Raw genomic sequence first — 54,802 nt, forward strand, 5'->3', positions numbered from 1 at the left:
AAAGAGCAGGACGTGATTTTCAGGCGAAAGAACGATCAATCGAGATGATGGACGAGTGCGCACAAAGTCCCCCTTAAGTAAGGTTAAACCCTAATTATTGAATTTATGTAAACATAAGCGGCATTGTTACTTCCCTGATTTAAAAATGATTTTTCTCAGCTTTAATTGCGTTCAACGTCACCTTCTCGCTCGAAGCTGACATTAGCCTGGCGTCAGTCCGTTTTGTGCCAACAGCGGACAGTGCTAATTTCTTACCATGTTGATGCGCGAAGGAGTTGGTCATCATGACCTTGTTCTTATGTTAAATTTGGGTGGCATGCTTACAGTAAAAGGATAAGTATGAGAATCGAGATCTGCGAGGTTTCGGATATTCCCGATCTAGCGAAGGTTTTTGTCGAAATGGAATCTTATTATTTCGGTAATGAGGCTGCCAGCTATGAAGATATGCTTTCTTATCTGACCCACAGGGTTTTTTCCATCTATTCCGGGGTAAGCGTCCTGGGGGAATGGAAAAACGGAGTCCTCGTCGGATTTGCCACGTTCACACTGATGTACCCTGCGCCAAAGTGCTCCGGTCAGGCATATATGAAAGATCTCTTTACCTCATCGGCGGTGAGAGGTCAGGGAGTTGGTAAATCACTTATGCGATTTATTGCGGCTTTCGCCGTTGAACATGGATGCACGCGATTTGACTGGACTGCTGAAACTACCAACCCGAAAGCTGCCGAATTTTACTTGTCCCTTGGGGCTTCCCTCATCAAAGAAAAGCAGTATTTCCGATTGGATCATCAGCGTTTAGCTGCGTTTGCTATGCAGGATGCACATTCCTGAAGCCTATCCCTGCTGCCATGAGTGAGAGTCTGCTGTTCGCTAAGAGCGGACATTGATCTATGCATCAGTCCGCTTTGTGCCAGAAGCGGACGTTGTATCTTTGCACGCTGCGATAACTTTTTGATAATTTTGCAAACGCATTAAAAAGACAATTATCAGAGTGGCCTCTTAAGTGTTCTTATGCAGATTGCGGTAGCCTCCTGGCGTTCTTCCGGTATGACGTTTGAATGCCAGCGAAAAAGAGGGAACAGATTTATATCCGGTTAATCTTGCTATCTCACTAATACTTAAGTGATGTTTCCTGAGTTCAGCGCATGCCAGCTCCATTCGCCATGACGTCAGATAATTCCCGGGCGTTGAACCGGTAAGCTGGTGAAACCGACTAGCGAACGCACTGCGGGACATGGCTGATTTAGCAGACAGACTTGCCAGCGTCCAGTCTGCAGATGGAGAAGAATGTATCAGTGACAGTGCGGTTCCTATTTTCCTGTCACCGAGCGCTTTCAGCCAGGATGTCCCTTTCTGATTACCCTCTAAGTATTCCCTCAGCATCTGCACCAGAACAAGTATTGCCATGCTACTGGCCACAATGTCGTGTCCGGGACGAAGCGCTGATGTTTCATGCGAAAGCAAAGTGATAAGGGCGGTGAGTGCAGGAGAAGAACTTTCCTCTCGTCGTGAAACCAGAACCGGAGGCAGATGTTTTAAAAGCAGCGGGCTGGAAGCCTCCTCAAATACGAATCTTCCCCCAATCCCCTCACTGATAAGTTCTCCCTGGCCGTAGCGGACCACGCCATCCGCTTCACGGTGAGAAGAGAATATCTGCCGTCCGTCACTCACCATCAATGCCGGACTTGAGCCACAGCAGTAAGCGTCACCCGAGGTCAGAAGATAGAAGTCCCCTTTTTCAAGCAGCAGAGGCTGCATTCCGACCATCCAGAGCCAGAAGTTCCCCTCAAGCACAGTGCCGAACTTAATGTGTTTATAAGAGGGAAACCGCATTGCCCAGGGGCCACGTGCTTCCATACGGGCCGTAAGAATGGCCTCTACCTTCAGGAGTGAAAGAATATCAGACAGCGGATCCATAACATCCTGGACGAATGAATAATAAAAAAGGGATTTCTATAATAAAAGAAAGCTTTTATCTGCGTCATTATCATTTGGAGCTTAACGGAGAAAACCAAATGAAATACGCAGAACTGGGTAAAACAGGGGTTTATGTTTCACGCATTTGTCTCGGGACGATGACATTTGGCGGGGCGGATAATGCCGCCGGTAATGCCATCGGCCGTCTGACGGGCAAAGAGGCGGATAGTATCGTTGGTGAGGCGCTGGACGCCGGCATCAATTTTATTGATACCGCCGATGTCTATGGTTCGGGGGGCTCTGAAAGCGTGCTGGGCGAAGTGCTGGCGCAGCGCCGCGGTCAGGTTTTCCTTGCAACAAAAGCGCACAGCAGAATGAATGCGGGCCCAAATGATGCAGGCCAGTCGCGCTATCACTTGATGCAGGCGCTTGAAGCCAGCCTGCGGCGGCTTAAAACCGATCACATTGACTTATATCAGGTTCACAACTTTGATGCTGCAACGCCGCCTGAAGAGGTTTTACGGACACTGGATGATATGGTGCGACAGGGTAAGGTCAGGTATATCGGCTGTTCGAATTATGCGGGCTGGCAGCTTGCCAAAGCCCTGGGTGTCTCGGCTGAACATAAGCTTGAGAAATTTGTCAGCGTACAGTCTTTTTATTCGCTGGCCTGCCGCGACATTGAGCATGAACTCCTGCCGGCAATCAAGGACAGCCACAGCGGACTTCTGTGCTGGAGTCCACTGGCAGGCGGGCTGCTTTCAGGCAAGTTTGATCGCAGCGGCAATCATGACGCTTCGGGCAGGCGCGCGAAGATCGAATTTCCACCCGTCGACAAGAACCAGGCATGGGATATCGTGGATGTGCTCAGAGCAGTTTCTGAAAAACACAACACCACACCAGCCTGCATTGCGCTCGCCTGGCTGCTTTCGTCACCGCAGGTGACCAGCGTTATAGCGGGCGTGCGTAATGTGGAGCAACTCAGGGGCAACCTCTGCGCACTGTCTGTTGAGCTCAGTGAAGAAGAAAAAGGAATGCTCGATGAGGTCAGTCATCCAGGGATTCGTTATCCGGGCTGGATACAGTCATATAATGCCGCGAGTCGTTTCCCTGCGGGCTTTACCGATACCGGACCCAGTTGGGTGCTGGGCGAGTCACCCGTCTGAAATAAAATATATATGGGATGTCCGGTTCGTATTTAGGCCGAAAAGGGCTGGTACAAAATAAATGCCAGTAGAAGCTGAATATCTCAGTGTCAAAGATCCGCTGCTCGCTCGAAGCAGCCTGATGGGCTTCACCTACAGCAGTTTGGTGCCAAAAGCGGACGTTGCTTGCATCATGGAATGTTAGTTTACCGAGAGCAGGCCAGCGCCTCTATGCAGCTAACCCCGCCTCTAATGATTTGCTGCATATCGCCATTTTTAAATTTGAAGTCTGATTGATGAAACTGCGTAGTAAGAGATTTGACTGAATGGCCGGATGGCGCGAGTGCAGAACAGCGCCCCAGGGGGAAGGTGTAACGCGCCGTCCGGCACGAGAGGAATTATGAAGGCCATCCGCAATAGAAACAACTATAAAGAGGAACGCGTTGCAGGTTGCATTACGGATGTTATGAGCGTAGCTCATATGGGCAATTGGAGAGTAATGCCAAATATTTCAACAGGCGTTCAATTAGTCCACCGAGCCTTTAATTGCAACAGTATAACTTTATCATGGTTTTAAATGAGATAAGCCATCCCTCAAGATGGCTTATCAAATGCAAATACAGAAGAAGTTTTGTAAAAATGTTGCCGCATTAAATGGCACACAACTAAAGTATTTGAACCACTTATACAGCGTTTGTGCGGAACACGCTGACAGCATCCCTCAGGCTTGCGGCCCGGCTTGCAAGTTCATCAGCAGATGATGCAGACTCTTCAACCAGTACGGCATTCTGCTGCGTAACCTGATCCATCTGTGTCACCGCAATATTTATCTGAGATATGCCCGCACTCTGTTCTTCAGAAGAAGATGAAATCTCTCTGACTAATTGAGATGTCTGCTCAATAGCTTCCACGCTTTGCTTAACTTTTTCACCGGCATCCAGGGCCATCGAAATTCCCTGTTCGGCATGCTCAACTGACTGCTCAATCAGTCCTTTGATCTCCTTCGCCGCTCCAGCCGATCGCTGTGCGAGTGCCCTGACTTCAGATGCAACAACAGCAAAGCCCTTGCCGTGCTCACCTGCCCGGGCAGCTTCAACGGCTGCGTTTAAAGCAAGAATATTAGTCTGAAACGCTATCCCGTCAATAACGGAGATGATTTCTTTAATCTGCCCCGCACTGTTGCTTATTTTTTCCATTGAAGCCAGCACTGACTCCATCGCCTCACCACCTCTTAAGGCCGCACTGGTAGCGGAGTTGGCCATTTCAGCAGCATGGCGCGTGTTATCTGCATTATTGCCGATAATTGACGATAACTGCTCCATACTGGCCGCAGTCTCAGCCAGAGAGGCTGCCTGTTGTTCAGTTCGCGCAGAAAGATCACCATTTCCGCGAGCAATTTCTTCAGATGAGGTAGCGATAGTGACAGCGTTGCTTTTGATGTTTTCAACCGTAAGTGTAAGTCGCTGACTCATTTGCAGTAATGCCTTGAGCAGTCCGGCAGTTTCATTACGTCCTGTCACCGTAAATGTTGACGTAAGGTCACCACCTGCGACTTCAAGCGCCAGCTTTGATGCTGCACTGACAGGTCTGGTAACGGAGCGAATGATAACCAGAGCGAAAATTACTGCCAACAGGACGATAAAAACAAGAACTGTCAGTAGTGCATATTGTGCATACCGGTGTTCCTTAATCTGCGCATTCAGCATTTCATTCAGCTCATTACCTCCACCAATGGCGTAGTCGCTGAATTTGTTAATAGCGTGCGTAAAGAGCGCTGCATAGTTTTTCGGGTTTTGATTCGTCATGCTCCGGTTAAGAAAAATCGCCTCAGCGGTTTTGAGAGCACTGTTTGCCTCCTGAACGGCTGCATCTGCATCTGCACTGAACTTTTGCTTAAGTGTGTTATCAGATAAAAATAGTTTTTCAGAATCCTGAACAAATAAATTCAGGTTATACGAACCATTACTGATTAAAGACTCCATACGGACAGAGTCTGCTTCACTTATGCTTTCATTTCGGGCAAGAAGGGAAGTGCCGAATGCACGTATTTTCCCAAGGCTTTCGGTCAATTCAGGCAATGATGAAAAATTACTCGTAATTAAACGGTACGTGTTGATATCTGAATCGAGAGAAAGGCCGTAAAAATCCAGCACATCACGGTTCGCGTTCAAAAGGTTGCGAATGAGGAGGGCATGCGCATCAAGACTGGCTGTTAGAGTCAGTTGTGAAGAATCGATTCTCTGCTGTAGCTGGCTCCACTGTGTGCGCACATCATTAATTTTGCTGATTATGGCAGCGCTGCCTTCTGTCTTGGCCATATCTTTAGTAATAACGTCAGTAATGTTTTCAATTTCATCTCTGACCTGAGCGCGGGACGGTGTTGCTGGATTTTTAGTTGCAATGGCAATGGCGGTTTCTGCACGATGGCGCTGTATCAAATTGAGTAGGGCTAAAATCTTATTTTCTACGGGTACACCTGTTACCTCCCTTTGCTTATCCTGAATGTATTTATTACCTTCGGAAACAAAAAGCATGGTAGGAACTGAGAACAGGACAAGGGAAAACAGGCCCAGAATGGCAAATTTGGCGGTAAGACTTATATTGTTAAGAATCTTATTCATTTATAATTCCTGGTGAATTAATTCGTTATAGTGACAATTACAAAAGATACCTTTGCAAAGCACCTTAACCTTTTTATCGGTTATTTCTTCATTAACTTTATACCGCATTGTTGATTTACTGCTTTACGGAATAAACCTTTAGTAACGCTAAACAAAGCACTTAAGCTAAATAATCATTATTTCTCGGGATGAAGTTATGTTCGCAGCGGCATTAGTCATTGCTGGATTTTAATCTGAGAATTTTTACTGAGATTTGAATGAGTCGGCTGAACTAAATGCGGATCGCGCACATGTATTATGAACATGTCGCCGAAGGACGTTGTCTCGGGGAGGTAAGGTGAAGCAAAACTATCTGACCTGGCAGGCGCTTTGATCGCTGCGAGTGACCTGCTCCCCGTTGATTCACTCATAACGCTGTTAGCAATGTCCGCTTCTCGCTCAAAGCAGCCCCTCTCTAATTGATTGTGCTAAATCAACAAAACCTATCAGCTAAAGTCTGAGCTGATGCACCTTCATGCAAGTGTCAACACGGTCAATATGCGACGCTTACCCATTGTCCAGTCAGACGGCTCGCATATTTCCGGTTTTTCACGGGCAAGCCACAGGCCACAGCGGAGAATGAAACTGTACTGCGTTTCTCTGGAGCGGGGCGGAGTACCGACGTTTCCCGCCACTTCCGGCACCACCGGGCCCAGTCAGGCGCGATACCTTCTGTTGGCTTTTCATGCCATTCCTGATAGTTACGCATTCTCAGAGGACTTTTTATAATTCCCATAGCAGCCAGTGCATAGGATATTTTTCCTGTCACTCTTGCGATCCCCCGGTCGTGGCAGTTCTGCCCCCGCCACAGCAGGTCTGCCGTGAACGTTTCAAGACGCGGATCGTTGTTCATCAGCATCAGAACACCCAGCATATCTGACAGGTTGTGTTTCTGATTCTGCCCGGCATATCCCAGTGAGATCAGAACGTCTGTCAGCCGGTCAAGTTCATGACTGACAATACTCCGGCCGTAGATGGCACTGGCATACAGCGACGGTGCGCCATGCACTGGCAGGCTCAGCGCAGAGGGAAACGGGCCGAGATGAAAGGCAAAGGCGACAAGCAAAGGCCTGCCGGAACTGTGCTGCTGACAGAGCGCTAACCACCTTTCCTGCGTCCACAGCCAGCAGGGTTGCCCCGCCCGGTGCGTTTCTGCCAGAACGGCAAGGATGATAATTCTGACCAGCCTGGCACTGATACTGCTGCGCGAGGCTATGTCCTGCAGAGGCAACAGTAAAAAAGGCAGAGAACCGGGCCGATCGAGCGCAGCTGACCGCCGGCAGCATGTACGTATCGCGTCTCTTTCCTCAGGGCTTAACGCCTCACCCAGCTGATAGTCTGTGCTTTTAAAAGGCACATAAGTGACTCTGGACGTTTTTTTTCATTCATCAGTAAGGTTCTCCTGAAAAATAAGTCTGGGGTTCTACGCCGGAACCCCAGATTTTTCCGGCTGCCAAAACTATACCGAGGTTTTATACTCCGCTTGGGTAACAAATTTACAAATTTTACTGATGATGGCAGGTTCAGGCTTAAGTATTGCGCCTACATGATCTCCAGTTGCCGAAATGAACGCGTATTTTTTTGCTTCGGCCCAGAAATTCAGTTGTCGGTAGTAAACATCTTCCAATCCGGCCCAAAATAATTTAGGAATGTTGATCTGAGTAAGTCGCTCCGAATCATAAAAACCATCGTACGAACTGATTGCATTGAAATATGCACGTACTGCTGGTTCTGTATCAGATGTAATCCAGTCAGTTAATTCAGGAGCAGTAATTTTTGCGTACGCAAAAAAGGTATCAAAATCCAGTTTTCCGTTTGGACCTTCAGGAAGGCCATTTTCAACATCCCATCCACCAATAACCAGTGAAGACAGGATGTTCGGATGGTATTTTACTAATCCTGCAGCCAGCCAGGCCCCCGAAGAATAACCTACTATATGCGCTTGGTTGCATCCTAATGCATTGATTAATAATCTTATGTTTGATGCCTGCTTTTCCTGCTCATAAAGACCAGCTTCAGCTGGCTTATCACTCATTCCATGCCCCAACATATCAGGATATGCTACACAAAATTTGTGGCTAAGAGCCTCAACTAACCCATTAGTGAGCCATGAGTTTCCATCCATCAGCAAGCCATGTAAGAGTACTACAAGAGGACCATTCCCTTTTGTTCGATAATATAAATGACCATTTTTTCCATTCGTATTCATATAATACCTTTAATAATAAAATTTAATTAACTGGTCTAGCTCCGGTTGAGAAGTTTTATTCCGTCAGAACGCAGTTGACCATCAGGGGATATATGTCTGTACAGCGTTTGCCGGGTTATCCCCAACTCCTGACATAAAGTACTGACTTTTGTCTCGGGCCTCCCCATTGATGCCATTGCCAGTCGCAATTTTATGGGGGTCATTTTGTAAGGCCGCCCGCCTTGCCTCCCACGGGCTCTTGCCGACGCCAGTCCTGCAGTAGTTCGTTCGGCAATCAGTTCGCGCTCAAACTCGGCCAGTGCGGCAAATATACCAAAGACGAGCTTGCCAGCAGCAGTCGTGGTGTCAATGGGCTCCGTTTGGGAAACGGAAAATATTGTACTATAAGGGCTTCCCCGGCATGTCAAAGCCGGTATTTATGGTTTCTGTCTGCTCTTCAGTAAAAATAAAGGGGAGAGACTGCGGTACTATAAACGGCCATGATGAATCGTCACCGATTCGGGCCCTGATGAAAGACGCGCGTGAGGTTCTTGTTCGTTAAGCGGATACGTATATCCTGTACAATAGCCAGATAGGCCTCACGGGGTCTAACCCTTTATCATCAACGAATTGCAGGTCAGATGGTTATACTGCTTCGGGCTTTAGTTGGCTGAGTACAGCCGGAAATCATCACCGTAATGTAGTGATGCCCAACATAGCCGCGCGTTTTTGGCGGCGATGGCCACAACAGCCCGCCAGTACCCTCTGCGCTCAACCAACATACAAACCCAACGGCTGAATGAGTCAGTCCTTTTCCCGGCGCCAATAAGCACTGAACGAGCCTCCTGAACCAGAAGCGTTCGCAGATACGAATCACCGGCTTTTGTGATCCTGCCGAGTTTCGACTTTCCGCCGCTGCTGTATTGTGATGGCGTCAGCCCCAGCCAGGCTGCCAGTTGACGTCCATTTTTAAAATCATGTGCATTACCGATACTGGCCACCAGTGCACAGGCCGTTGTGGGACCAACGCCCTTTAGCTCCATCAGCCGCTGACTGCGATGATCTGTTTTGGCTATGCGGGATAAAATTCGGTCGTATTCAGTGATGTTAGCTTCAATGCGATCAACGTGTACCATCAAATCATCAATACATTGCTGAACCTGAAGCGGTAAAGAGCTCTTCTGCACAGAAACCATGTGGCGCAGGGCATCAGCACTTTGTGGCGCGATGAAACCGAATTCAGATATCAATCCTCGCAGACGATTATACGTTGCTGTTTTCTCTTCGATAAAACCCTGACGGGTACGATGTAAACACTGCATGGCCTGCTGGCTTTCGTCTTTCACTGGTAAGAACCGCATATGCGGACGACGAACAGCTTCACAGATAGCCTGAGCATCAGCTGCATACTCCTCTACGTTTCGACCGGTTGATCACGTTAATACTACCCGGCCTTACTGGCAATCAGAACAATTAGCGAGCTATGCTCATGATGACGCGTCGGTATATTTCCGGGGCGAGAAGATAAAAGGAGTTAATCCGGGAAATTTCCAGGTTATTTTTCCATTTGGAGAGGATGATAAATGGCATATTTACAACGTCTTCAAAAGTAACGGCTCAACCTTTGTCGGTGGCTATAATGTTGGTGATTTAGAACTAAGTAAATTTCATCTTCTTTCTGTTGTCTCCTGTCCGGAGCATGGACTCACAAGATGCACGGGATTTAGCGCTCCAGATGCCTTTTTCCGTGCGGGAAACTGGGGCAGCGGAGTGACAGGTTACATCGGGAATGATGTCATCCTTTTACAGCCCGAAGTGATAAGTCGCTTCTCCAATATGGCTTCACCAGACATGTTTATGTTTGCGTCATCCCAGCGTATTTATCTTTATACTCACAGTAAATTTTACGAAGTGGTTGAAGGTGAGGCAGGTTTACAAAAGAAACTTGTTGATATGGATAAACAGTATTTCGAGCACAATCCATGATTATCTGGCAGGTGGAGTGTGAGTCCATGCTGTCATGTGAACCTTATGCATTCAACATTCAGATGAGTCTGTAATTAAAACTGCGCACACGGGGGGCGGAAGACATCGGAATTCCGACACCCTGGACTCACCTGTTTCCATATGTCTGGCCGAAAATGAGACCATTAGTTCCTTTCTTTAACGGTCCATCTGTCTCGATACTGATTGATACCATATGCATCAATCCCAGTAAACCAGATAAGCAAGTGCGGCAGCTGAACAGAAAACGTAGGGGCTTAAAAGCAAAACATCTGAATAAGGCGTTTCACATATCCTGATAACAGGCCATGCCAGTACAACCAGCCACATGAAGAGCGCAGAGCACACGATAAAAAAGCTCCCCTTCAGGGCAGCGTCAGGATAAAATCGCTTTGAAATCATCGCTAATGGCATGCCGATTATTAAAGAACCCATCGTGGTGCCAATAATACTCATCATAACGATGAAAAAATAAGTAAAAATGAGACCCACTACGGGTGTACTGCTTTTTCCCCAGGAAAGATAGGTTAAAACCAGTAATGAACCCACGACACTACTAAATATTGCTGATATCACAGATACTCTAATCCGGTTGTCGTCAATAATGTTCGTCATAATTTTCTCAGTGTCTGAGCAGTTATATTGATGCAGCGTATCCGCTTAAATTTTCGGCACGAGGCTTGATAGCAAAACAGGCTTCCGGCACAGCGTCCTCGTGTCGACCTGTGACGGGCGTCCGGGCAATAAGGACATTAAGGCCACCTTTCAGGATATTTTAGCGCCAGGGCATTGAGCGTCTCGCATCCTTAAGGCTGAATCGCCTTACCCTTCTGATCAAGCAGATGATGAAATAACAATCCCCATCCTTTTGAGAATTTTTAAACCAGCCTCTTGCGGGATTTTAATAGAAGAAATCTTATTAATATCGTGATTGATATCCAGGCCATCTGTCATTGAAAAATTGCAGTGAGATAAGTCAGAGAACCTGAACTCTGTGTTAGTGAACTCCGATCCGGTAAAATCAGACTTACGGAGGTCTGCTTCTTCAAATAAACAATCCCTGAATTTAGTTGAGAGGAATTTCGATTTCTGTAATCGCAACCCGATAAAGTCAATGAACCTGAGATCACAGTTTTCCAGAGAAAATGTACACGGGAACATAATGCCAGATGCATTAACGCCCTGCAACAAACAACTTTCGAACTCACAATCAATGACTTTACAAAAATCAAAATTTAAAGATTTAAGTGAGCAATTCAGGAATCTACACTTTTCAAACTCGCAGTCACGGAAGTTAGCCATGTCCATCTGGATGCGTTCAAATACGCAATTGTAGTAGCTGACGCCTGAAATATTGGCTGCGCCAGGCCGACGGTTTGTTATTTTTTTATCATGAATGTCCATCAATTAACTCCACCCATAATGACTTTGATAAAAGCCTTTTCTGGCGTAGTTTCTTTATTTGAATGAATGAAATTATCCATATCATCATAGCGCTGAATACCTTTTTTAGACAACATATAGAAAGGAATAGTTCCTCTGGTAAGTTCATCAAACATGTGGGTTGAGAAAAAGACAGTCTTACCCGAAGCAGTGATTTTATTAATCAGATCCCAAAGCATCATTCTGTATTGAATGTCAATACCAACTGTGGGTTCATCCAGCAAAAAGAAACGGGCATTGGTACACAGAGTTAACATCAGGGATATTATAAGCCATCTCTTTTCGCCATAACTGATCGTATAGGTTCTTTTATGTCTTATTTTTTCGTATCGTATGAAAAAATCTTCATTCCAGTTCTTTTCGAGTTCTGCCCACGCCTGCTTTTTAGTTAATTTATTAAAACAGCAAACCAGCTCAAAAACCTCCTCGTTCCTGAGCGTTCCTGAAAGGTTTATCACCTGAGGCAGGCTTACCATCTCATCACCAGAGAAGTAACGTTCGACAGTTCCTTCATAATTGCCTATCCCGCCTTTAATGATATTAAAAAGGGTGGTTTTCCCGGCTCCGTTTTCACCAAGAAGGCCGATTAAACCGCCCTGCTCTATTTCAAGTGACATGTTATTGAATACAGGAAAATTGCCTTTGTACGAAAAGCTGAGAGAGTTTATTTTGAGAAGTGGCATGGTCATTGAGAACTCCACACTGGTTCTGTTTTGAAAGTCATAGCTGAAAATAAGCTCAGGATAAACATCAGACTATAGACCAGAATGGTAATGAAAGATACGGTATTTCCAGCATGGAGAAGCGTGGAGTATATGGCAATCGGATTTATGAGATTTACCCAGTAAACGAGACCGGAATTATATTTTAAAGATACGATACCCAGAACCATACACACCGTTATCAATACGGAATAGATTGTGCTGGCAGTCTGAAAAGTTACACGAAAGGATGCCATAAACGTCAGTGAAGCCATCATTACAATATTTATGCATATCGTTTTTAAAATCAGAATGCCCGTCTGGTAACCCGGAAATGTCTGAAAACCAATAAATACGACAGCAATAAAAAAAATCACGTACAGAACTGACATGATAAGGGAAGCCGTCAGCTGGGATCGAATAAACAATAACCTCCCCTCCATACTGTGTACAAATGTGGCAATAAAACCACTTTCTCGTCTTCCTGTCAGGTACAGACAGTAATTAAAGAGTACGACAGAAAATGAAATGTATCCCACGAACCACGATATCTGGTGCTCAAGCCATAATGCATCACCGAAATGCTCTTCAATTTCATTAAAGTGCAGAAAAAAGAACAATACACAGGGAGACATAATAGTCCACATAATGCTTAAGGGCGACCTGATTTGTTCCATTAAAAAAATAAATGTCATTTTTAATGTTGCCACAATATATCCTTATGGAAAGGGAACCATTTTAAACTCTCTGTGTTTTATACCGTTCCCTGCCCTGTAGAGTTTATTATTGATGTTTATTGCCCCTGAGCCGTTCATGTGAAGAAAAAAATCAGGGCTTACTACTTTTGTATACCAGAAGAGATTTTCGCTAGCCCTCTCTCTTGCATAGTAAACAAAGATATTATCAGATATTTTTTCCAGATAGCTCAGCAAGTCATTATCTGAAGGAGGGTTTTCAAGGGAAAGTACGACATCAGATTGACGAAATAGGGTGTTTTCGCACAAATCTGTAAACGACTCATATTTATTGCATGACAAAAAATGGCGCTGATAGTCATCGATGATATCCTCATCGGTATAACCACCAATCAGGAAATTGTGCATACATATATATGATTGCCAGAGTTCCGTTACAGATTTACATAGTGCTTTTTCCATACTATTTGCATAAGAAAGTCCCGTACTGTATTTTATCTGACTGTCTTCATTTGTTGTACCATAAAGGGTCAATACTGCATGCCCCGGCGCCCCCGGGAGGGTGATATCGAAAATTCTGATTTCACCCTCGGATCTGAGAGCTGACATAATCTCATCTATATAATTGATCCCTGTTATAATTTCTCCTGAAATTTCAGTGTTTGCCTGGCCCTGCAACCAGTAAAGCAACAACGACTGTCTTTCCATAAACTCGCACAGGGCACCGTCCATCGCATCGTTTAAATTGCCATGAAAGCTGCATCCACAGGTATCCCTGTCAGGGTAAATTGTCAAATCTGAAGCAGCCGTTATATTGTCAAGAGCGATAATTACCGCTGGAATTTCTTGCTTCTCCAGGCTAAACAGGTTGAAGGCGCGAGTTGTCTTGAATTGGTGGGTTCTGACCACATCTTCTGCCAGTGAGGAAGTCTGAACGAACGCTCGTGTAAAAGCATCTGCGGCGTGCGGAGACATCATGTCATATAAAGTCTTTTCACCGTTCGCGACTATTTCATTAAAAAAATGGCGGCGTTCAAAGTATTCACCTATTGCACCCTGAATTGACTTCATGGTTTCGCCGGCAGCACTGGTTGGCGTAATTCGTTCATAATCCCATACCTGAGAAAAGGTAGGCATATTTCGGTTCAGCTTAGGACTCATTACCATTGTGGCTGGCCATGCGGACATCAGGTTACTGTACACATTAATCATCAATGACATCTCCAAAAAACTGAACAATCACTGGCGTGGCTGTCCTCTGATCCAGGTTCATGGTTTTGGCTACGTATGAATCAGTAAATCCTGCCCATACCCGGTTTTTAAGTCCAATTTTATCGCCAATCAATCCTGCGTTCTGATACATCGAACCCGCTTCCATTAAGGCCATCCTGTAACCTCTGTACCGATATTTAAACAAGGCTTTTTCATAAATGATGCAATAGACAAGGGCAAAATGGGGTCTGCCGAGACGCTCTGCATCTCCACCGGACAGGCTCCGGTAGAGCTCCTGAGTATCACACTCAGCGACCGGCTCTAATGCTCTGCTTAATGGCAGGTAGTGATAAACGTTGGTATCAGTCCGCCAGTTTTCCATGTTTTCTGACAGACGGCATAAAAATACCTCGACCGGATACTGAGCTCCTCCTGAAGGATAAGGGCGCCTTACAGAGGTTATATCAGGTGAGCTGAACGCATTAACAAGCAGCTTTTCAATAATATGAAAAGAATGTTTATTTCTGTCCGAAAAGCCGATTCCGGATGGACATCTCTCATGGCCAAAATGAAGAGCGGGTGAAATATTCACCGCTGAACTGAAACCCGGTCTGAAAAGGACTTCTCTATTTTCAAATTTATCAAGGTGGGCCAGCGGTACTGCAGAAACAAAAGTTCGTTCAGAGAATTCGGGGAGAGAAGCAAAGTTCCCTCTGACATGAAAATCCTTAACAATATCCAGAACTTCTGGATCAGTGTAATGAGTTACTTCTACCAAAGAAAGTTCATGTTTTTTCATTTTACCTCTCCACGCAACCACAAGCCTGCCAGTGAATAACCGGCTCTTTACTCAGAACGCAGGTGATCAGATCTACGCTAACAGAGGCCATGAAGGTATCGACATGAGTTTTCACGAGAGAGGTGCCAACCAGCTCCTGAAGACGCCGCTTTATCAAATGCTGGCTGAACCCTCTTTCTGACTCACTTAACGCCAGAGCTGGCAATGACATTTGGTTATTTTTAAGCAACTGAAGCAGGTTTGCCCAAGACATTTCATTGCGCCTGAAACTTTTTTCTTCCCTGTTTAGCCATCTTTCTATATGGCAGAAATGACAGGGAGTACCGAGAGCTGGTGAATACACCCCATCCATCCTGAATGATTCTTTAAGGTAGTAGCTTTGGATGAAAGAAATACCATGATTATTTTCAAATTTCGTATAAACATCCCGGATAATTTCCGGGTTATAATTTTCAAAGTGCAACCAGATTAACGTCGGGGAAAATAAATCAAAATCAAGTTGTTTTACATCCGTGACGCGCGCAAGTGATATACCATCAGCTTTCCACTGCTCCTGTGCTTCCCGGAAGAGGTGCGGAACATCACTTATTAAAACTACATGTTCCCAGAGAGCCGATGATGTCGTTTTATTCATTACACCCGTTGTAACAAGAAACTCTTTCGCATTTTCTTTATCAATAGCCTCACTATCACATAGTTCGTCCAGGTAGGATTCTGAAATTATCCCCCTCTGTGTTTGCAGGTTTTCGAGGATCTTCTTCATTCCATCATGGGCAATGTCCACTGAAGAAATGTAGGTGATAAGCAGGGTTTTTGTCTTTCTGGAAATTATCTCAAATGGCAGAATATTCAGCATATTAATCCCTTTTGAATATCAGGGGGCACCATGCCCCCTGATCGGTCAGTTCAGCGTGTCAGATATGCGAACCACTCCCACCGCTGCCACCATTTCCTCCACTGCAACCGTTGCTGCAACCGCCACAGCCGCCGCCCTGGCCGCCACTGCTTCCGCCGCCGCCACCGCCTCCACCGCCGCCACCCCCACCAATACCAATTCCTAACGGGGACTGTCGGGAAAGCTTGAGGGCATCTACGGACAGAACTACACCAAATTCAGTCGTGTTTAATTCCATAAGAACTCCTTTATAAGGAAAATTAATACTTATGACATCTGAATCGTGTTGGCCAACAGTAGTTTCTTGCCGTAATTTACCTTGATTGACAATCATAATTTATACTGCAGTAATTCATTTTTTAATTAATTTCTTATAAATCAGAATGTTATATGAATTACTATTATTTTATCTAACACAAATTTACACTAAATTTACAATTGAGGGTGTTTATGGTTAGAATCTCAGACCATTTAATTCATCATAAAAAATTCTTAATTATTTTAAAATTTCTTCTTTTTTTGAATCGCTGACCTCTGTGATGAAGATAAGAACCGGGTATGGCGCAGGCGTAACCCTGAGCGGCAGGCTGACGTCAGAGCAAACGGAGCAGGGACGGAGGGCTATGAAAATATGGCCTTTATGATGGGTAATCTTTCCGGGAGTTCAGCACAGGTTACTGAAAGTATCCGCGTCATCGAGGGCACCGCGTTTCAGCCCCTTATTCTGGCGCTGAATGCCCCCAGAGGGGCCGCCCGGGCAGCAGTCGCGGGCGAGTTGCATAATCCTGCACAACGCAGTTCGGTCGATGCAGGGGCGATAAAGGAATTATCCATGAGGGGGCCGGCTTTGTTAGCGAGGGAACCACTTCAGCTACTATTGCCGTTAACGTGATTGAAAAAAATTTGTTCCGACATCCCGGGTTTCAGTCGTTATGAGCGACATTTCACTGGCCTCAGGTGAACATACCCAGGGGATCATGCAGGACCAGTCAGCATCAGGCTTCTTCAGGTGCAATTGTGGCAATTATCTGAGTATCAACGTGGGAAATTTGCTGAATATGCCAGTAGCAAGGTCTTGCCTGGATCGTTAGAATCAGCTCTTTAACCGGAGCGGAAGATATGAAAAACGTGGTGCTGAGTATGTTGGCCAAAATTTCACATATTGATGCTGATATGAAGCAGCTTACGGCGCGCGTAGAGGCTCAGTCGCTGCTGATAAGCGCGCTTGTTCTGGCGGTAAGCCGGCAGGGCGGCGTAACGGAGATGATCGAAAGCGCTAATAAGGCCATCAACACCGTGATTGACTCTGCTGATTCTGATGAAGTGCTTAAATCAGATGCCGTCATTCTGTTAAGTGAGCTGCAGAATCTGCTGAGTATTTCGAATGCGGTCGATGGTGCTGATGATGAAATCAACCATGAAGGCCTTGATAAACTGTCCGGCGTGACATCCCTGGGCGGACGATAAATTTCAAGGCAGCAACGGTGCGGTTTTAAACACCTTACGGAACGGTGTTGAGCAGACGGTTTCCTTCTTATCAGGACCAGACTCTTGAGGCTGAAATCCAGCCATAAACCTTATCAGCGCCGCCTTTTCTGAAGCATAGCGGGATTGTTTCCTGATAATGGGTATTACCGTTGTGGCCAGACCTGCCGCAAAGATGAGATGCCACGCCCATGCAGTAATGTAAGATCCTTCACTCTCAGAATGACGCTTTCTCCAGCCCGTCGCTAACTGAGACGACTTCTGATAATTCTGTGCAGAGTGCGGGCGACATTCGTTATGATCTCGACGCCATTCACTGAGGACTTTCCTGACATGGCTGATAGCGTTAATCTTGTGTTCATTCAGTGACTCCTCGGGAAAGCGTGCGTTAAAAATCACCATACTCTTTAAAAATGCATTCGGTGGTGCTACAGGTATTTACTGGCCCGACGGGCTGGGAATAAATATCTATAAACGTGGAGAGATGTCAGCCTCAAACTTAGAAGACCTTATTACAGAAGAAATAATAAGGGCAATTACCTCGATTACTCTTTTTAACAGAAATGGCCGGGTTGAAATACATAATGCAAAAAACCGAAAAGCAATACAGACTATTAAAAATGAAAGGGAGAGCTCTGTAGAGATTATTTAGTTATACGAAGTTAAAAACACTGCAGTGCAAGATTCACTTAATGAACTGGCATCAAAAATCAATTATCAAAAATCAGGGCCATGACTGAACAGGCAATTCTTCAGGGTGATTTGAAAATTAATACCGGAATTGAATATGACCTGTTTGGCGGAGAAATACTGGAAATCATTCTTGCTGCCCTGACTCGTTCTCTTTCAACCTGCCATGAAAAAAGCAGTTCCTTGGATATTCTTTCGTCAATTATCATCGCTAATAAATCCGATAGTATACCAGAGTCGAAAGCCATAGAATTAAAACAGGCCATGGCGGGGTTTCGTTCGGTGACTCATGAGCTGCGTGTTGCACATGAGCAGACAGGTTTTTCGCTTAACGATGAAGTCTGGCACCTGAAATTAACCTGTTTCGACGATCCCCGTTATACGTATGTGCTGGCAAAAACAGGAAGCGACCAACGGGGCGCATTAAATGCCTGCTCCGGTATCACCAAAATTTTTTCCAATCCCAGCAAGGCCCCTGCTGCTGTACCTGCAGGTAAGGGCTCCGTCTGCCAGACTCCTTTCCAGCGCCTTTGTGTTTACCCGTATTATACCAAACGGGACGATCGTCCCCTCAGGCCTTGTCCCGCAAGGGTTCCGGGCTTTTCTGGCCGGAAAAGGATCCTTTACCGCCTTTGGATCACCCGCCATACTGTGGGTAAAACCAAATTACGGATCCTTTCTGCGCGATTTATTGCGCTGGCACCTGACGCCCGGCTGCGGGAAAATGACCGTATAAACCCGCAGATCGCGCTACGTGAAAACTTTATGATAATGAGCCCCGTAACCCTGCAGAATTCACCAGAACGCACCAGCGCCCTGAGCATTGCGCCAGGCGTGGATTTTGCGACGGCCATTGCCCTCAGACGAATGGCGACGTCAAACGGCGTGACACCGTTCTACCTGCTGGCGCCGGAGGTGAGCGCCCTCCTCCACTACATGCCTGACAGGCGTCATCATTTTCTGTTCAGCACCCTGTGGAACACCGGGGCCCGCATCGGGGAAGCCTGCAGCCTGCAGCCGGAGTCGTTCGTGCTGGACGGCCCGCGACCGTTTGTGCGCATTCTGTCGGAGAAGGTCCGCAGCCGGCGCGGCCGGCCGCCGAAGGATGCGGTGCGCCTGGTCCCGCTCACCGACCGGGGCTACGTGCATCAGGTGCTGAGCTGGATGGCCACCGAACGCCCGAAGCGCAGGGAGCCCCTGTGGTCAGCCACCGATGAAACCATGCGCAACTGGCTGAAAGCCGCGGTCAGCCGGGCGGCCGCCGATGGCGTACACTTCTCCATCCCGGTGACGCCGCACACGTTCCGCCATTCGTACATCATGCACATGCTTTACCACCGGCAGCCGCTGAAGGTGATCCAGTCACTCGCGGGCCACAGGGACGCGCGCTCGATTGAGGTCTATACCCGGGTGTTTGCGCTGGAGCTCGCCGGCACGCTGGCCGTTCCGTTCAGCGGTGACGGTCAGGATGCGGCGGCCGTTCTGCGCTCTTTACCGCCCGGCTGACCCGTTTCGCAGCCGGAAACCTTACGGCCTGCGTTTTTCTTCATTTTCATGCCCCGCGATCCGGATGGCGTGTCGCGCCGTACTGAAATTAGAAAAGCACCTTTAACAGCTACGAATAAAGCGCTATTATTAGCACATTATTGAAGCTATTCCCTTTCATCCGGAGGATGCATGATCACCGAAAACATTCTGAGCAGAAAAACCGCGTCCATCACCGAGTTCAAAAAGAACCCGACGGCCGCCATGAACGAGTCGCACGGTGAGCCCGTTGCCGTGCTCAACCACAACAAACCCGCGTTTTACTGCGTGCCGCCGGCCATGTTTGAGCTGATGTTCGAGCACGTCAGCGATGCACTGCTTCTGCAGAAAGCGCTCGACAGAGCAGGAGACGAGGAGATCGACGTCGTCTGGGACGACCTCTGATGTCCGGAAAATTTACGGCCACCCTGAAGTTTAAGGCGCTGGCCAAAAAAGAATGGGACGCCCTGAACCCGTCCATCCGGGAAAAATTTGCGAAGGTGCTGAAGAAGCGCGCCGCGTCGTATGACGCGCTGACGATGCCGGCCAACCGGCTGTCCCTGCAGCACAGCTGCTACAAGATAAAACTCAGAAATGACGGATACCGTCTGGCCTACACCGTCACCTCAGACGACGGGGGAAACGTGAGGGTCACGGTCACCGTGGTTGCCGTCGACCGGCGTGACGAGATCTACGAAGACCTGCATAAGCGGCTTGCCGGAAAATAACCGGCGTGCAGCGTCAGCGTTCCCTTTGCCAGGCCACGGTATGACGGCCGGAAGGACTGAATCTTCAGCTGTCGTTTACCCGGTTCTGCTTTTCGGGCCAGCCTGCCGCAGTGCTCTCAGCGTCTGCCCCCTTTTCCCGCTGCGGAAGGATGATGAACGTCGTTTCTTCTGCATCGCCGCCGGCTTACCGCTGTGACAATCTGCCCTCATTGCCTTCAGGCTGCATATTCCCGGTGACCGATCCGCAAAGGTGACAGATTGCCCTCACTCATGAGTGACACCGTCACCGTGGCATCGCTTCCGTCGTCACTGTGACAAACCGCCCTCACGCCCGTCACCCTGTCTGACCAGTCACCCCCGTAGCCTGACTGAATGATGAAGCGTGACAATCCGCCCTCAGGTATTCAGTCAGTATAACGTGTGACAGTCTGCCCTTACCGGCATGATTGTCCGCAGCAGTATGCGGGCATGAACAGTGCCTTTCAGGTCAGCGTTCAAAACTGACCCCGGACTCACGCATCAGGCCGTCCATCTTACCGGAGAGATGTTGTGACAAACCGCCCTCATCCGTTCAGCGGCGATATGTGACAGACTGCCCTCAGACCACCGGGGTACCGGCGAGTGACAGATAAACCTCAGGGCGAAAATCCGGTAGCAGAGGACGGGACGCATTACCGGGTGAGATCAGCCGGAGCCGACAGTCAGAGGTGACAAACTGCCCTGGTCACAGGGTCGCGGGGACAGCAGTGAGAGAGGAGTGGAGGCTGGCGTGGCCGGCGCGAACGGGATACGGCGTCAGTCAGAGGGCAGGTTGTCACACTTCGGTAAATGAAAAGACAACGTGGGTTGTCAGTCGTCCTGCTTTTTTTTCAACGTAAGTGACGCTTAACGGCGTACGGCGGTTGATTTCGTCAACAACCGGGATCAGGAAACGACGGCGGAAATCAGGCATACGGGTGTAACTTTGCGGGAGCTGGTAGCGTTCAATCATCCACTCAATCCCAAGGATGACCGTGCCGTACGTCAGATTACCCCTGTACTGGCACAGCGATTCATACAGGCGCATCGCATAGGGGCTGGTTATCTCCCGGGTTTCCCCGAGGCGGAACTGGGTGAACCTGTTCTGTAATCCTACGAAATAGGGGATGAGATAAGGGTTAAGATGGACGCTGTACACGCCTCTTGCAGGACTGTGGGCGCGCTTGATGAACCAGGGAAAAGACTCATATCCCTTCTCATCACCCAGGTCTTCTTCCGGTTTGTAGAACACGACCTCTTTTCCGACAAAATTTTTCAGGGCGTTACGGATGTCCTTACTGGCTTCAGCCGACGTCAGGCCGAAGGTTTTTGCATAATGCGACACGGCAATTTCGCACTTACCGTCGTGGAAATCTTCACCGCCGGGGGTTTCCGTTCTGCGGATCTGGTCGACAAAAAGATACAGCATCCGCTTCTGATCGCGGGAAAGACTGTAGGCAGCCTCCGTCAGTTCATTTGACTGGACGATGCGCTGTCCCACCTTCCGGGGTTTATCAGCGGTGAATAATTCTGAGGTCATCGGGTGTCGCAGGCTCGGCTTGTGTGACAGAGTATCAGGTTGTCACGGTACAAAAGCCTTGTCAATAACGCTGTGTTTTTACTGATATTTAAGGGCAGTTTGTCACACAGTTGAGGGTGATCTGTCACGGTTACCCGCCGTTTTGAGGGCAGTCTGTCACAGCATAAGGGCAGATTGTCACGTCAGCGGGTCTGCAGGCCGCGCCGGCTCTGGCCTCAGAGGGAGCTAAAAAGGTTTTAAAAAGAATATAAAAAGATCTCTTTAAAAATAACCGCTGTATATGTGGATAACTTCCCACCCGTAATACTGCTAACGCGCCTGCGGCTTGTTCAACCGGCGCCGGCGTCATAAAAGATTTTATGCCGCCGGCGCCGGTTACCCTCTGGATCCTCACCCTCACGTCAGCACACGGTCCTGCCTGACAGTGACCGGTTACCGGGTCAGGCATTTTTTATGCATTTATGTTGATTTTAAGTTCTGTATGCAGGATTATTGTATTAACGTTAAATTTCAGCATAAAGGGACCATTTAATGAGTGCTTCGTCACATCAGTCTGAAAAGATAGCCGTCCGTGCAGGGAAAATGCTGACCGCGCTGACAGAGCAGATCCGGTCGCAGAAGCAGGAACTGCATGAGGACGTTTACTTCCAGGTGTATGCCAAGGCCGCCCTCTCCCGGCTCCCTAAGCTGACCCGGGCCAACGTGGATTATGCGGTCAGTGAAATGGAGGAGAACGGGTACGTGTTTGATAAACGTTCAGCGGGATCTTCAACAAAATACGCCATGAATATCCAGAATATCATTGATATATACCACCACAGGGGAGTCCCCAAATACCGCGACAGGCATTCTGAAGCGTTAACGGTATTTGTCGGGAATCTCAAAGGGGGGGTATCGAAGACAGTTTCAACCGTCTCACTGGCTCACGGTATGCGGGCGCATCCACACCTGCTTTTTGAGGATCTGCGCATTCTCGTTGTGGATCTTGACCCCCAGTCATCCGCCACGATGTTTCTCAATCACACCCGTGCAGTCGGCATGGTGGAAGCGACCTCCGCGCAGGCCATGCTGCAGAACGTCTCGCGTGAAGAGCTGCTCAGTGATTTTATTGTGCCCTCGGTGGTACCCGGCGTGGACGTCATCCCCGCCTCCATCGATGATGCCTTTATCGCCTCAGAATGGACGTCGCTCTGCAGGGAACATCTTCCCGGTCAGAATCCGCATGCCGTGCTGCGTGAGAACATTACGGACAGGCTGAAATCTGACTATGATCTCATCTTTGTCGACAGCGGGCCGCACCTTGATGCCTTCCTGAACAACGCTATCGCCGCTGCAGACGTTCTGATGACGCCGGTTCCTCCCGCACAGGTTGACTTCCATTCCACGCTCAAGTATCTGACCCGACTCCCGGAGCTCGTCAGTATCATTGAATCATCGGGCTGTGAATGCCGGCTGCGGGCAAACATCGGCTTCATGTCCAAGCTGTCGAACAAGGCCGATCACAAAATGTGCCACAGCCTGGCGAAAGAGATTTTCGGCGGCGACATGCTGGACGTTGCGCTCCCCCGGCTTGACGGCTTTGAACGGTGCGGAGAATCCTTTGACACGGTGATATCAGCGAATCCGGCAACCTACGTGGGCAGCAGCGAGGCGCTGAAAAATGCCCGGCTTGCCGCGGAAGACTTTGCCAAAGCGGCGTTTGACCGCCTTGAATTTATACGAATGAACTGAGGTGCTTGATGAGTAACAAACGCAGAACGATCGGACGGACATTCAGTGCGCCTGTCGTCAGCAGCGACCCGGAGACAGGGGGTTTTCAGCAGGTGTTCACCCTGTCATCCGGCAGGAAGGTGCTCTTCAGCCGCGTGACCGTTGATGCCGGTGACCTCGCCGCCGCGACGTATGTGGTGCAGGAAAATAACGGACGCGATCAGTCTGCCCTGACGCCCGAATCGCTGAAGGATATTACCCGGACCCTCAGGCTTCAGCAGTTTTTCCCGGCTATCGGCGCACGCAGTGAAAAGGGCATCGAAATCCTGGACGGTTCCCGCCGCCGTGCGGCTGCCCTGATTTGCCGGTGCGGGCTGGACGTTCTCGTTACCGACGAACCCCTGACCCCGGCAGAGGCGAGGGCGCTGGCGAAGGACATACAGACGGCCCGGGAACATAACATTCGTGAGGTGGGGCTGCGTCTGCAGACGCTTAAAGCCACCGGCCTGTCACAGAAAGAGATAGCCGAATCGGAAAACCTGTCCCAGGCAATGGTGACGCGTGCCCTGCAGGCCGCGAGCGTCTCCGCAGAGCTGCTGTCAGTGTTTCCCGTTCAGGCCGTTCTTTCATTTACTGACTACAGGACACTGCTGGCCAGTGAAGAGATCCTTTCGGGGAAAGGAACAGGGCCTGAAGAGCTCCTTGCGAATCTTACTGATGTGCTGAGTGACATACGCAATGACACAACCCTGGCGGAAGATGAAGTTAAAAATAAGCTGATTGCAGAAATCCGTAAAGAAGCGCTGATTATGGGTGTGCCTTCGTCACGCGACAAAACCGTGACCACGACATTGTGGCAGTTCGGCGATAAAAACCGGTATGCCCGCAAGAAGACCAAGGGGCGAGCGTTCAGTTATGAGTTTAACCGTCTGGCACCGGACGTTCAGAGTGCGCTGGATGACGCCATTAATAAGGTGCTGGCTTTACATCTGAATAAATAGATCTCCTCCAGCCATATTTCACATCTAACGCTATGAATTATTGATTCTTTATCTGGAGATTTCACGCTGAAATCTCCATGTTAAGTGGCAGTGAACAACTCACTTTCCTGTAAAAAGCTCTGCAATCCTGTTTCTTTCTCCACTGCGATTTATCCTGTAAGTTACTGTAATAAATGGATTTTAAGCGATAATTTCACATTGAAATCTCCCGCTGATTCATGAGAAAACCTGCCTTGAAGCTGATATCCAATAAGACTGTTCCATCTCTTTTTGAAAGAGAGCTCCATCCTTATGAGCGTGAGGCTGTCTTCAACGTATCTGGACAGAAAAGGAATTTCAGTGACTCAGAGAAAGGGATTGCCCTCTGCATTATTGACGAGATGCAAACAAATCATCTTCTGCTCCAGTGTGACTGCAGGGACAATGTCCCCGTACTGAGTACCTTTAACAAGGGCTGTTTTCTCAGAAAGGTCTCGCATGGTGGTTTTCACGCGGTCAGTTGCCCCCTCTACCTGCTCAGGAGCCGAACAATTTAGCTTCGGCTTCTGAGCAGGGTTGACCAGCTCATCAAGCTCAACTGAACGGGAAATTTCTCTGACGGCGCTTTCAATATGTTCAGCGTTCTGCCGGATGATGACAATCTCTTTACCGGCCTTGCGCATCAGGGATATGCCCTGTCTCGTATTTTCACGACTGATATCTGTGCCCAGGAGAACCCCCTGGCCATCTGATGATTACCGCAGTCAACCCGCCCGGTTTCTTCTGCCGTGCCGCTGAAACTGTCCTTTTTTGTGTTTGCCCTTCTCTCAGAAAATATCATTGAAAACTCAGGTTACTCACTGATGATACAGAGTGATGCTGTCAGCTTACTGTGCACAGGGGGGGCCTCAGTCTCGTGGGGGCTCTGATATGTTTTGATCGACCCTGCCTTTTTCAGTTAAGTTATCAGGCCAACTTTTGCAGGAGAAGAGCAATGATTGTAAGGACATGGCACGGATGTGTACCACTTGAATACGCTGAGGATTTTGCTTCACATCTTGAATTAACCGGAGTGAAACATTCTCAGGGGATTGAGGGTAACAAAGGTGCTTTTGTAAAAAGAATGACTCAGGGAAGCTGGGAACATTTTTTCCTTGCGACATATTGGGCAGATATTGAGGCAGTCAAAGCTTTCGCCGGTGATGACTACCATGTGGCTGTCACCTACCCCGACGATGATAAATTTTGCTTGTTATCGGATCCCTATGTTTTTCAGCATGAAGTGGAAATTATTCATTCACTTTGAGTAAACGAATAAGCAGCCTGGTTTCCTGGTTGCTTATTCCGCTCTTTGAAGACCTCTTATCCAGCGGTCCACAGCGAAAAAGAACTCCCGGTTTTAACCATTTTTTATTCCTTAAGCCCCCTTTGACTGCGCGCATCACAATGCCGTCCACGACATTTCAGCTGAGCTTGAGCTGTTTTCTGACATTACCCACCTTGCTGACTTTCAACCATGAGCGAACAAAGGTTTTGTATAACAGCATGTAGCGGCTGACTGGCTCCGCCCCGGGAATTTGCAGTGTCCGGGGAAACCGCGCCTGAGGCAGTCAACACCAGGGAAGGCCCGCGGGCTTCTTTCCCCCAAAAAAACAACATCCTCATCCCGGGTGTGTAACTGGCTTCTTTTTACGTCCTTTATCAGTGATCCACGCTCTGTTCTGGTTCCGGGAGGTGCTTTCTGTACCCCGGATTAATTATCCACAGAAACAGGGGATAAGTGTGGGGATGGAATGTATAACCTCACAAAGATGACGCAGGGCATCCCATAATAAACGGTGTCTGCCTGTGCATCTTCTTTACTCATCGGGCACTTTGCAGCCTGAAATTGCGTACAAGGTCGGATTTACGCGGGAAGCAGAGGTAAAAGGCACGTAAATGCATTACTGAAAGCACTGGTTGGGATTTGTCGAAATTGAAGTCAGCAGTGCAATGTAAGATCCCAAAAGCCATGGCTGTGAGCCCCGGTCGTGGAAATCAAAGACGTTAATTTTGGTCATTGGCAACCGAAATAAAGGGCATCATTTTTCTGCAAAGATGCTCCCTTGCTGCCGGCGAATTCCAAAATGTTGCTCCAGAGCTTTCCACCCCGACGCTGTCACTTTCAACGCTCTTGATTTACTTGAGTGGTTCAGCCACTAAAGCCTCCAGCATAGCGGTACCAAGAGGCCCTGCGAGGTGATACTGTCGCTCGGTCCAGTCGAGGCACATTCGGTTATTTCCTGCGCGATCTGCACTGATTTCCACGCCTTGCTGTTCAAACCAGTGATGCCCCTGAACAGTCAGTACGTACTGTTGATCTTCCTGCATGGCAATCAGTCCGCGGCTGAGCATCCCCTGCGAAATGACCACGCCGATTTGCCCGGCTAAATGATCGTAACAACAGCGCGCAAAACGCAGAGCCTTAGCTGAAGGATTCGGTGTCGTTTGCCACTGAGAAGTGACTGGCCCGACCGAGGCCAGATTTTCTAAAACCTGGAAAACATGTGGGCCGGCCAAGCAGTAATAACGATAGCCCCCCACAGACTCTACGGTGATCAGCCCGCCATCACGCAGTTTTGCGAGATGGCGGGCTGCGCTGTAATACTGGCGGCCTCGGCCAGAGCGCTGGCAGAAATTGCTTCGCCGCCAGACAGATTAATTAGCATTATCGAACGTACCGGCTCGGCGATGAGATGTGCCACGACTGAAATATGAAATTGGTTCATTCTGCACGCCATTGAAAGTGAAATCAGTGTTTACCATGGCGCGATAGTTCGATACGGCTCGAACCAATATTTAGCGTGCGCAAGGTATAGTCAATACCTCCCATATCCGGGCAATTGCTCCTACCAATGAATAACACTTCTTCGTGTCAAAAATGGTTGTTAACTGCAACCAGTATCAGTTATATCATCGTGATTCTTGATACATCGATTGTGAACTTTGCACTTGCACTGCTGGCAGCAGCTCTGCACCCGACCATTAGCGGACTACAGTGGGTCGTCAGTTCCTACACCATCACTTTCGCCAGTTTGCTGCTCAGCGGTGGTGCTCTGGGCAACAAACTGGGGGCAAAAAACGGTTATTCCTGATTATGGCTGGGTCACATACGGGGAGCGGGTCAAAAGCCGGTTATTCCTGATTATGACTGGATCATATTCGGGGTCAGGGTCATCAAACCGACATTACTAACTGATCGTTGTATCTGAGACTGGGGGCAGGTCAGAGAGAACTGATACATGGGGTATGTGCGCGCCATATTTCAAGGAAAATCCCCAAAGGCTTGCTGCCGAAAAAAGTCTTGAAATAAGCAAGTACGTGCAGTCAGTTCTCGGGAGACGCTCCGCATCTCAGATTTCACAACAGTGTATTGCTGTGGCATTTTTCATGAAGGAAGAGCTCGAGTCTATCCTTAATGCTCCCATTACTTTTACGCTAGGGTACGTCGAACTGAATCATCGCAATGTATTCTATACACCCGAGGCTGAACTCAAGGCACTGCTTAATAAGCCCCTGACGCACGGAACTCTCAATCTCCATGCTTGGTTGACCACGCCATCTTATGAAATCATCGATCCAACGTTCTGGACGACATACGGTGTTGTTAATAGTGACCCCGACTGCATCGGATTAGTTATGATGCAGCATTATTCTCTCTTCAATGAGTATGTTATTCATCACCCGCAACTCGTTGGAGAAGAATACCTTTACAATATAGGTGGAATTGTTGAACTGGACAGATGATGACTACGGTATAAATCATGGACGACGGTCTTCAGGTGGCCCGCAGCTGTCGAAGTAGCGTAACAGCCTGATTACCGATGGCTTCAAGCCGAGATAGCGGGCGATGATCCACTCGCCTTTCTGCCAGGTCCTGATCAGGGTGTTGCCCAGCTTTCCGGACGACAGCCCCTGGCGCTAGGAGAGTTACGCAAGGCTGATGCCAGTTTTACGGACAGCGGTGATGACGTCTTCCGGGTGCCAGTCCTTACGCGCATTACTTTTTTTGAATGAATCGTCATGTGCCGGCGCCGTGTCCGAGGTGGTATTACAGGGGGCAGTTTGGATATCGAAAATTATTGTACGTTACGTCTGTTTTTTGAAGAGGCTTCTCTATCGCAATAGGCTGTTTTCCCGCGCTATATGGAGTCTCGCTGGTATGTTGGGGTATTGAGATAACCTAAATGCCACACCGTAAGCACAATAACTTATAATGCATTAACTCCAAACAGCTCAGAATGCTTATGGCTAGTCAGGAAAATAATGTTTCATGAGTCTTTCTTTTTCGGAGTTAAACTCAGCATCAAAATCAACTTCGGACTCCATTTCCGATTGCAAATCATGCAGGGCTTTAACCAAGACCCACGCGCTGTAGTGAATGAAAGGGTTCAGGCCAACCACATTACCAGCGGTAGTATTGGTCACTGATTTTACGGCCATTATCGTTTCAATCTTTTTTGCAGCGGCAGCAACATCCCAATCAGATACAAACAGCAGAAGCGCGGCAATTGCCATCAGTGGATTGCTACCTCTCAGAGCTGTGGTTGAGTAGCCCAACAGTCCCCGCAGCCGTGGATGAGCATTTCTCACCTGTGACGCAACTTGCGTTGCCAGCTCGTATTTTTCAGAAAGGATTGACCTATCAAATGTGGCCGTACCAGAGTCTTTCGCAATAATGCTTTTAGCTTTAGTGACCACCCCTTTGAGCCTTACATCCCATAGGTCTCTATTATCCCGACGATCCAAAGCCAGCTCGGGAAACTTGAAATACAGCGACTGGTAAACTTCATTATCAATGTCAAACCAACTTTTTTTGGTTACACTGATATCGACAATGTACCGATCTCTATTTCTATCGTTTCTTATCAGAGAAGCCCTAGCAATTTGTACGATATGTGGGTTCAGATTGAAGATAAACGAACCTTGCTCACGCAAATCCAAGAACCACTGTCGCATGTTCCGAATGTTTTGTTGAGTGAATATATTGGCTTCAATCCCGGCACAGACCATCAACCCGATCAGCTGTGTGACTTTGGAACCAGAACGCATGAAATCAACACGCCCGTCGTTAGCAACTAAATTTAGCTTGTCTGAACCGGTGTAAAAATCACAGCAAGTAAGATGAGTATCCTTTCCTTGGCTGTCGCGAAAAGCAAAATGCGCCTGCTTTACAATATTGCCTTTCGACTGTGATTTAGCCTCAGCAACGTAATGCCCGCCAGAAGCATTGCAGGCTGGGCATTCAATATCTGCCTTCACAAAATCTCGAAAACTTAGCGCTGAATCGGCATTATTTTCATCAAAAAGACTTTCCAATTGCCGGGCATCAAATTCACCCTTAAACGTTCTGGAGTAGGCCGTAATCGTCATAAGTAGTCTCCTTTCATGGGGACTCATATTTTATCACATTGCCATTCATACCAGCGCATTTCACGCCTTGCAGCTTGTACGCGCTAATCTGCACCAGCCGTTACTCCGGCGATCATAAGCAGGGTTCAAAAATGGATATTAATGATTTACAAGATCGTCAGCTCACTTCTCAGCAACGCGCTGAAAGCGTGTTCACTCTTACTGGCCACCGCGCCCGATCAGGCGCAATGATAGAGCGCGTTCCTCAATACCCCAACATACCAGCGAGACACCATATAGCGCGGGAGAACAGCCTATTGCGATAGAGAAGCCTCTTCAAAAAACAGACGTAACGTACAATAATTTCAGACCTCCAAAATGAATCAACATGTCGTGGCCGGTAATGAGATTTGTGTATTACTAATGTAATACATTTGTAGTATTAAATGACTTGACTCAGGCGCAGCAAAGGAATTAAATAGACTACAAATGTAATACTCTTGAAATACATCATTGGAGCTAATTATGAGTGATAACAGGGTTAAGCAGAGCGCATTTGTCATCGCAGCAATGAGCAACAAAGGTGGACCGGGAAAGACATCGTCCACTACGAATACGGCTGTAGCACTTGCTCTGCAGGGCAAACGCGTTTTGGTAGTGGATGGAGATCAGCAGGCCAATGCAACAGAGGTGCTGGCAAACGGTAAGAAAGAATATGCCATGTATGGCAATACGGTCTGCGACCTTTACAACAACCAGAAGTTTGATGTGCGTGAAGCAATCATACCGGCAAAAAATGGCGATCAGGACATCCCTGGCCTGTTTCTGATCCCGTCAGATCCGTCTTTTGAGCGCGTCATGGAAAACTGTATGGCGCGGCCACATCGTGAGAAAATCCTGATGCGACACCTCAAACCGGTGATGGATGAATTCGACTTCATTTTCATCGACTGCTCGCCTGCACTTAATCTTTCAGCATCAAACGCGGCGTTCATGGCGGATCACGTGCTCATTCCGATTGATGGTGGCTCATTCTCCGTAACAGGCGCGCAGACGGTGTTGAATTACCTGGATGAGATTAAGGAAGAAGAATTTACTCACTACAGCCTGTTCAGGAACGAGTACAACAGTTCCAAAAAAGTCATGAATAACTTCCTACAAAACGAGCTCGAAAGAATTGAACGCTTCAGAGATCACGTTTTAAAAACGCGTATCCGCACCGATGAGAACGTCGCTCAGGCGCAGGTTATATTCAAGGCGGTATATTTCTATAACCGTAACGCGCTGGTTATCAACGACTATAAATCAATGGCTAAAGAGATGATTTCTCTCAAAGAAGGGGCACAATAATGGCCGGAAAAATTTTACAACGCCCGCAGGTTGAGAAACCGGCTGTCGTGAAGGCAGACCAGGATACCCGCCTCAGTAATGTGCGTACCAAACGTAACAGAACTACCAGTGAAGCACCTAAAACGGTACGCCTGACGGCAGAAGAAAAAATGCTGTGTTCAAAGCTGACTGAAGCCGTACAGGATCTGGCGCCCAGCAAAACCATCACTGACTCCACTATCCTCCGTGCCGCCTTACACCTGGCAAATCAGATGGGGCCGGAGAAGCTGGTCAAAATAGTTAAGGAATACCTTTAACGTTTCGTACAAGAATGCCGATATCTACATAGTTACTAATAAGGATATATGAGGATAATTATGCAGGCATCAGATTTCACAAATACGCTGATTCAAAGGCATTTTGTACAATTAAGAGAAAGTCATAATCTGATATATCAGTTTGCTATTGAGGCTGAAGGAAAAGATAAAAGTTTTATTGTTAACCCGCAGGTAAAACAAACGATGGGATGGCCTGCGCATGTAATCAGCATGTACGACTATCGGAAAATGTGGGGAGTGGATTACGACCGGCTAATGCACCTTTGCATCATCTCATTCTGTACTGAAATGGAGTTCATGTTTAAAGCAATATTTACACAATACGGTTACAGCACCATCGGAAATGCAAAAGGCTTTTATCAGCGTTTCAGTGACGTTGTCACCGCCTTAACGTTGGTCGGTATTAACTTCTCTTCCATTCAGCCTTCACTAGACAGGCTGAATACAGCATTTCAGATAAGGCATATGTGCATCCACAATCTGGGTATCGTTGATCAGGGGTTCCATAATAATACCGGTCTGGGTATGGTGGGGCAGGCTTATACCATCACTCAGAGCGACTACATTGGCATGGTTGACGCCTGTGTTGAACTACAGAAACTGCTCGATGCCCAACTGCCCTAGCGGCCTAACTGAAATAAGTTAAATGGCCGCTTTAGCGGCCTTTATTTTACCTCTTATCCACCAGGTAACAAAACAGGCATACGGTTACCCGCCCTCCCCTTCCCGGTCATTTTTGCCTGAACCCTGACGCTGCACGCCCCGCGCGGCCATTCTGCGAATTAATCCAGTCCGGCGGGCGCCGGAGCCGCGCTTTTACTGCGTAACAGATACCGGTATACGCCGGGTTTTGTTACCCTGCCCTTCAGCGGCCGGCGATTTATTCCGGTGGCGCCGGCTCCTGTCCGGGGGCAAAATAGGCGTCAGAAGGAAGATTAACGTATTTCGAAATCTGGCGGGGTTACCCCTGTGAAAGCGAAAGAATTCGCACAGCGCGACACTGTATTACTCCTGTAATACATTTATTGGGGCGGATCTTCACCCGGCTGGCGGGAGACCGGCGAATGCCTCCGAAGCCAGTTTCTTCCCCTGCCGTGACGCAAGGAGGCCTGAGCCTGTAACCTCAGAGCTTAGCACCGGAGTCATTAAGCCGCGGATACCTGCAAGATGCACGCTTCCGGACAGGCAGTACTGGGGGCGGATTCTGGAAGTTTCCCGCGCTCTTTTATAGGCTGAAGGAAGGATGTGAAAATCCAGTCCCGTCATGACGTGCTTTATCAGTCTATTGTGTAATACACATGTATTACTTTTGTCATTCTTAATCAGGCCGGTAAACGTGTTAACAGATTACGGTGAAACTACTTTTGACCTTCTTTTGTATTTCAAAGGTAGTGCGTATGTAATACATATGAGATTCAGGAGTATGTCATGCTGATGCCTTCAGCCGGGACTAATGGCCTGGCGTTGCAGAGCTGGGAAACGGCGCTTGCCCTCCGCGGTATGGCGCTGCTGCAGCAGGACCTGCCGAAATATCTGCTGGCGCCCGAAGTGGCCGTTCTGCTCAACTGTTTTGACGATGAGCGGCAGCGGATGCTTTTCGCCTTTCTGTGGAATACCGGTGCGCGCGTGACAGAGGCGCTGATGGTTACCCCGGAAGATCTGCAGCTGGACGGCCTGCGTCCGTTCGTGCGCCTGCGTACCCTGAAGCAGCGCAACCGCGGAAGGGGCCGCCCGGCTAAAGACGAGAAGGTCGCGCGCGTGGTGCCGCTTCTTGACGCCGCGTTTGTCCGGGAGATGCGTCGCTATCTCGCCACGTTCCGGACGGGGCGCCGGACACCCCTGTTCGCCGTAACGCGTAAAACGGCCTGGAGCTGGCTGCAGCAGGCGACAGACAGAGGTGAAGCATCAGGTATTATCTTTGCCGTTTCGCCGGTAAGCCCGAGGACACTCAGGCACAGCTATGCGATGCATCTGTTCCTCAATCACGTACCGCCTAAAGTGGTACATACCTATATGGGGCACGAGCGCTATGAGAGTACCGAGCAGTATCTTAAAATATTTGCTCTGGATGTGGCACCGCAGCTGGGGATCCGTTTCAGCCTGGATGCACAGGATTTTGAGCAGCTGCTGACCCGTAAGTAAGGGTTACAGAGGTTGCCAGTATTTCATATGTATTACATTTGACATACATACGTGCGTCATTATTCGTTTCTAAACCCGCATTGCAGCGGGCAGAGAGTTTATCTGTTTCGCCTGGAGTGCGCGCATGTCTGACTCATTATTCAAATCTTTCACAGCCAAAAAGTGCCCCACCTGGCGTTGTCCGGTATGCTTCAATGAAACTCTGTCCATTGTGCCGGAGAGTTTTTTTAAAACTTACAACGGTGCATCCTCACGCTCTGAGAATGAAGACTGGTTCGGTGCAGAATATGTCGTGATGGTATTCAGCTGCGTGCTGCGGTGCCAGCGCAGTGACTGTGGCGAAACAGTTGCTGTTACCGGCACCGGTGAGATTGATGTATATAATTATTATGACGAAAGCGGTAAAACTCAAACTGACTATACCAATACATTCCACGCGCTAACGTTCTACCCGCCTATCCCTCTGTTTAAGCCTCCGGTAATGTGCCCTGATACAGTATTGAATCTGCTCGGTTCGGTATCATCGCTGCTGACGGGACATTCCACCTCTGCTGCAAACGCAATACGCTCACTTCTGGAAGTTCTTCTCGATGACCTGCAGGTACCGCGTGAATCGATAGGGAAGGGAAATAGGGGGCGGGCTATGACACTTCATGAGCGTATTGAAAATTACAGGGACATCACAGGTATCCACCATGAGGGTATGATGGCATTGAAAGTGTTCGGAAACGCCGGCAGTCACGGTGAAGTTATTGAGCAAAAGCACCTTGAAGACGCCTGCCTGGTGCTTGAACAGCTCGTGATACAGCTCTACAGCTCCCGCGCTGATGTGACCGCGCAAATTTCGCGGCTGAATGAAGAATTCAACAAAAAAAACCGCCAACGATTGCCTGAGTGACTGGCGAACTACATGAATATTACCTGTGTAATACATTTGTAATCCTTTCACGGTGTGCGATGTCTGTTTAAAGGCGGGGTCGCGTAAAAGTTTAAAGCTTATCGTGTAGTTCATATGTGATTCATGTGTATTTTTTTTGTATTACATAGGTAATGCCGTTGGTGAGTCTAGAACCCTGTACTTCAGTGTTCTTTATAAAAATTAATTCCGATCTGCCTGGCGGCGACAGTGGAGATTTTTTCCGAATGCGCCGTTTCGTCCAAGTGAAAAGCACGTTTTGTGCGGGTTGTGGCAGCAGGGAAGGGCGCTTTTTGCACCGCAGGCACAACATGTAGTGTGCCGGTCAGCGACATAAGGCACTACATGTTGATTATCCACAGAAGCGGGGGATAAGGGTGTGGACAATGGACAGAATCACCTGAATGTCCAGGTACGCGGGGAATTTAACGAGAGGTGTAAATAGGCCGCGCAAGCGGCCTTTGATAAAACATTGTCCAACTAATTGTACGTGGTGTGAGAACTTATCGTTTCGTCAGTTTCATCTGATTCGATAGTATCAATGGTAACATCGTTGTCATGCTTACAGCGCCAGCAAGTGAACGTGGCCGAGTAGATGTACGAGGTTAAGTGACTACCAGCTTCACCATTGTTACTGCATTTTACATCTATAACGTTATTTATGACGCCACATTTGCCACAAGTAATTTCCATTTAATGCCTCTTAAATCATATGGTTATATATATGAAAAGGCTGCACACGCGGCCTTACTTATCATGGGTTAATGCGTTTTTCGGTGTCATCCAGTAATCCCGGATTGTTGAACCAATTCCGCGCTTCTGCATAGTTACCAATATCGATTGCAGCTATGACGTGAGCCAGCGAACTCATGGCGCTGTCACGCGACAAGGTTCCGTCCTTATAACCATCAAGAGCAGCATTGATCAGGTTTTCCATACCTTTATGGTCGGCGGTAGTTAAAGTTTTTTTAGTCATATAAAAGCCCAGAGCTATTGGTTAGTGGAATTGAGAATATTGGGGTAAATCAGTGGGTTTCAAGGTGTTAGCGGCGTCAAAAAATGCTAGAAGCAACTGAACTGGACGGTATAAGCTGAACGTCCAGTATGGTGAGGGGATTACGTAACAGACAGGGTTTGCCAGCAGTTCTGCGACCGCAGCGTCGCATCGAACGCAAAGTATGCCAGTGTTAGGTGGAATTACGGCTATGTCCAGCTTGGTAGGGATATGTAATAAACGCACTTCCTGCGCGTTTCGAGAATTTTTAGTGAATAAAGTTCATATAGCGAAGCTGAGAAAGAATATCGTGATCTGCGGGGCGTTTCTCTGTGGTGTAGGCTACCTGCATAGCATTGCCGTTAATATCGAACCATCCGATAACATAATCATTTAAGTCTCTCTGCCTATCTCTACTTGTTGAGTGAGCTATTTGCGAAGAGTCCGGTAGGAAATGGTTCGGACTGGTTTCAATCAAAACCATACCTCGCCTTGAACCCTGTACGACTGGTATTTTTCTAAGCATACAATCACCTTTTTTTGTTAATTGAAGTATTGCCTTATAACACACCACCGCATCGCGCGCAAAATATGCCTACAGATTTCAGATTGGCCGAGAAGCAGCAGTGGAATAGATGCCAGCAACAGACGGAAGTACCTGTGCGTCCAGAATTCTTAAGTAGAGGTATGTTTAAGCATCGGGAGGAAGGGGTTACACAGTTAAAAACCAGATTCCTAATCCTATACAGATGGTCCCGAGAAGAACGTTTAACAGTATTTGAGGGATGAATGAACGCTGGCCTCTATAATGGTAAATATACGGTGCCATCCTCCTGTACTCTTTGAAAACCCCTTTCTTATATGATGTATAGCTATCGATAAAGCTATAAATCCCCAGGAGAAAAGAAAGGAAAATTACAAATGTATGCATACTGGTTTTCCTAATATGCTGTATGGCAATTATTAGATGAGGGATAGCGGAGTGGCGATTAGTCGGCCTGTTAGTGAATTGATGAAGCGGGTTTCTCATCCTGGACTGTAAACAGAGTACCTCTCATGATCAGACCGGTAATATAGGCTGGTCCAGCAATGAAAACCAATTCCAGTGGTTCTTTGAAGTAAAAAAATTTCCTGCATCAGAGAATTAAAATTAATCATCATTACTTCCTTCGGTTCCAGACAGTTGAGCCTGTACCTATTCTACCGGCACAGGTGCTCCGTAGCCATCATAACCTGACCGAATGACGGTAACGTCTAATATGCGCGGTGCTGAAAAAGGCTGTTTTGAAGGCATTATCTGGCCGCTAACAGACTTCCTGATAAATACCATGTAGCCAGACAATAGTGTTGGTTATGTCCTGCCGTGATGGAACGGCAATTCGGGAGGTGTCCATGTTACTGGTCATTGAACTAAACAGAGCTGAGATGGTTAACGATAGCTGTGCCTATCGCATTCTGTTCAGCGGTAAGTACATCGCAGTCGTCTGGGCGTACTAATCAGACGAGGACGGGGCTTTGCCCCTTTCTTCTTCGCGCACAGGACGTAGTCAACTGAATGTATCACTGTGCGGAGAATTTAAATCCCGGCCTTTAAAAGGCCGCTGGCGCGACCTGTGAGGCATGAATGGTGGTGTGTATGTGCGAGGAATATTGAAATGCTTATAAAATTCGGGCTACAGGTATATCATCCCAGCGTGTTGTCCACGCAGGAGAAAGCATATCCCGCTTCATCTTCCATTCTGTTTGTATTCCCTGAGAAGCGAACCACACATTGCCCAGCCCGGACTGGTTGATACCGTCTAGTACCTTCATCAGCTGCGCGCTGTTTGCCCGCGGCTGCGCATCGTCAAAGAGACTGAGCTGGCTGACCCCGTTAGGGGTGAAGTCATCGAGCATAATGCCCGCCTTCATATATCGCCGGTCATCAAGCCAGATGCGGTCCAGGCTGCGCATGGCCACCTCAATGATGTCACGGGTGTCCTGTGTGGGCAGCGTAAGCTTCTCACCGGCGGAGTTGCCATAAAATACTTCGTTCACGGCGTGCGGTGAAGTACGGATGAATACGCTGATGCGCCGGCAGAACTGCCGCTCACCCCGGAGTTTTTCTGCTGCACGCGTTGCGTACTGACACAGTGCCTGCTGCATGGCCACTTTTGAAGTAATGCGTTCACCAAACGACCTGGAACAGCAAATCTGCTGTTTGGCCGGAGGCAGTTCCTCGATCGGGATACAGGATTCGCCGTTCAGTTCGCGCACGGTTCTCTCCAGCACCACGTTAAAGTCTTTGCGGATGAGTGCAGGGTGCGCCCGCGCCAGCTGCAGGGCGTTACTGATGCCCATGATGTTCAGCCTTTTACCGATGCGCCGGCCCACGCCCCAGACCTCCTCCACGGGCTGGTTGGCCAGCAGCGTTTCGGTGCGTTTCGGATTACCCGGCGTGAGCGCCAGCACGCCGCGAAACTGTTTCCACTCCTTGCTTGCCCACTGCGCGGATTTTGCCAGGGTTTTTGTCGGGCCCATACCGACACCTACTGTCAGACCCGTTGTCGCCAGAACGTGCGCGCGCAGTCGCCGCCCGAAGTGCTCAAAGTCCTCGCAGCCATCGATGCCGGTCAGATCCAGGAACATCTCGTCGATGCTGTACTGCTCAACCCGGGGAGTCATTTCCTCAAGTGCAGTCATAACTCTCTGACTGAGACTGTGATTTATGTGGAATGCAATTTAAACAAAAAAATAAGTTACCATTCCTCTGAAGTTTATTTTCTGAACAGGAATTATTCAGCCTTGAACCACTTCGGTATGCTTACTGGCAGGGAGGAAAGTTGACGGGTGGTAAGACATAGCCGGAAAATCGATTTCCCCGCCGGGATTTAATCTGCCATGCTTATTCTGAAGCCCTCAATCGGGCAATGCGCTTTTATCTTTCACTTTATGCAGGAAGAAATAATGATAAAAAATTACAGAATCCCGGGACTGACCGCGGTGGCATTTCTCCTCATAAGTACCATCGCAGGTGCTGCAGAAGCGCGCTGGACGTTTGACGGCGATATCCACAACAATTCCCTTGCTGTCAGTCCCGATGAAAAAACGGCGGTGGCGTCCTACAGTGAGCGCTCAGACGTGGTGGTCTATGATCTGGCTGCCGGGAAAGTCAGAAAGGTGATGAAGGGCTACGTCACCCCCCGTAATGCACTTTTCTCTCCGGACGGTAAGGCCATATTTCTTTCTGACAGCAGTCTCGGCGTAGTCAAAAAAATCAGCACCGGGACGCTTGACGTGGCGGCCACGCTGCCGCTGGGGCCCGGGGCATTCGGCACGGCCATAAGTCGTGACGGTCAGCGACTGTATGTGAATAACGAGGCCGCCAGCACGCTCTCGGTGTATGACCTTACACATGACCGGCCCATTGCAGTTGTGACGGGTTTTGTCCAGCCCCGTCAGGGCATTAAAATCAGCCCGGACGGCAAAACCGTCTACGTCACCAACTTTAAGGGCGATAAAATTACCCTGGTTGATGCCGTGACGGGCGACATTCGCGGCGAGATAACCGGCTTCAGCAAGCTGCGCGCCATTTCTGTCAGCGCAGACGGCCGCACACTGTACGCGGCTAACAGCGGCAGCAACACAATCGCCGTGGTTGACACGCAAAAGCACGTCATTACGGCAACCATTCCCGTGGGTCAGGACCCTTACGGTGCCGCGCTGACGCCGGATAACCGCTATGTTTACAGCGGCAACCTTGGCGACAACAGCCTCTCCGTTATTGATACCGCCGCCGGTAAGGTGGTGTCCACCGTCACCGGACTGGATGCGCCCCGTCAGGCGATTGTCTTCAACAAGGACGGTACCCGCGCGTGGGTGCTGAATAAAGACCTCAGCATTGCGGTGGTTGACCTGAAAAAGAACCGTGTCATGGCCACGATTAAAAGCCCGCCGCAGACCTGACGCGAAACCTCCCTTACTCCAGCGCAGTGACGATCCTTCGCAAAGTGGGGTGGTTAATCACTTTTATAGATTTATTTTAGCTAAATAACCTGTTTTAAAGATTTACTCTGACATGCCTATAATCTTTCTGTCTACTCAGGAGATTCCGGCATGAACGATAAAATATTCACCCTGCATAACGGTGCGCGTCCGCTGAGCGCGCTGAGCAGCCCGAAAGAGGCCATACGACAGTTCACGCCTAACTGGTTCGCCGCGACCATGGGGACCGGCATCCTGTCGCTGTCTCTGGCGCAGTTCCCCTGGCAGGTTCCGGGATTGCGCCTTGTCGCCGAGGGGCTCTGGATGTTTAACATCCTCCTGTTCAGCGTCTTTGCCGTGATGTATCTGGCCCGCTGGGTGATGTACTTCGGAGAGGCAAAGCGCATTTTCGGCCATTCAACCGTGTCCATGTTCTTCGGCACCATCCCGATGGGCATGGCGACCATCATCAATGGCCTGCTGGCGTTCGGTCTTCCGCGCTGGGGCGCAGACGTTATTCAGGTGGCACACGCCCTGTGGTGGCTGGACGTGGCGATGTCGCTGCTGTGCGGCGTGTGCATTCCCTACATGATGTTTACCCGGCAGCAGCACAGTATTGACCAGATGACTGCCGTCTGGTTACTGCCGGTCGTGGCAGCCGAGGTCGCGGCGGTCAGCGGCGGCCTGCTGGCGCCGCACATTGCTGCCCCACACGCGCAGCTCGGCATCATTATTACCAGCTACGTGCTGTGGGCGTACTCCGTGCCGGTGGCGCTGAGCATCCTCGCCATTCTGCTGCTGCGTATGGCGCTGCACAAGCTACCGCACGAAAGCATGGCGGCCTCAAGCTGGCTGGCGCTGGGTCCGATTGGCACCGGCTCGCTCGGCATGCTGGTCATCGGCGGAGATGCGCCCGGGGTGTTTGCCGCGGCGGGCATGCCGGAAATCGGTCACATCGCGCAGGGCGTGGGGTTCGTTGCCGGCATTCTCTTCTGGGGCTGCGGCCTGTGGTGGATGCTGCTGGCCACGCTGATAACCGTGCGATACTTCCGTGAAGGCATCCCGTTCAACCTTGGATGGTGGGGCTTTACCTTCCCGCTGGGCGTGTACACCGTGGCCACGCTCAAGCTGTCTACCCTGATTGACCTCGCATTCTTTAAAGGCTTCGGTGCGCTTCTTGTCGTCATACTGGCGGCCATGTGGCTGCTTGTCGCGGTGAAAACAGTGCGTGGGGCATGGAGCGGTAAACTGTTTGTTTCTCCCTGTCTGGCAGGCCTGGATCGGAAGCCGTGAGTGAAACCAGCACATCGATGCAGGACTCGTTTTTACGCGAGGAATGCCTCGCGGCAGTCACCGCGCCGCATGTGGCCGCGCTGAATCGCTGGGTCAGCGGCCAGCGTCAGGCCGGTGCAGAACTGCCGTGGTTTGATCCGGCTGACGGCGGGGTTAGGGCCGGACTGCTCGTCCTGCTGCAGTCGCCGGCGCGCAGCAGCCCGTCACCGCGGTTTGTGTCGCGTGATAACCCGGGGCCGGCCCAGCAGAACCTTGGGCGGTTTCTGGCGGAAGCCGGTATTTCGCGTCAGGACAGCGTGCTGTGGAATACGGTGCCCTGGGTCAGTCACGGGCTGCAGAAACGGCCGTCAGCGGCGGACATCCGCAGAGGCTGCGCCTTGCTTGAGGACGTGCTGGCGTATCTGCCCGCGCTGCGCGTGGTGGTGCTGGCCGGTGCCGTAGCGGCTCAGGCCCGCGGGACGGTCAATCATCTGTACCCCGGCGTCCCCGTGTTGACGATGCCGCACCCCAGTCCGCTTTCGCTCTGCACGAGTCCGGCGGTGACGGAAAACATTCGCCGGGTACTCTGCGAGGCACGGGCTGCGCTGGCAGGCTGAGGGCGCCAGCAGAATAATACTGACAGGTTTTGCAACCGGCTCTATACTCATATGACAAGGTGATGGCGTTCCACCTTTCCCAACCGCTCCGTTCCGGAGCTGATGACGCCTGATGCGACTCTTGATTTTCAGGAGGTGCGTCAGGCCGTCCTTACTTTCTTCCCGGCCTGCGTACTTCCCTCTTCGGGGAGAGACCTGTGATACACGTTTTTGGCCACATCAATCCTGACAGCGACGCCATCTGCACGGCCTTCGTCACCGCGCACTGGCTGACCGGGCGCGGCATGGACGCCCGCGCATGGCGTCTTGGCGAAGCTAACCGCGAAACCCATTTTATCTTTGACACCGCCGGACTCACGCTGCCGCCACGGCTTGATATTCCGCTACAGGATGAACGGGTCTGGCTGGTCGATTTCACCGAGCCGGCGCAGGGACCTGACGACCTGCTCCGGAGCAACATCGTGGGGATCACTGACCACCACCGGCTGGGCGGACTGATAACGCAACTGCCGCCGGAGGTACACATACGCCCGCTTGGCAGCAGCGCCACGCTGCTGTGGCTGCTTATGAACGCTGAAGCGCGACGCACGCTGCCCCCGACGCTTGCCATTCTTCTGCTGGGTGCACTCCTGAGCGACACCGTGAATCTTCGCTCGCCCACCACGACCGAAGACGATATCCGTTCGGCTACCGAGCTGGGCGTACTGTCCGGCGTAAACCGCAGAGCCTTCGCCCGTGACCTCCTTACGGCAAAAACTGACGTCAGCGGCCTCAGCGCACAGCTGCTGCTGGACAGGGACCTCAAGGCCTTCGTCATTGCCGGCACTGACGTGCGCATCGCCCAGATTGAGGTCAGCTCCCCGTCACAGGTTGCCACCGTGATGGACGACCTGCTCGCTGCCCTGGCGTATCTGGCAGACCAGTCGGGTGCTGGTTTGGCGGTGCTGATGCTGACCGACATCCGGGCCGGGTTTTCAACGCTTTATTTCGCCGGGCGGGAGAGCGTTAACGCGGCCTCCTGCTCCGTACCGGGTATGCTCAGCCGCAAAAAACAGCTTCTGCCGTGGCTTGAGTCCCGCCTCAACCAGAACGGGAGTTCATTATGACCTGCTACACCCATGCATTGATACTTGTGAACGATAAAGACGACGGCACCCTCCTGCTGAAGCGGGCGGTCGCGCTGGCGCAGCCGCTCGGCATGAAAATCACCCTGGCCCACATCAGCGACGACTACCGGGAAATGAACTACGTGTCCGACAGCCTGATGGACGACGTCGTGTCGGAAGAGGTGCTGAAATCCAAAGCGTTTATGAGCGAGCTGGCGGCCTCCGTGCCTGAGACGGTAGACATGCGGGAGCTGGTGACCATGCGCCGCTTTGAGGACGTGGAGAAGTGCATCGCTGAGCTGGGCGTGGACCTCGTGCTTGCCGGGCACCGAAACCGCTTTATGGGAATGCTGACGTCCCGCTCGGCGGAATACATTAACCACCTCACGGTGGATGTGCTTATCACTCACCTGAATGACTGAACCGGGAGAAACTCTATGCGCTTTACACTGGATAACGTGACCGCCCGTGAAATTCTTGACTCTCGCGGCAACCCCACCGTTGAAGTCGAAGCCCGGACCGTGGACGGAATGATGGCGCGGGCCTCGGTGCCTTCCGGGGCCAGCACCGGCTCGCGCGAGGCCGCTGAGCGCCGCGACGGCGACGTACACCGTTTTGGCGGTAAAGGCGTACTGGATGCTGTCAGGACGGTTAATACGGAAATCTGCGAAGCCTTGCGCGGCAGGGACGTGCGCGAGCAGCGTCAGCTGGATAACATCATGCTGGCGCTGGACGGTACGCAGAGCAAGAGTCGGCTGGGTGCCAATGCCATTCTGGGCGTGTCGCTGGCGGTTGCCCGGCTGGCGGCACAGGCCTCGCACGAGCCGCTCTGGCGCTACCTGGGGGGCCTGCAGGCGAACCTGCTGCCCGTACCGTGCATGAACATTATCAACGGCGGCGTGCACGCCCGCGGTCAGGGCGCGGACTTTCAGGAGTTCATGATAGCGCCACACGGGGCACCCACGCTGCGCGAGGCCGTGCGTCAGGGCAGCGAGGTCTACCAGGCGCTGCGCCAGATCCTGCTGGACAAGAACCTGTCCGCGGCAGTCGGCGACGAAGGCGGTTTTGCGCCCGCCGTATCGTCGAACCGCGACCCGCTGGCGTTTATCGTGCAGGCCATTGAGAAGGCGGGGTACAGGCCCGGAGAAGACATCAGCATCTGCATGGACCCTGCCTCAAGTGAGTTTTTCGCAGACGGAAAATATCATCTGCGCACGGAGGGCAGTGCGCTGAGCGCGGCGGAAATGACGGCGTACTACGGCGAGCTGATGGACCAGTTTCCCGTCATTCTGCTGGAAGACGGCCTGGCAGAAGATGACTGGTCGGGCTGGAAGCATCTGCACCAGCAGCTTGCGGGCAGGGCCGAGCTGGTTGGTGACGACCTGTTTGTCACCAACGTGAAGTACATCCAGCGCGGCATTGACGAAAACCTCGCCAGCGCCGCATTGATTAAACTCAATCAGATAGGCTCGCTTAGCGAAACGCTGGACGCCGTGGCGCTCTGCCAGCGGCACGGGTGGGGCGCGTTCATGTCCCACCGCAGTGGGGAAACGACGGACACATTTCTTGCCGACCTCACGGTAGCCCTGCGCGCGGGACACCTGAAAACCGGTGCGCCGTGCCGCGGCGAACGCGTGGAAAAGTACAACCAGCTGATGCGCATTGAGCAGGCGCTGGGTGAGGACGCTCACTATGCGGGGCTTCATGCGTTTGTGCGCCGCACGTAACAGATCCACCGGACGGCCAGCGGCCGGCACAGGAGCACAGTCTTTGGCACCTTCAACGCTGATTCTCCTGCGCCATGGCGAAAGCCAGTGGAACCGGGAAAACCGTTTTACCGGATGGACAGACGTGCCGCTGACGGACCGGGGGCGGCAGGAGGCTGACCGGGCCGGTGACGTGCTGCGGGACGCGGGCCTGCTGCCCGATCGGGTCTTCACCTCGGTGATGACGCGCTGTGTTCACACGGTCTGGCGGGTGCTGGACCGTCTTGGCCGCAGCTGGACGCCCGTGGACAAACACTGGCGGCTGAACGAGCGGCACTACGGTGCGCTGCAGGGGCTGAACAAGGAAGCGGCTGCCCGGATGATGGGTGCAGAGACCGTCCGGCTCTGGCGCAAAAGCTTCAGCGGCATTCCCCCCGCGGACGCAGGGGCTCCGGCGCAGCTGCGTCGGGACCCGCGCTACAGCCGCGTTGCGCTGGCCGACCTGCCTGCGACGGAAAGCCTGGAAATGACGCTGCGTCGCGTCATGCCCTACTGGCAGCACGCCGTGATGCCGCAGATACTCTGCGGAAGTACCGTTCTGGTCGTGGCGCACGGCAACACGCTGCGCGCCCTGGCCGCCTTCCTGGACGGCATGCCACACGACAGCTTGGCACAGTTGCATATCCCGACCGGCGTGCCGGCCGTATACCAGATGGATGCGGCCGCACAGGTCGTTTCCCGTTATGTTCTGAATATAAAAAAATAAAAGGAGTGAACGTGAATCAGCTTTTTGCTGTCATCACCGGCGGTGCTTTAGGGTGTGTTATCCGCTGGCAGCTGGGCGCGCGCCTGAACGCGCTTTTTCCGGACCTGCCGCCGGGGACGCTGCTGGTCAACCTGCTGGGAGGGTTTATCATCGGAGCGGCGCTGGCGTATTTTCTGCGCCATCCCGGCCTCGATCCGGCCTGGCGGCTGCTCATTACCACCGGGCTGTGTGGCGGAATGACGACCTTCTCCACGTTCTCGGCTGAGGTTTTTGCCCTGCTGCAGTCCGGCAGCTATGCCTGGGCAGCCGCCTCGGTGCTGATACACGTGCTGGGTTCGCTGGCCATGACGGCGGCCGGATTTTATATCATGACGCTGTGTGGTTAACCCGAGGGAGACCTTAGTGCAGTGACCGCTGCACTGAGGTATATTGTTCAGAAGCGCTCTCTGCAGGCCAGACCTGACAGGGTTTACGCTTGTAATGCTTCCCGTACACCTGAGGCGCTGCTGTGAAAGAATTTCAGGCCTGCCTGTTCTGGTAAAGGTCCCAGCGATTGCCGTAGATGTCCTCAAATACGACAACCATTCCGTATTCTTCCTCCCGTGGCTCCTGAAAGAAGTGGACGCCTTTTGCCTTCATAGCATTGTAGTCGCGCCAGAAGTCGTCGGTCTGCAGGAACAGAAAAACCCGTCCGCCGCACTGATTGCCGATAAAGCCTTCCTGCCGGTCGTTCGACGCGCGGGCAAGAAGAATAGCACAGTCGCTGTCAGGGGCCGGCGTCACCACGACCCAGCGCTTACCCGGCTGCGGCGTGTCTTCAATGAGGGTAAAGCCCAGCTTATCGGTGTAGTACTCAATTGCACGATCGTAGTCATCGACCACGACCGCCACGTATCCCATACATCGCTTCTGTTTTCTCATCTGCTGCTCCATCAGTTACGGCATTACGCCCGTTATAATCAGCTTTATATCAAATACGGCGTTCAGTTATCTGTACTGATTCTGCACTGATACCCTCAGACCTGACATTGTAAGCATCTGAGCAGTCAGGATTGTGGGCCCAATCTTGTAAGAGCCTGCTCAACCTTTTCAGCATCCTGCTCCAGTATGGCTCTCTCATCGGGAGTGAGCGGGACCTCTTCGAGGTAACGCCGGATGGATGCTTTACTCTCCAGTATCAGCCCGCGCGCGCTATCCTTCAGCAGGTTAAAATCGCAGCCGATGCAGGCCATCCGGTGCGGGCAACTGCTCCAGAAGGGGTTCGTACAGTATGAGTCGCCCAGATCGTAGTAGGTCGCGGGCCCGGACAGGCTGGCGGCTTCAGGATCGTGGTCAACCAGCACGCTTATCATATGAGCGACCCTGTCGGCTTTGACGAACGAGGCAGCCAGCTGAGTCGGGCGGATGCGAAGATAGTGCATTGTAGACTGGGGCGTTGAATGGCCCGTCCACTGCATCAGTTCGTACAGCGACATGCCCTGCGGTACGCTCGCCAGCGCGGTCACGGCTGAGGCCCGCCCCCGGTGGCTGGTTATCATTCCGCCACTGTCTTCACAAGGCACGCCCGCTCTTGCGCATAGCATCGGTATCACGGTGCGGTTGAGGATAGCGCTGCCGGCAGGCTTACCCCGGTACTGAAACAGAAGCCGGACTTTCTCACCGGTTCGCTCGTCAGCGAGCAAAGCCTGTTCTGCCGGACGCTCATCCAGCCATATGTCGACGTATTTTTTCACCACGGCCGCCACCGGTTTAACAAAGGCTTTTGAGGTTTTTCCGGCAGGGATATGCAGGTAACACAGGGTTCCTGCCGGGATGATACTTCCGTCGTCCTTCACGATATCGTCCGCCTGCGGCGCGATGCACCCGGTTGTCAGGCGGAGCAGTTCGTTCTTTCTTACCCCCGCATGGGTCCAGATGACGGCCATTGCCTGCAGCATGGCCAGTGGATAATGTATTTCAGTGAGCAGATCTTCCTGACGCAGATTGAGGCTGGCCCAGATGAGCTTCAGCCAGACCGGATCGTCAATAACACGGGGATTGACGCCGCGACGGAACAGCGGCGTATCCGGTGTGGAAAGATGGCGGGCAGGGCTGAAGTGCAGGCGCCCCCAGCCCCAGTTTTCGTAATCAATCATAAAACGGCGCAGAGAATAGATAAAATGCGCCCTGGAATGCGGCATCATGGGCTCGCCGGAGCGCACCGATTTGCGGGTGCCCCTTTCCGTGCCCAGCTGAAGCTCATCCACGTTCATCCGGCCTACCGCCGCAATGAAGCTGGCGCAGGTTTCCATTGTCCAGTCTGCCGGTTCCCGAACCTCCGGATGCTCCTTTTTCAGCCAGAGGCCGCAGCGCAGAATAAAGCTGTACTGGCTTTCACGGGTGCGCGGCCTGAGCACCGACGTTTCCCGCCAGCGCCGGCACCAGTGCACCCAGGCCGGATCGACGCCTTCGACCGGCTTTTCGTACCATTTTTTATAGTTTCGCATCCTCACCGGGGCGCTGATAATCCCCAGTGCGGCAAGTGCATGTGAAACGCGGCCGACGTAACGGGATATTCCCTTGTCTGTCCCGCTCTGGGCGCGCCAGAGGAGTTCAGGCGTAAACGTTTCAAGCCGGGGATCCCTGTTCATGATCATCAGTGTTGCCAGTATACCCGAGACATGATTTTTCTGGCTGGTCGGGGCATAACCCAGCGACGTCAGCGTATCAGTCAGCCGGTCCAGCTCCTGGTGATAAAAAGCCTGGCCGAAGATGGCAGAAGCATAGAGCGCGGGTTTACGTATATCAGGCAGGCTGAGCGGGTCATGCAAATCAGCCAGATGCCAGGCAAAAGCGGCCATTAACGGACGGCCCTCCCTGACTTCCCGGCACAGCGTCAGCCAGCGTTCCTGCGGCCAGCACCAGCAGGGCATGCCGTCTGCATGCATTTCGCGCAGCAATCCGGCTATCACCAGCCCCGTGATTTTGCTGCCGCATCCGCTTCCGGCGGCAATGTCCATCAGCGGCCTGATGAGGTCCGGCACCGGCTTCGTTCGCAGCATACGGGACCGGCTGTGAGCGCTGCTCAGTGCCGTCCGTTCAGCGAGGGTCAGTGACGCCTCAAGCCGGTATTCAGTCATGTCGAACGGATGCCGGCTGTTTTCAATCGGTGTGTGTGGGCTCATGTTATTTCTCTGTTCTGAAAATGAGGTTCGCCATCCTGATATCTGCCGTTTCAATCGCGCCAGCCATCCGGGCAGCCAGGTCCCTGCCAGAAAGATGAATATAAATCTGTGTTGTGGTCAGGTCGCGGTGTCCTGCATAGGTGGCAAGTTCGTGCAACTTCCAGCCCGCGCGGGCAAGGTGTGTGAGTCGCAGGTGCCGGAAGGTATGGGTTGAGATGTCCGGCATCCCAGACTCAAGCGCCCATTTCCGTACCGTTTTGCTCCAGGTCCAGAATGAAAGCGGCCCGCCCTGATTACGATCGGACTCAGAACGGAACAGGGCACCTCTTACGATTCCGGTCCGCTTCATCTGCATAAGGTGCGCGGCCAGCACTGGCACTACTGCCGGGCTGTAACAGACAATTCGTTCACGCCGGCTCTTGGTGGTTTCTGCCCGGATGCGGATGAGCCGGTGAGCAAAGTCGAAGTCGTCAATACTTAGCGAGGTAATTTCAGACCGACGCAGCGCGCCGTAATAGGTTAATGCCAGCATCAGGCGGTCACGCAGTGGGGAAGCGGCGGCATGATAAAGAAAACACTGCCACTGCGCATCGTCAGGAATGCGCGGCAGCTTTACAACGCGGGGAACCAGTCCCCGGCCGGAACTCAGCATGCCGGGCGTGCCGGATCGGGGCAGCGGATTGACCGTGCAAAGATCCAGGTACATGAGAAAGTCATACCAGAGGCGGATCGCCGACAGGCGAAGCTGGAGCGTGGCGCTGGCCGCGGAAAAAGGCATCCCGGGTAACTGAGGACTAATATAGGCAGCCAGGTCTTCAAACCGCGCCTTTTCAGGTTTAATTCCGTTCTGGCTGCAGAACGCAAAGTAATGACGGAGGGCATTGCGGTAGGCTGTTAGCGTGGCCTGCGCCCGCCCCAGATCGGATAACAGTTGCAGCCAGCGCTCTGCCAGCAACAGAACGTGTTCACTCGGTGGAATCAGCATTGCATTCTCCTCTGACAACAGCTTTGCTGTTCAAAGTTTACTCAATCAATGTTGCATTCCACGTAACTTACTAAAGCGCGTAATTCGAGCTGAATACGTGTACGCGCTCCGCAAAGTCCTGCGTTTTTATCTGAAACCACGGTACGCCCATTTTGATGCCCAGTGCCTTGGCGCCGGCCGATCTTGCGATAACGTTCCCGTCATTGTTGGACAAAACGATCACCGGCTTACCGCGGAGGTCAGGGCGGAAAAGCGCCTCACAGCTGGCGTAAAATGAGTTGACGTCTGCCAGTCCAAACATGGGCATAGTTACCTCCGGCGGGCGCGCGTGCTGTTAAACCACCAGGTTACAACGCCGAGCAGCTGAAGCTCCTCCGGATAAATCACCGGATAGGCCGGATTCATTGGCAGCAGCGCGATCCTTGGCTGCAGCTGCAGCCGCTTGACTGTAAATTCACCTTCTACCTCGGCTATAACAATGTCCCCGTGCGATGCCTCCTCGGCCCGGTCAACCACCATGACGTCGCCGTCATACAGTCCAAGACCCTCCATGCTGCTGCCGCTGGCGCGCACAAAAAACGTGGAGGCGCGCCGGCGGATGCAGAGTTCATTGAGGTCCAGCTCTTTCTCGACATAATCCTGAGCAGGGGAGGGGAATCCGGCTGCGCAGGGTTCGGCGAAAAGTGGCAGTTTTACCTGAGTAGGCATCCCAGCGATCAGCCACGGTTTAAGGCCATTAGCATACATCACCTTTTTCATGATGAAGCGATTCCTGCTGTCCGCGTCTGTCTGAAAAAGAAACTGTTCATTGTGATCACCCTTTGATTTTTACTGTATATAAAAACAGTATTATCGAGTGATCGTTATCATGCAACAGTTAACCCGTGGGATGTACCTCTGAAATTGACCATATGACTGAGGCGCCTGTGGTTTTATTTTTCCGGTTTAAGATCGGAGAGCATGGACTCAAGAAGAGTTATTAACTGTTTACTGCCTATCTGACGTTTACGCACTGCCGGCAGCAGTGATTCCAGTGAAAGTGCCACGGTGGCCAGCGCTACCGAACGCTTAATTTTCGGGGTGTTTTCATATGTTTTGTAAGCTCTCAGACACACGCCCAGTTCCTCGGCGGCGTGCTCTCTGTCCCAGCCCATTCCTTTCCGCCATAACCTGAGTTCGTAACCTGTCATGCATTGCCCTGACATTAAATTTCGATAAGTATTTATATCGGAAAAAGTGCAATTATTGCACTTATTTTAATAAAAATTTCGGCATATTTTTCTTTTTCACTGATAAATGATGTCGCTACGCTCAGCTTTAAGTCATCGCAGCGGCTTTGCCTGACGCCTGAACTGCCCTCCCAGTTTCTGACGCTAACTTTTTCTTTTCTCAAGGCCCGCACCGTGCCTTCACGTTAGCCGGGCCGCTTCGCCGGCAAGGGACGCTGGCGCTCGTACTGCTCACCCGTTCTCCGCCGTCGCGGGACATTCAGTCCGCTCCGGCGGCGCGTGCGGCTTGCGCGTCCGCCCCTGTCTGCTCCGCTTTTCGCCCGGCTGTTGTGGCGGCACGGCGCAGGTGAGGCCGTGCAACCATTAACTGAGGAGTAAATCATGCCGAACTGGTGTGCTAACAGGCTGCTTGTGACCGGCCTGGCGGAGAGCGTAGATAAGGTGCGGGCACTTATGCGGGGAGAGGTTCGCCCTGCATACGTGCGGGCGGAAGCACAGGGTATCCAGCTTTTTTTGGCGGGTTGTGCCGGACTGCTGCGTCCGGTGACGGACGAATCGTATATGCCTTATCCGGCGCTGACGGCGGCGGGGCTGGGACAGAACACACTGGAAAACGCCGCTTTTACGGAGTGGCTCATGCAGTTGCGCGACGGCGCGGAACTGACAGAGAAAACCTGCTATCTGCTACACGACCTGTGGCTGACCACCGGTCTCAGTAGCCGGACGTGGGACACGCTGGACAGCGACGCGCAGGCGATGATGGCCACTATCTGGCGGAAAAAGCATTTTGACTGGGCCGGAATGAACGGGCCTGCCCTGAGCGAATACTGGAACCGGGTGTGCAGTGACGATACTGGTGCTGAAGGTACCCTGACGTTTGATATGCGTCTGCTGCTGCCGACTCGCCTCGACGTGGAAATCAACGGCTTCAACGGAGCGCTGCTGGCTGACGTGCCGGGCTGTTACGAATTCTACATTGCGCAGTACGGCGTGAAGTGGCCCTGCGGATACGCCCTGGCGGTGAATGACGGGGGGTCGGATTTTCTGGAGGTGGACTTTGACACCCCCTGGTCTCCCCCGAATGGACGCGTATTTGCTGCACTCAGTGAGCGGCTCGGTGTGGTCATCGAACATCGGTACGCCGAAAGTGGCTGCGACTTCTGTGGGTACGATGCATATTCCCAGGGCTTACTGACAGACAGCATGAGCAGTTCGCTGGAGTGGGGGGAAGAGGATGAGGACGGTTTCGCCTGCGTAACAGGGCCGGACTGGATTGTTAACAACATCGGGCACTTTGGCGGCTGACGGGAGGCGGCGGGTTTAGCACCGCCGTACAACGACATGAGAGAAATGACGGTAGGTGAATTTAAGGCGCGCCTCGATGCCATCGGGGATGACGAGCTGTGCTGCGGTACTTTCTGGCTGGCAGAGGACTTTCTAGGCATTAACCCGGCCATGGCACCGCAGGATATTGTGGCGGCGATGGAGTACGCCGAAGACCACCATGATGCAAACGAGGGCTTCAACTGGCGGCATCTGGAGCAGTCCATTGAAGCGGTTATGCAGGAGGATGACGGGGCTTAATGCTGACAGGTTTGCCGCAATATGTTTCCTGATGTCGCCGGTCTCGGCGGCATCACTGCCGGAATGAAAAAGGGTGTCGCTGCGCTCCGCCTTCATGCCGTCTTCCGTCCTGCGGCCAGAAAACGGCGGGCGTAAAGTGCCGTGCCCTCACGGTAGCCGGGCGGCCTCGCAAACAAGGGAAGCTGCGCCGACATCCTCACCCGTTCCCCGCCGTGCGCGGGACATTCAGTCCGCTTCGGCGGCGCGTGCGGCTTCCGGTGTCGCCCCTGTTTGCTCCGCTGTTCGCCCGTCTGTGTGTAGGTCACGGCACCACTACCGGTGCCCCCTTCATACACAAGGAGCATCACTATGTCTCGATTCATGCACGGCGACAGCGTACAGGTTATGGGTGGCTTTCCGGATAAGAGCATTGATTTCATCCTCACCGATCCGCCGTACCTCGTCGGCTTTAAGGACCGTTCCGGCCGCTCGATTGCCAACGACGTGAACAGCGAGTGGGTGCAGCCGGCCAGCCATGAAATGTTCCGGGTGCTGAAAGACAACAGCCTGGCGGTGAGCTTCTACGGCTGGAACCGGGTGGATATTTTTATGCAGGCGTGGAAGGCGGCGGGGTTCCGCATTGTGGGCCACATCGTGTTCACCAAGCCTTATGCCTCAAAATCAGCCTTTGTCGGCTACCAGCACGAAAGCGCTTACGTGCTGGCCAAAGGGCGCCCGGCGCTGCCGGCGAAACCGCTGCCCGATGTGATGCCGTGGGAGTACACCGGCAACCGCCATCATCCGACCGAAAAGCCGGTCAGCGTCCTGCGCCCGCTGATTGAGACCTTCACGCAGCCCGGCGCCATTGTCCTGGATCCTTTTGCCGGCAGCGGTTCAACCTGCGTGGCCGCCCAGGAGTGCGGGCGCCGCTGGATTGGTATCGAGCTGATGGAGCAGTACCACGCCGCCGGCCTGCGCCGCCTGTATGCCCACCGCGCCGCACGCGCGGCCTGATGAACGGAGAGAACACGATGAACGATCACACTATGCACCCGGATTACAACGCCCTGACCGATGATGTCGCCGACCTGGAGGAGTCGCTGTATGAATTTCACCTGCGCCTGCGCGACATGATTTCGCGTCACCTCTGGCACGGCGCCAGCCGCGAGCAGCGCATGACGGGCCTGCTGATTGAGGGGATCGATGACGACCTGATAGAACTATACCGGCGCGCGGCCGTGATACAGAAACACCTGCGGTGACAGTTGAATAAAAAACACACACTCCGCTGTATCCCTGCCGGCGCACGGCAGGGCCTCATTTATCCACAGGGTTCCGGGGCGGATATGCACCCCGGATGTGGACAAGACAATATGGATGTTGCTGCGCGCCTCTTTTATGCCGCCTGCGGCGGGTGAATGAAAACCGTGTTGTCTGCGGCCGGTGCCGTGACTTCACTTTAGCCCGGCCGCTGCGTGTTCAAGAGAACGCTTCGCTCGCCTCCTCCCCCGTTCGCACTCTCTCCGGCGCGCTTACTCCCGTCGCGCCTCCGCTCATGCTTCGCGTCTGCGCCGTCCGTAATCCCGCCTCCTTTCGCTTGCGCTGCGGCCTCGTCTCCGCTCATGAACACTCCGCTTTTCGCCGGGCTGTCATTCAGTCACGGCACAGGCCGGAACTGTTAACCATCCTGACTGCGGAGATTTCTGATGAATACTGCCACCACCCCTGCTTTTGAGCCCGCGCGCGTCCTTGACGGCTACGTGCGCCTGCGTTTCCTGCCCGCGCTGTTTGGCGATGATTTCATGCGCGCCGAAAACAATGTGTACCTGTACGCCGATCGTTACCTTGCGGGCTACGACGGCGGCGTTTGGGACTTTGGGCTGCTGCCGTCCGGCGGTGGCTTCATGAAGCCCGCAGCGGAAGAAACCTGGCGTTTCGTTAACCCGGACAATCACAGCGACGAGCGCATGAGCAGCGAGGCGGCGGGCATCGTGATCACCTCTCTGGTGCTGAACCACCGCAGCTGGATGTATGACCGCCACGATGACGCGGAGCTGTGCGCGCTGTACTGCCGCCGCCACCGCCAGCTGACCGACTACGCCTTTGCCCACCCCGAAGCCGCCGCCATTTTTGCCGCGCTGGACTGATTGACCCACGGGGCGGCACAGGCCGCCCCGTTACAGGAGAAAAAAACATGATGCACGGTAACGTTAAAGCAGTGTGTACCCACCTGATGGAGTCATTCGGTGAAGACTGCCCGGTTGCTGTACTGGTCTGGACGCTGGAAGATGTGCTGGACAGCGCGAAGTGCATGGATATCACAGAGAATGAGGCGTGCAGGATGCTGGAGTTTATCGCAGAGGATGGCGACCACCGCCGCTATGGCATCGGCCGGGACGAGGTACGGGACATGCTGACAAACCTGCGCGAGGATGAAGCGCAGGCGCGGGAAGTCACCGTGTCCGCCGCCGCGCTGGCACAGGTGCTGCGCGTGGCGGGCGATTATATGCGGCTGGAGGATGCGCAGGGTGGTGAGGGAGCTGCGGCTCGCCTCTGGCCAGATGAACATGAGGCAATCAGAACGGTTATGGCTGCCCTGGAAAAATAAGCCGGGACAGGGCAGGGAAGCCCGGCGCCCCATTCCGGCCGCGAAAACCCCCTGCCGCCTCCGGCGGCCTGCGGTCGACCCGCGCCTGCCGGCGCCGCTTTCCGCGTCCACCGATCAGTCAGCCAAACAGCGTTGACGATGCAGTTAAGCCAGTTTTTATGCACCGAACTGGCTTTTTGAGGTGAGTTTTTCACGAAGCGGCTGCCGTTTTCGTGTGTTGATTCAGTCAGCGAGCGAACCAGAAAGCCTCACTTCGGGCCCCCTTCGGCTCCCCGGCAAGCCGGGTCGTCAAGCCCTATGTCGCTAAGCGGCAAGCCGCCAAGCGCCACCGAACCCCTGCGGGTTTCGGCCGCGAGCGGTTTCGGTCTGATGTCCAGGC

The 54,802-nt window shown here is 51.6% G+C and carries 56 protein-coding genes, 6 pseudogenes and 1 riboswitch; of the genes and pseudogenes, 33 read left to right on the forward strand and 29 right to left on the reverse strand.

Going from position 1 to position 54,802, the window contains the following annotated elements; translation table 11 throughout:
• Window positions 1–339: 339 nt before the first annotated feature.
• A complete protein-coding gene (locus EPE01S_RS19475; RefSeq protein WP_062748494.1) occupies window positions 340–831 on the forward strand; it encodes a GNAT family N-acetyltransferase in 492 nt (163 codons plus the stop codon).
• A gap of 168 nt (window positions 832–999) precedes the next feature.
• On the opposite strand, the gene EPE01S_RS19480 is transcribed toward EPE01S_RS19475, so the two are convergent.
• Window positions 1,000–1,917, reverse strand: coding sequence for an AraC family transcriptional regulator (locus EPE01S_RS19480; protein WP_013199736.1), 918 nt, complete (start codon window positions 1,915–1,917; stop codon window positions 1,000–1,002).
• Between the two features lie 98 nt (window positions 1,918–2,015).
• On the opposite strand from EPE01S_RS19480, the gene EPE01S_RS19485 reads away from it, so the two are divergent.
• The gene (locus EPE01S_RS19485; protein ID WP_062748575.1) at window positions 2,016–3,083 is read left to right on the forward strand and encodes an aldo/keto reductase; all 1,068 of its coding nucleotides are present in this window, start codon (window positions 2,016–2,018) and stop codon (window positions 3,081–3,083) included.
• A gap of 662 nt (window positions 3,084–3,745) precedes the next feature.
• Here the strand turns inward: EPE01S_RS19485 and EPE01S_RS19490 are convergent.
• The 5 genes and pseudogenes from EPE01S_RS19490 to EPE01S_RS19505 form a co-directional block, all read right to left on the reverse strand.
• The gene (locus EPE01S_RS19490) at window positions 3,746–5,683 is read right to left on the reverse strand and encodes a methyl-accepting chemotaxis protein (protein WP_013199739.1); all 1,938 of its coding nucleotides are present in this window, start codon (window positions 5,681–5,683) and stop codon (window positions 3,746–3,748) included.
• A 532-nt stretch (window positions 5,684–6,215) separates the two neighbouring features.
• Window positions 6,216–7,079, reverse strand: coding sequence for a hypothetical protein (locus tag EPE01S_RS19495; protein WP_062748496.1), 864 nt, complete (start codon window positions 7,077–7,079; stop codon window positions 6,216–6,218).
• Window positions 7,080–7,181: 102 nt separating this feature from the next.
• A complete protein-coding gene (locus tag EPE01S_RS19500) occupies window positions 7,182–7,931 on the reverse strand; it encodes an alpha/beta fold hydrolase (RefSeq protein ID WP_062748498.1) in 750 nt (249 codons plus the stop codon).
• A gap of 35 nt (window positions 7,932–7,966) precedes the next feature.
• A pseudogene (locus EPE01S_RS23030) lies at window positions 7,967–8,293 on the reverse strand (recombinase family protein); the annotation flags it as partial.
• A 279-nt stretch (window positions 8,294–8,572) separates the two neighbouring features.
• Window positions 8,573–9,319: pseudogene (locus tag EPE01S_RS19505) on the reverse strand (IS110 family RNA-guided transposase); the annotation flags it as partial.
• Between the two features lie 361 nt (window positions 9,320–9,680).
• On the opposite strand from EPE01S_RS19505, the gene EPE01S_RS24125 reads away from it, so the two are divergent.
• Window positions 9,681–9,896 carry a hypothetical protein gene (locus EPE01S_RS24125; RefSeq protein ID WP_373279690.1) on the forward strand — a complete coding sequence of 72 codons (216 nt, stop codon included), beginning with the start codon at window positions 9,681–9,683 and terminating at the stop codon, window positions 9,894–9,896.
• A gap of 219 nt (window positions 9,897–10,115) precedes the next feature.
• Here EPE01S_RS24125 and EPE01S_RS19515 read toward each other — a convergent pair whose 3' ends face one another.
• The 8 genes from EPE01S_RS19515 to EPE01S_RS23045 all read right to left on the reverse strand — a co-directional run bounded on the left by EPE01S_RS19515 (window position 10,116) and on the right by EPE01S_RS23045 (window position 15,897).
• Entirely contained in the window at window positions 10,116–10,529 is a 414-nt protein-coding gene (locus EPE01S_RS19515) for a hypothetical protein (RefSeq protein ID WP_062748500.1), read from the reverse strand.
• A gap of 219 nt (window positions 10,530–10,748) precedes the next feature.
• The gene (locus EPE01S_RS19520; protein ID WP_062748502.1) at window positions 10,749–11,318 is read right to left on the reverse strand and encodes a pentapeptide repeat-containing protein; all 570 of its coding nucleotides are present in this window, start codon (window positions 11,316–11,318) and stop codon (window positions 10,749–10,751) included.
• Entirely contained in the window at window positions 11,318–12,046 is a 729-nt protein-coding gene (locus EPE01S_RS23040; RefSeq protein WP_072277490.1) for an ATP-binding cassette domain-containing protein, read from the reverse strand. Before EPE01S_RS23040 ends, EPE01S_RS19520 begins: the two co-directional genes overlap by 1 nt.
• Window positions 12,043–12,768 (reverse strand): hypothetical protein, encoded by a 726-nt coding sequence (locus EPE01S_RS19530; RefSeq protein WP_062748504.1) that lies wholly within the window; start codon window positions 12,766–12,768, stop codon window positions 12,043–12,045. Before EPE01S_RS19530 ends, EPE01S_RS23040 begins: the two co-directional genes overlap by 4 nt.
• A 9-nt stretch (window positions 12,769–12,777) precedes the next feature.
• On the reverse strand, window positions 12,778–13,890 hold the full coding sequence (locus EPE01S_RS19535) for a YcaO-like family protein (protein ID WP_255210159.1): 1,113 nt from the start codon (window positions 13,888–13,890) through the stop codon (window positions 12,778–12,780).
• Between the two features lie 67 nt (window positions 13,891–13,957).
• A complete protein-coding gene (locus EPE01S_RS19540; protein ID WP_062748509.1) occupies window positions 13,958–14,764 on the reverse strand; it encodes a SagB/ThcOx family dehydrogenase in 807 nt (268 codons plus the stop codon).
• Window position 14,765: 1 nt separating this feature from the next.
• On the reverse strand, window positions 14,766–15,620 hold the full coding sequence (locus EPE01S_RS19545; protein ID WP_062748511.1) for an McbB family protein: 855 nt from the start codon (window positions 15,618–15,620) through the stop codon (window positions 14,766–14,768).
• Between the two features lie 58 nt (window positions 15,621–15,678).
• Window positions 15,679–15,897 (reverse strand): microcin B17 family TOMM, encoded by a 219-nt coding sequence (locus EPE01S_RS23045; protein WP_072277491.1) that lies wholly within the window; start codon window positions 15,895–15,897, stop codon window positions 15,679–15,681.
• Between the two features lie 285 nt (window positions 15,898–16,182).
• On the opposite strand from EPE01S_RS23045, the gene EPE01S_RS19550 reads away from it, so the two are divergent.
• Both EPE01S_RS19550 and iraP read left to right on the forward strand, forming a co-directional pair.
• The gene (locus EPE01S_RS19550; RefSeq protein ID WP_255210165.1) at window positions 16,183–16,551 is read left to right on the forward strand and encodes a methyl-accepting chemotaxis protein; all 369 of its coding nucleotides are present in this window, start codon (window positions 16,183–16,185) and stop codon (window positions 16,549–16,551) included.
• 227 nt (window positions 16,552–16,778) lie between these two features.
• On the forward strand, window positions 16,779–17,126 hold the full coding sequence (gene iraP / locus EPE01S_RS19555; protein WP_062748516.1) for an anti-adapter protein IraP: 348 nt from the start codon (window positions 16,779–16,781) through the stop codon (window positions 17,124–17,126).
• Between the two features lie 213 nt (window positions 17,127–17,339).
• Here the strand turns inward: iraP and EPE01S_RS23970 are convergent.
• Window positions 17,340–17,564: pseudogene (locus EPE01S_RS23970) on the reverse strand (integrase core domain-containing protein); the annotation flags it as partial.
• A gap of 1,041 nt (window positions 17,565–18,605) precedes the next feature.
• On the opposite strand from EPE01S_RS23970, the gene EPE01S_RS19565 reads away from it, so the two are divergent.
• The 3 genes from EPE01S_RS19565 to EPE01S_RS19575 all read left to right on the forward strand — a co-directional run bounded on the left by EPE01S_RS19565 (window position 18,606) and on the right by EPE01S_RS19575 (window position 20,086).
• A complete protein-coding gene (locus EPE01S_RS19565; protein ID WP_373279691.1) occupies window positions 18,606–19,340 on the forward strand; it encodes a tyrosine-type recombinase/integrase in 735 nt (244 codons plus the stop codon).
• A 171-nt stretch (window positions 19,341–19,511) separates the two neighbouring features.
• Complete coding sequence (locus EPE01S_RS19570; protein WP_255210160.1) at window positions 19,512–19,763, forward strand: type II toxin-antitoxin system Phd/YefM family antitoxin; 252 nt, start codon at window positions 19,512–19,514, stop codon at window positions 19,761–19,763.
• On the forward strand, window positions 19,763–20,086 hold the full coding sequence (locus EPE01S_RS19575; protein ID WP_062748521.1) for a type II toxin-antitoxin system RelE/ParE family toxin: 324 nt from the start codon (window positions 19,763–19,765) through the stop codon (window positions 20,084–20,086). The genes EPE01S_RS19570 and EPE01S_RS19575 overlap by 1 nt, the downstream gene beginning before the upstream one ends.
• An 814-nt stretch (window positions 20,087–20,900) precedes the next feature.
• On the opposite strand, the gene repE is transcribed toward EPE01S_RS19575, so the two are convergent.
• Window positions 20,901–21,644, reverse strand: coding sequence for a replication initiation protein RepE (repE, locus tag EPE01S_RS19580; protein ID WP_062748523.1), 744 nt, complete (start codon window positions 21,642–21,644; stop codon window positions 20,901–20,903).
• Between the two features lie 531 nt (window positions 21,645–22,175).
• Between repE and EPE01S_RS19585 the strand changes: the two genes are divergently transcribed.
• The 4 genes from EPE01S_RS19585 to EPE01S_RS19600 all read left to right on the forward strand — a co-directional run bounded on the left by EPE01S_RS19585 (window position 22,176) and on the right by EPE01S_RS19600 (window position 25,640).
• On the forward strand, window positions 22,176–23,375 hold the full coding sequence (locus EPE01S_RS19585; protein WP_062748525.1) for an AAA family ATPase: 1,200 nt from the start codon (window positions 22,176–22,178) through the stop codon (window positions 23,373–23,375).
• 8 nt (window positions 23,376–23,383) lie between these two features.
• Complete coding sequence (locus EPE01S_RS19590; RefSeq protein WP_062748527.1) at window positions 23,384–24,355, forward strand: ParB family protein; 972 nt, start codon at window positions 23,384–23,386, stop codon at window positions 24,353–24,355.
• A 218-nt stretch (window positions 24,356–24,573) separates the two neighbouring features.
• Entirely contained in the window at window positions 24,574–24,891 is a 318-nt protein-coding gene (locus EPE01S_RS24235) for a DUF8534 domain-containing protein (protein ID WP_506256252.1), read from the forward strand.
• Window positions 24,892–25,328: 437 nt separating this feature from the next.
• Window positions 25,329–25,640, forward strand: a complete 312-nt coding sequence (locus EPE01S_RS19600; protein WP_062748531.1) for a hypothetical protein — start codon at window positions 25,329–25,331, stop codon at window positions 25,638–25,640.
• An 872-nt stretch (window positions 25,641–26,512) separates the two neighbouring features.
• Here the strand turns inward: EPE01S_RS19600 and EPE01S_RS23980 are convergent.
• Together EPE01S_RS23980 and EPE01S_RS23985 are read right to left on the reverse strand one after the other, a co-directional pair.
• Window positions 26,513–26,746: a hypothetical protein gene (locus EPE01S_RS23980; protein WP_255210161.1), complete on the reverse strand. Its 234-nt coding sequence runs from the start codon at window positions 26,744–26,746 to the stop codon at window positions 26,513–26,515.
• A gap of 185 nt (window positions 26,747–26,931) precedes the next feature.
• On the reverse strand, window positions 26,932–27,102 hold the full coding sequence (locus EPE01S_RS23985) for a hypothetical protein (RefSeq protein ID WP_255210162.1): 171 nt from the start codon (window positions 27,100–27,102) through the stop codon (window positions 26,932–26,934).
• A gap of 126 nt (window positions 27,103–27,228) precedes the next feature.
• Between EPE01S_RS23985 and EPE01S_RS19610 the strand changes: the two are divergent.
• Window positions 27,229–27,462: pseudogene (locus EPE01S_RS19610) on the forward strand (MFS transporter); the annotation flags it as partial.
• Between the two features lie 301 nt (window positions 27,463–27,763).
• Window positions 27,764–28,120: a hypothetical protein gene (locus EPE01S_RS19615; RefSeq protein ID WP_255210163.1), complete on the forward strand. Its 357-nt coding sequence runs from the start codon at window positions 27,764–27,766 to the stop codon at window positions 28,118–28,120.
• Between the two features lie 15 nt (window positions 28,121–28,135).
• Here EPE01S_RS19615 and EPE01S_RS23050 read toward each other — a convergent pair whose 3' ends face one another.
• Window positions 28,136–28,285 carry a helix-turn-helix domain-containing protein gene (locus tag EPE01S_RS23050; protein WP_306304614.1) on the reverse strand — a complete coding sequence of 50 codons (150 nt, stop codon included), beginning with the start codon at window positions 28,283–28,285 and terminating at the stop codon, window positions 28,136–28,138.
• Window positions 28,286–28,624: 339 nt separating this feature from the next.
• Window positions 28,625–29,746, reverse strand: a complete 1,122-nt coding sequence (locus EPE01S_RS19620) for a hypothetical protein (RefSeq protein ID WP_062748536.1) — start codon at window positions 29,744–29,746, stop codon at window positions 28,625–28,627.
• 504 nt (window positions 29,747–30,250) lie between these two features.
• On the opposite strand from EPE01S_RS19620, the gene EPE01S_RS19625 reads away from it, so the two are divergent.
• The 5 genes from EPE01S_RS19625 (at window position 30,251) to EPE01S_RS19645 (ending at window position 34,432) form a co-directional block, all read left to right on the forward strand.
• Window positions 30,251–31,075, forward strand: coding sequence for a ParA family protein (locus EPE01S_RS19625; RefSeq protein ID WP_062748538.1), 825 nt, complete (start codon window positions 30,251–30,253; stop codon window positions 31,073–31,075).
• A complete protein-coding gene (locus EPE01S_RS19630; RefSeq protein WP_062748540.1) occupies window positions 31,075–31,371 on the forward strand; it encodes a hypothetical protein in 297 nt (98 codons plus the stop codon). The genes EPE01S_RS19625 and EPE01S_RS19630 overlap by 1 nt, the downstream gene beginning before the upstream one ends.
• Before the next feature lie 60 nt (window positions 31,372–31,431).
• The gene (locus EPE01S_RS19635) at window positions 31,432–32,016 is read left to right on the forward strand and encodes a hypothetical protein (protein WP_157076035.1); all 585 of its coding nucleotides are present in this window, start codon (window positions 31,432–31,434) and stop codon (window positions 32,014–32,016) included.
• 804 nt (window positions 32,017–32,820) lie between these two features.
• A complete protein-coding gene (locus EPE01S_RS19640) occupies window positions 32,821–33,534 on the forward strand; it encodes a tyrosine-type recombinase/integrase (RefSeq protein WP_062748545.1) in 714 nt (237 codons plus the stop codon).
• A 124-nt stretch (window positions 33,535–33,658) separates the two neighbouring features.
• Window positions 33,659–34,432: a DUF8608 domain-containing protein gene (locus EPE01S_RS19645; protein ID WP_062748547.1), complete on the forward strand. Its 774-nt coding sequence runs from the start codon at window positions 33,659–33,661 to the stop codon at window positions 34,430–34,432.
• 182 nt (window positions 34,433–34,614) lie between these two features.
• Here the strand turns inward: EPE01S_RS19645 and EPE01S_RS23675 are convergent, their stop codons facing one another.
• The 3 genes and pseudogenes from EPE01S_RS23675 to umuC form a co-directional block, all read right to left on the reverse strand.
• Entirely contained in the window at window positions 34,615–34,785 is a 171-nt protein-coding gene (locus tag EPE01S_RS23675) for a hypothetical protein (protein WP_167550592.1), read from the reverse strand.
• A 419-nt stretch (window positions 34,786–35,204) separates the two neighbouring features.
• Window positions 35,205–35,426, reverse strand: a complete 222-nt coding sequence (locus EPE01S_RS19650; RefSeq protein WP_062748550.1) for a hypothetical protein — start codon at window positions 35,424–35,426, stop codon at window positions 35,205–35,207.
• Between the two features lie 1,677 nt (window positions 35,427–37,103).
• Window positions 37,104–38,159: pseudogene (gene umuC / locus EPE01S_RS19660) on the reverse strand (translesion error-prone DNA polymerase V subunit UmuC); the annotation flags it as partial.
• 231 nt (window positions 38,160–38,390) lie between these two features.
• Between umuC and EPE01S_RS19665 the strand changes: the two are divergent.
• The 8 genes from EPE01S_RS19665 to crcB all read left to right on the forward strand — a co-directional run bounded on the left by EPE01S_RS19665 (window position 38,391) and on the right by crcB (window position 45,260).
• Window positions 38,391–39,389, forward strand: a complete 999-nt coding sequence (locus EPE01S_RS19665) for a YncE family protein (protein WP_062748554.1) — start codon at window positions 38,391–38,393, stop codon at window positions 39,387–39,389.
• Window positions 39,390–39,539: 150 nt separating this feature from the next.
• Window positions 39,540–40,700: a TDT family transporter gene (locus EPE01S_RS19670; RefSeq protein ID WP_010260819.1), complete on the forward strand. Its 1,161-nt coding sequence runs from the start codon at window positions 39,540–39,542 to the stop codon at window positions 40,698–40,700.
• Window positions 40,697–41,296: a uracil-DNA glycosylase gene (locus EPE01S_RS19675; RefSeq protein WP_010260817.1), complete on the forward strand. Its 600-nt coding sequence runs from the start codon at window positions 40,697–40,699 to the stop codon at window positions 41,294–41,296. Before EPE01S_RS19670 ends, EPE01S_RS19675 begins: the two co-directional genes overlap by 4 nt.
• A gap of 49 nt (window positions 41,297–41,345) precedes the next feature.
• A riboswitch (Fluoride riboswitch) is annotated at window positions 41,346–41,415 on the forward strand.
• 78 nt (window positions 41,416–41,493) lie between these two features.
• Window positions 41,494–42,402 carry a DHHA2 domain-containing protein gene (locus EPE01S_RS19680; protein ID WP_010260815.1) on the forward strand — a complete coding sequence of 303 codons (909 nt, stop codon included), beginning with the start codon at window positions 41,494–41,496 and terminating at the stop codon, window positions 42,400–42,402.
• Window positions 42,399–42,824 carry a universal stress protein gene (locus tag EPE01S_RS19685; RefSeq protein ID WP_010260813.1) on the forward strand — a complete coding sequence of 142 codons (426 nt, stop codon included), beginning with the start codon at window positions 42,399–42,401 and terminating at the stop codon, window positions 42,822–42,824. The genes EPE01S_RS19680 and EPE01S_RS19685 overlap by 4 nt, the downstream gene beginning before the upstream one ends.
• Window positions 42,825–42,839: 15 nt before the next feature.
• Window positions 42,840–44,129: a phosphopyruvate hydratase gene (eno, locus tag EPE01S_RS19690; protein WP_010260810.1), complete on the forward strand. Its 1,290-nt coding sequence runs from the start codon at window positions 42,840–42,842 to the stop codon at window positions 44,127–44,129.
• A 43-nt stretch (window positions 44,130–44,172) separates the two neighbouring features.
• Window positions 44,173–44,874, forward strand: coding sequence for a 2,3-bisphosphoglycerate-dependent phosphoglycerate mutase (locus EPE01S_RS19695; protein WP_013199814.1), 702 nt, complete (start codon window positions 44,173–44,175; stop codon window positions 44,872–44,874).
• Between the two features lie 11 nt (window positions 44,875–44,885).
• Window positions 44,886–45,260 carry a fluoride efflux transporter CrcB gene (gene crcB, locus EPE01S_RS19700; protein WP_010260804.1) on the forward strand — a complete coding sequence of 125 codons (375 nt, stop codon included), beginning with the start codon at window positions 44,886–44,888 and terminating at the stop codon, window positions 45,258–45,260.
• Window positions 45,261–45,393: 133 nt separating this feature from the next.
• On the opposite strand, the gene EPE01S_RS19705 is transcribed toward crcB, so the two are convergent.
• The 6 genes and pseudogenes from EPE01S_RS19705 to EPE01S_RS19730 all read right to left on the reverse strand — a co-directional run bounded on the left by EPE01S_RS19705 (window position 45,394) and on the right by EPE01S_RS19730 (window position 50,177).
• Entirely contained in the window at window positions 45,394–45,795 is a 402-nt protein-coding gene (locus EPE01S_RS19705; protein WP_010260801.1) for a VOC family protein, read from the reverse strand.
• Window positions 45,796–45,920: 125 nt separating this feature from the next.
• A complete protein-coding gene (locus EPE01S_RS19710) occupies window positions 45,921–48,038 on the reverse strand; it encodes a tyrosine-type recombinase/integrase (RefSeq protein ID WP_013199813.1) in 2,118 nt (705 codons plus the stop codon).
• A 1-nt stretch (window position 48,039) separates the two neighbouring features.
• Window positions 48,040–49,023, reverse strand: coding sequence for a tyrosine-type recombinase/integrase (locus tag EPE01S_RS19715; protein WP_010260799.1), 984 nt, complete (start codon window positions 49,021–49,023; stop codon window positions 48,040–48,042).
• Between the two features lie 73 nt (window positions 49,024–49,096).
• Window positions 49,097–49,324, reverse strand: a pseudogene (locus EPE01S_RS19720) (Y-family DNA polymerase); the annotation flags it as partial.
• An 8-nt stretch (window positions 49,325–49,332) separates the two neighbouring features.
• Window positions 49,333–49,731 carry a translesion error-prone DNA polymerase V autoproteolytic subunit gene (gene umuD / locus EPE01S_RS19725; RefSeq protein WP_062748585.1) on the reverse strand — a complete coding sequence of 133 codons (399 nt, stop codon included), beginning with the start codon at window positions 49,729–49,731 and terminating at the stop codon, window positions 49,333–49,335.
• A gap of 224 nt (window positions 49,732–49,955) precedes the next feature.
• Entirely contained in the window at window positions 49,956–50,177 is a 222-nt protein-coding gene (locus tag EPE01S_RS19730; RefSeq protein WP_306304613.1) for an XRE family transcriptional regulator, read from the reverse strand.
• 456 nt (window positions 50,178–50,633) lie between these two features.
• On the opposite strand from EPE01S_RS19730, the gene EPE01S_RS19735 reads away from it, so the two are divergent.
• The 6 genes from EPE01S_RS19735 (at window position 50,634) to EPE01S_RS19765 (ending at window position 54,423) form a co-directional block, all read left to right on the forward strand.
• Window positions 50,634–51,557 (forward strand): DUF1281 domain-containing protein, encoded by a 924-nt coding sequence (locus tag EPE01S_RS19735; protein ID WP_062748561.1) that lies wholly within the window; start codon window positions 50,634–50,636, stop codon window positions 51,555–51,557.
• Window positions 51,558–51,602: 45 nt separating this feature from the next.
• Window positions 51,603–51,836 carry a hypothetical protein gene (locus EPE01S_RS19740; protein WP_062748563.1) on the forward strand — a complete coding sequence of 78 codons (234 nt, stop codon included), beginning with the start codon at window positions 51,603–51,605 and terminating at the stop codon, window positions 51,834–51,836.
• A gap of 348 nt (window positions 51,837–52,184) precedes the next feature.
• Window positions 52,185–52,829 (forward strand): DNA methyltransferase, encoded by a 645-nt coding sequence (locus EPE01S_RS19750; RefSeq protein ID WP_062748567.1) that lies wholly within the window; start codon window positions 52,185–52,187, stop codon window positions 52,827–52,829.
• 17 nt (window positions 52,830–52,846) lie between these two features.
• Window positions 52,847–53,077: a YubE family protein gene (locus EPE01S_RS19755; RefSeq protein WP_062748569.1), complete on the forward strand. Its 231-nt coding sequence runs from the start codon at window positions 52,847–52,849 to the stop codon at window positions 53,075–53,077.
• Between the two features lie 444 nt (window positions 53,078–53,521).
• Window positions 53,522–53,962 carry an antirestriction protein gene (locus EPE01S_RS19760; protein ID WP_062748571.1) on the forward strand — a complete coding sequence of 147 codons (441 nt, stop codon included), beginning with the start codon at window positions 53,522–53,524 and terminating at the stop codon, window positions 53,960–53,962.
• Between the two features lie 47 nt (window positions 53,963–54,009).
• The gene (locus EPE01S_RS19765) at window positions 54,010–54,423 is read left to right on the forward strand and encodes a DUF1380 family protein (RefSeq protein WP_062748573.1); all 414 of its coding nucleotides are present in this window, start codon (window positions 54,010–54,012) and stop codon (window positions 54,421–54,423) included.
• The last annotated feature ends 379 nt before the right edge of the window (window positions 54,424–54,802 follow it).

Source organism: Erwinia persicina NBRC 102418, from assembly GCF_001571305.1.
In the GTDB taxonomy this organism is placed as follows: Bacteria; Pseudomonadota; Gammaproteobacteria; order Enterobacterales; family Enterobacteriaceae; genus Erwinia; species Erwinia persicina.

Coding starts and splice junctions, on each gene's coding strand:
- EPE01S_RS19475 (WP_062748494.1), top strand. CDS start 340: ATGAGAATCGAGATCTGCGAGGTTTCGGATATTCCCGATCTAGCGAAG.
- EPE01S_RS19480 (WP_013199736.1), bottom strand. CDS start 1,917: ATGGATCCGCTGTCTGATATTCTTTCACTCCTGAAGGTAGAGGCCATT.
- EPE01S_RS19485 (WP_062748575.1), top strand. CDS start 2,016: ATGAAATACGCAGAACTGGGTAAAACAGGGGTTTATGTTTCACGCATT.
- EPE01S_RS19490 (WP_013199739.1), bottom strand. CDS start 5,683: ATGAATAAGATTCTTAACAATATAAGTCTTACCGCCAAATTTGCCATT.
- EPE01S_RS19500 (WP_062748498.1), bottom strand. CDS start 7,931: ATGAATACGAATGGAAAAAATGGTCATTTATATTATCGAACAAAAGGG.
- EPE01S_RS19515 (WP_062748500.1), bottom strand. CDS start 10,529: ATGACGAACATTATTGACGACAACCGGATTAGAGTATCTGTGATATCA.
- EPE01S_RS19520 (WP_062748502.1), bottom strand. CDS start 11,318: ATGGACATTCATGATAAAAAAATAACAAACCGTCGGCCTGGCGCAGCC.
- EPE01S_RS23040 (WP_072277490.1), bottom strand. CDS start 12,046: ATGACCATGCCACTTCTCAAAATAAACTCTCTCAGCTTTTCGTACAAA.
- EPE01S_RS19535 (WP_255210159.1), bottom strand. CDS start 13,890: ATGCCTACCTTTTCTCAGGTATGGGATTATGAACGAATTACGCCAACC.
- EPE01S_RS19540 (WP_062748509.1), bottom strand. CDS start 14,764: ATGAAAAAACATGAACTTTCTTTGGTAGAAGTAACTCATTACACTGAT.
- EPE01S_RS19545 (WP_062748511.1), bottom strand. CDS start 15,620: ATGCTGAATATTCTGCCATTTGAGATAATTTCCAGAAAGACAAAAACC.
- EPE01S_RS23045 (WP_072277491.1), bottom strand. CDS start 15,897: ATGGAATTAAACACGACTGAATTTGGTGTAGTTCTGTCCGTAGATGCC.
- iraP (WP_062748516.1), top strand. CDS start 16,779: ATGAAAAACGTGGTGCTGAGTATGTTGGCCAAAATTTCACATATTGAT.
- EPE01S_RS19565 (WP_373279691.1), top strand. CDS start 18,606: ATGAGCCCCGTAACCCTGCAGAATTCACCAGAACGCACCAGCGCCCTG.
- EPE01S_RS19570 (WP_255210160.1), top strand. CDS start 19,512: ATGATCACCGAAAACATTCTGAGCAGAAAAACCGCGTCCATCACCGAG.
- EPE01S_RS19575 (WP_062748521.1), top strand. CDS start 19,763: ATGTCCGGAAAATTTACGGCCACCCTGAAGTTTAAGGCGCTGGCCAAA.
- repE (WP_062748523.1), bottom strand. CDS start 21,644: ATGACCTCAGAATTATTCACCGCTGATAAACCCCGGAAGGTGGGACAG.
- EPE01S_RS19585 (WP_062748525.1), top strand. CDS start 22,176: ATGAGTGCTTCGTCACATCAGTCTGAAAAGATAGCCGTCCGTGCAGGG.
- EPE01S_RS19590 (WP_062748527.1), top strand. CDS start 23,384: ATGAGTAACAAACGCAGAACGATCGGACGGACATTCAGTGCGCCTGTC.
- EPE01S_RS24235 (WP_506256252.1), top strand. CDS start 24,574: ATGAGAAAACCTGCCTTGAAGCTGATATCCAATAAGACTGTTCCATCT.
- EPE01S_RS19600 (WP_062748531.1), top strand. CDS start 25,329: ATGATTGTAAGGACATGGCACGGATGTGTACCACTTGAATACGCTGAG.
- EPE01S_RS23985 (WP_255210162.1), bottom strand. CDS start 27,102: ATGAACCAATTTCATATTTCAGTCGTGGCACATCTCATCGCCGAGCCG.
- EPE01S_RS19615 (WP_255210163.1), top strand. CDS start 27,764: ATGAAGGAAGAGCTCGAGTCTATCCTTAATGCTCCCATTACTTTTACG.
- EPE01S_RS19620 (WP_062748536.1), bottom strand. CDS start 29,746: ATGACGATTACGGCCTACTCCAGAACGTTTAAGGGTGAATTTGATGCC.
- EPE01S_RS19625 (WP_062748538.1), top strand. CDS start 30,251: ATGAGTGATAACAGGGTTAAGCAGAGCGCATTTGTCATCGCAGCAATG.
- EPE01S_RS19630 (WP_062748540.1), top strand. CDS start 31,075: ATGGCCGGAAAAATTTTACAACGCCCGCAGGTTGAGAAACCGGCTGTC.
- EPE01S_RS19635 (WP_157076035.1), top strand. CDS start 31,432: ATGCAGGCATCAGATTTCACAAATACGCTGATTCAAAGGCATTTTGTA.
- EPE01S_RS19640 (WP_062748545.1), top strand. CDS start 32,821: ATGCTGATGCCTTCAGCCGGGACTAATGGCCTGGCGTTGCAGAGCTGG.
- EPE01S_RS19645 (WP_062748547.1), top strand. CDS start 33,659: ATGTCTGACTCATTATTCAAATCTTTCACAGCCAAAAAGTGCCCCACC.
- EPE01S_RS23675 (WP_167550592.1), bottom strand. CDS start 34,785: ATGTCGCTGACCGGCACACTACATGTTGTGCCTGCGGTGCAAAAAGCG.
- EPE01S_RS19650 (WP_062748550.1), bottom strand. CDS start 35,426: ATGACTAAAAAAACTTTAACTACCGCCGACCATAAAGGTATGGAAAAC.
- EPE01S_RS19665 (WP_062748554.1), top strand. CDS start 38,391: ATGATAAAAAATTACAGAATCCCGGGACTGACCGCGGTGGCATTTCTC.
- EPE01S_RS19670 (WP_010260819.1), top strand. CDS start 39,540: ATGAACGATAAAATATTCACCCTGCATAACGGTGCGCGTCCGCTGAGC.
- EPE01S_RS19685 (WP_010260813.1), top strand. CDS start 42,399: ATGACCTGCTACACCCATGCATTGATACTTGTGAACGATAAAGACGAC.
- eno (WP_010260810.1), top strand. CDS start 42,840: ATGCGCTTTACACTGGATAACGTGACCGCCCGTGAAATTCTTGACTCT.
- EPE01S_RS19705 (WP_010260801.1), bottom strand. CDS start 45,795: ATGAGAAAACAGAAGCGATGTATGGGATACGTGGCGGTCGTGGTCGAT.
- EPE01S_RS19710 (WP_013199813.1), bottom strand. CDS start 48,038: ATGAGCCCACACACACCGATTGAAAACAGCCGGCATCCGTTCGACATG.
- EPE01S_RS19715 (WP_010260799.1), bottom strand. CDS start 49,023: ATGCTGATTCCACCGAGTGAACACGTTCTGTTGCTGGCAGAGCGCTGG.
- umuD (WP_062748585.1), bottom strand. CDS start 49,731: ATGCCTACTCAGGTAAAACTGCCACTTTTCGCCGAACCCTGCGCAGCC.
- EPE01S_RS19730 (WP_306304613.1), bottom strand. CDS start 50,177: ATGGGCTGGGACAGAGAGCACGCCGCCGAGGAACTGGGCGTGTGTCTG.
- EPE01S_RS19735 (WP_062748561.1), top strand. CDS start 50,634: ATGCCGAACTGGTGTGCTAACAGGCTGCTTGTGACCGGCCTGGCGGAG.
- EPE01S_RS19740 (WP_062748563.1), top strand. CDS start 51,603: ATGACGGTAGGTGAATTTAAGGCGCGCCTCGATGCCATCGGGGATGAC.
- EPE01S_RS19750 (WP_062748567.1), top strand. CDS start 52,185: ATGTCTCGATTCATGCACGGCGACAGCGTACAGGTTATGGGTGGCTTT.
- EPE01S_RS19755 (WP_062748569.1), top strand. CDS start 52,847: ATGAACGATCACACTATGCACCCGGATTACAACGCCCTGACCGATGAT.
- EPE01S_RS19760 (WP_062748571.1), top strand. CDS start 53,522: ATGAATACTGCCACCACCCCTGCTTTTGAGCCCGCGCGCGTCCTTGAC.
- EPE01S_RS19765 (WP_062748573.1), top strand. CDS start 54,010: ATGATGCACGGTAACGTTAAAGCAGTGTGTACCCACCTGATGGAGTCA.